General features: G+C 63.2%; 53 protein-coding genes and 2 pseudogenes. 28 read left to right on the plus strand and 27 right to left on the minus strand.

Features of this window, described 5'->3' with window-relative positions:
• Positions 1 to 173 precede the first annotated feature (173 nt).
• On the minus strand, positions 174 to 539 hold the full coding sequence (locus MKI88_RS14890; RefSeq protein ID WP_241632183.1) for a PRC-barrel domain-containing protein: 366 nt from the start codon (positions 537 to 539) through the stop codon (positions 174 to 176).
• A 24-nt stretch (positions 540 to 563) separates the two neighbouring features.
• Positions 564 to 1,094: a hemerythrin domain-containing protein gene (locus MKI88_RS14895; protein ID WP_241632184.1), complete on the minus strand. Its 531-nt coding sequence runs from the start codon at positions 1,092 to 1,094 to the stop codon at positions 564 to 566.
• 795 nt (positions 1,095 to 1,889) lie between these two features.
• On the opposite strand from MKI88_RS14895, the pseudogene MKI88_RS14900 reads away from it, so the two are divergent.
• The 6 genes and pseudogenes from MKI88_RS14900 (at position 1,890) to MKI88_RS14925 (ending at position 7,421) form a co-directional block, all read left to right on the plus strand.
• Positions 1,890 to 2,739, plus strand: a pseudogene (locus tag MKI88_RS14900) (SDR family oxidoreductase).
• Between the two features lie 271 nt (positions 2,740 to 3,010).
• Positions 3,011 to 3,555: pseudogene (locus MKI88_RS14905) on the plus strand (DUF6766 family protein).
• 583 nt (positions 3,556 to 4,138) lie between these two features.
• Positions 4,139 to 4,372 carry a hypothetical protein gene (locus MKI88_RS14910; RefSeq protein ID WP_241632186.1) on the plus strand — a complete coding sequence of 78 codons (234 nt, stop codon included), beginning with the start codon at positions 4,139 to 4,141 and terminating at the stop codon, positions 4,370 to 4,372.
• Positions 4,373 to 4,548: 176 nt separating this feature from the next.
• Positions 4,549 to 4,851, plus strand: a complete 303-nt coding sequence (locus MKI88_RS14915) for a plasmid stabilization protein (RefSeq protein WP_241632187.1) — start codon at positions 4,549 to 4,551, stop codon at positions 4,849 to 4,851.
• Positions 4,848 to 5,375, plus strand: a complete 528-nt coding sequence (locus MKI88_RS14920; protein ID WP_241632188.1) for a CinA family protein — start codon at positions 4,848 to 4,850, stop codon at positions 5,373 to 5,375. Before MKI88_RS14915 ends, MKI88_RS14920 begins: the two co-directional genes overlap by 4 nt.
• Before the next feature lie 501 nt (positions 5,376 to 5,876).
• Positions 5,877 to 7,421, plus strand: a complete 1,545-nt coding sequence (locus MKI88_RS14925) for a serine hydrolase (protein ID WP_241632189.1) — start codon at positions 5,877 to 5,879, stop codon at positions 7,419 to 7,421.
• Between the two features lie 567 nt (positions 7,422 to 7,988).
• On the opposite strand, the gene MKI88_RS14930 is transcribed toward MKI88_RS14925, so the two are convergent.
• Genes MKI88_RS14930 through MKI88_RS14945 form a run of 4 tightly spaced genes read right to left on the minus strand, consistent with a single transcriptional unit; the run spans position 7,989 to position 12,052 of the window.
• Positions 7,989 to 8,978: a sugar kinase gene (locus MKI88_RS14930; protein WP_241632190.1), complete on the minus strand. Its 990-nt coding sequence runs from the start codon at positions 8,976 to 8,978 to the stop codon at positions 7,989 to 7,991.
• A 14-nt stretch (positions 8,979 to 8,992) separates the two neighbouring features.
• Positions 8,993 to 9,277: a hypothetical protein gene (locus MKI88_RS14935; RefSeq protein WP_241632191.1), complete on the minus strand. Its 285-nt coding sequence runs from the start codon at positions 9,275 to 9,277 to the stop codon at positions 8,993 to 8,995.
• Positions 9,278 to 9,299: 22 nt separating this feature from the next.
• The gene (locus tag MKI88_RS14940; protein ID WP_241632192.1) at positions 9,300 to 10,454 is read right to left on the minus strand and encodes a nitrilase-related carbon-nitrogen hydrolase; all 1,155 of its coding nucleotides are present in this window, start codon (positions 10,452 to 10,454) and stop codon (positions 9,300 to 9,302) included.
• A gap of 23 nt (positions 10,455 to 10,477) precedes the next feature.
• Entirely contained in the window at positions 10,478 to 12,052 is a 1,575-nt protein-coding gene (locus MKI88_RS14945) for an NAD(P)/FAD-dependent oxidoreductase (RefSeq protein WP_241632193.1), read from the minus strand.
• Between the two features lie 177 nt (positions 12,053 to 12,229).
• Between MKI88_RS14945 and MKI88_RS14950 the strand changes: the two genes are divergently transcribed.
• The 10 genes from MKI88_RS14950 to MKI88_RS14995 all read left to right on the plus strand — a co-directional run bounded on the left by MKI88_RS14950 (position 12,230) and on the right by MKI88_RS14995 (position 20,456).
• Positions 12,230 to 12,949 (plus strand): SDR family NAD(P)-dependent oxidoreductase, encoded by a 720-nt coding sequence (locus MKI88_RS14950; RefSeq protein WP_241632194.1) that lies wholly within the window; start codon positions 12,230 to 12,232, stop codon positions 12,947 to 12,949.
• 46 nt (positions 12,950 to 12,995) lie between these two features.
• Positions 12,996 to 14,120: a DUF819 domain-containing protein gene (locus MKI88_RS14955; protein ID WP_241632195.1), complete on the plus strand. Its 1,125-nt coding sequence runs from the start codon at positions 12,996 to 12,998 to the stop codon at positions 14,118 to 14,120.
• 347 nt (positions 14,121 to 14,467) lie between these two features.
• On the plus strand, positions 14,468 to 14,815 hold the full coding sequence (locus MKI88_RS14960; protein ID WP_241632196.1) for a hypothetical protein: 348 nt from the start codon (positions 14,468 to 14,470) through the stop codon (positions 14,813 to 14,815).
• A gap of 56 nt (positions 14,816 to 14,871) precedes the next feature.
• Positions 14,872 to 15,948, plus strand: coding sequence for an amidase (locus tag MKI88_RS14965; RefSeq protein ID WP_241632197.1), 1,077 nt, complete (start codon positions 14,872 to 14,874; stop codon positions 15,946 to 15,948).
• Positions 15,945 to 17,087 carry an acyl-CoA dehydrogenase family protein gene (locus MKI88_RS14970; RefSeq protein ID WP_241632198.1) on the plus strand — a complete coding sequence of 381 codons (1,143 nt, stop codon included), beginning with the start codon at positions 15,945 to 15,947 and terminating at the stop codon, positions 17,085 to 17,087. The genes MKI88_RS14965 and MKI88_RS14970 overlap by 4 nt, the downstream gene beginning before the upstream one ends.
• 23 nt (positions 17,088 to 17,110) lie before the next feature.
• Complete coding sequence (locus MKI88_RS14975) at positions 17,111 to 17,470, plus strand: hypothetical protein (RefSeq protein WP_241632199.1); 360 nt, start codon at positions 17,111 to 17,113, stop codon at positions 17,468 to 17,470.
• Positions 17,467 to 18,009, plus strand: coding sequence for a nuclear transport factor 2 family protein (locus MKI88_RS14980; RefSeq protein ID WP_241632200.1), 543 nt, complete (start codon positions 17,467 to 17,469; stop codon positions 18,007 to 18,009). The genes MKI88_RS14975 and MKI88_RS14980 overlap by 4 nt, the downstream gene beginning before the upstream one ends.
• Entirely contained in the window at positions 17,990 to 19,225 is a 1,236-nt protein-coding gene (locus tag MKI88_RS14985; protein WP_241632201.1) for a Rieske 2Fe-2S domain-containing protein, read from the plus strand. Before MKI88_RS14980 ends, MKI88_RS14985 begins: the two co-directional genes overlap by 20 nt.
• Positions 19,222 to 19,713, plus strand: a complete 492-nt coding sequence (locus tag MKI88_RS14990) for an aromatic-ring-hydroxylating dioxygenase subunit beta (protein ID WP_241632202.1) — start codon at positions 19,222 to 19,224, stop codon at positions 19,711 to 19,713. The genes MKI88_RS14985 and MKI88_RS14990 overlap by 4 nt, the downstream gene beginning before the upstream one ends.
• Positions 19,710 to 20,456 carry an SDR family NAD(P)-dependent oxidoreductase gene (locus MKI88_RS14995; protein ID WP_241632203.1) on the plus strand — a complete coding sequence of 249 codons (747 nt, stop codon included), beginning with the start codon at positions 19,710 to 19,712 and terminating at the stop codon, positions 20,454 to 20,456. Before MKI88_RS14990 ends, MKI88_RS14995 begins: the two co-directional genes overlap by 4 nt.
• A 53-nt stretch (positions 20,457 to 20,509) precedes the next feature.
• Here MKI88_RS14995 and pcaF read toward each other — a convergent pair whose 3' ends face one another.
• The 9 genes from pcaF to manD all read right to left on the minus strand — a co-directional run bounded on the left by pcaF (position 20,510) and on the right by manD (position 28,460).
• Entirely contained in the window at positions 20,510 to 21,718 is a 1,209-nt protein-coding gene (gene pcaF, locus MKI88_RS15000) for a 3-oxoadipyl-CoA thiolase (RefSeq protein ID WP_241632204.1), read from the minus strand.
• Between the two features lie 28 nt (positions 21,719 to 21,746).
• On the minus strand, positions 21,747 to 22,403 hold the full coding sequence (locus tag MKI88_RS15005; RefSeq protein ID WP_241632205.1) for a 3-oxoacid CoA-transferase subunit B: 657 nt from the start codon (positions 22,401 to 22,403) through the stop codon (positions 21,747 to 21,749).
• A gap of 15 nt (positions 22,404 to 22,418) precedes the next feature.
• The gene (locus MKI88_RS15010; protein ID WP_407073361.1) at positions 22,419 to 23,147 is read right to left on the minus strand and encodes a 3-oxoacid CoA-transferase subunit A; all 729 of its coding nucleotides are present in this window, start codon (positions 23,145 to 23,147) and stop codon (positions 22,419 to 22,421) included.
• 3 nt (positions 23,148 to 23,150) lie between these two features.
• Positions 23,151 to 23,684 (minus strand): flavin reductase family protein, encoded by a 534-nt coding sequence (locus MKI88_RS15015; RefSeq protein ID WP_241632206.1) that lies wholly within the window; start codon positions 23,682 to 23,684, stop codon positions 23,151 to 23,153.
• On the minus strand, positions 23,681 to 24,472 hold the full coding sequence (gene pcaD / locus MKI88_RS15020) for a 3-oxoadipate enol-lactonase (RefSeq protein WP_241632207.1): 792 nt from the start codon (positions 24,470 to 24,472) through the stop codon (positions 23,681 to 23,683). The genes MKI88_RS15015 and pcaD overlap by 4 nt, the downstream gene beginning before the upstream one ends.
• A gap of 19 nt (positions 24,473 to 24,491) precedes the next feature.
• Positions 24,492 to 25,400: a dioxygenase gene (locus MKI88_RS15025; RefSeq protein ID WP_241632234.1), complete on the minus strand. Its 909-nt coding sequence runs from the start codon at positions 25,398 to 25,400 to the stop codon at positions 24,492 to 24,494.
• Positions 25,401 to 25,424: 24 nt separating this feature from the next.
• Positions 25,425 to 25,709: a muconolactone Delta-isomerase gene (gene catC, locus MKI88_RS15030; RefSeq protein ID WP_241632208.1), complete on the minus strand. Its 285-nt coding sequence runs from the start codon at positions 25,707 to 25,709 to the stop codon at positions 25,425 to 25,427.
• A 10-nt stretch (positions 25,710 to 25,719) separates the two neighbouring features.
• Positions 25,720 to 26,838, minus strand: a complete 1,119-nt coding sequence (locus MKI88_RS15035) for a muconate cycloisomerase family protein (protein ID WP_241632209.1) — start codon at positions 26,836 to 26,838, stop codon at positions 25,720 to 25,722.
• A gap of 413 nt (positions 26,839 to 27,251) precedes the next feature.
• A complete protein-coding gene (gene manD, locus MKI88_RS15040; RefSeq protein ID WP_241632210.1) occupies positions 27,252 to 28,460 on the minus strand; it encodes a D-mannonate dehydratase ManD in 1,209 nt (402 codons plus the stop codon).
• A gap of 121 nt (positions 28,461 to 28,581) precedes the next feature.
• On the opposite strand from manD, the gene gcvA reads away from it, so the two are divergent.
• Positions 28,582 to 29,499, plus strand: a complete 918-nt coding sequence (gcvA, locus tag MKI88_RS15045) for a transcriptional regulator GcvA (protein WP_241632211.1) — start codon at positions 28,582 to 28,584, stop codon at positions 29,497 to 29,499.
• On the opposite strand, the gene MKI88_RS15050 is transcribed toward gcvA, so the two are convergent.
• The 3 genes from MKI88_RS15050 to MKI88_RS15060 are packed head-to-tail and all read right to left on the minus strand — an operon-like array spanning position 29,471 to position 33,715.
• Positions 29,471 to 30,958 (minus strand): aldehyde dehydrogenase, encoded by a 1,488-nt coding sequence (locus tag MKI88_RS15050; protein ID WP_241632212.1) that lies wholly within the window; start codon positions 30,956 to 30,958, stop codon positions 29,471 to 29,473. The genes gcvA and MKI88_RS15050 overlap by 29 nt on opposite strands.
• Positions 30,958 to 32,073 carry a histidinol-phosphate transaminase gene (locus MKI88_RS15055; protein ID WP_241632213.1) on the minus strand — a complete coding sequence of 372 codons (1,116 nt, stop codon included), beginning with the start codon at positions 32,071 to 32,073 and terminating at the stop codon, positions 30,958 to 30,960. Before MKI88_RS15055 ends, MKI88_RS15050 begins: the two co-directional genes overlap by 1 nt.
• 10 nt (positions 32,074 to 32,083) lie before the next feature.
• Positions 32,084 to 33,715, minus strand: a complete 1,632-nt coding sequence (locus MKI88_RS15060) for a thiamine pyrophosphate-dependent enzyme (protein ID WP_241632214.1) — start codon at positions 33,713 to 33,715, stop codon at positions 32,084 to 32,086.
• Positions 33,716 to 33,861: 146 nt separating this feature from the next.
• Here MKI88_RS15060 and MKI88_RS15065 point away from each other — a divergent pair, with 146 nt between their 5' ends.
• From MKI88_RS15065 to MKI88_RS15080, 4 genes are all read left to right on the plus strand, one after another.
• The gene (locus MKI88_RS15065) at positions 33,862 to 36,306 is read left to right on the plus strand and encodes a TonB-dependent receptor (protein WP_241632215.1); all 2,445 of its coding nucleotides are present in this window, start codon (positions 33,862 to 33,864) and stop codon (positions 36,304 to 36,306) included.
• 145 nt (positions 36,307 to 36,451) lie between these two features.
• On the plus strand, positions 36,452 to 37,675 hold the full coding sequence (locus MKI88_RS15070; protein ID WP_241632216.1) for an NAD(P)/FAD-dependent oxidoreductase: 1,224 nt from the start codon (positions 36,452 to 36,454) through the stop codon (positions 37,673 to 37,675).
• A gap of 377 nt (positions 37,676 to 38,052) precedes the next feature.
• Entirely contained in the window at positions 38,053 to 38,304 is a 252-nt protein-coding gene (locus MKI88_RS15075; RefSeq protein ID WP_241632217.1) for a helix-turn-helix domain-containing protein, read from the plus strand.
• Complete coding sequence (locus MKI88_RS15080) at positions 38,304 to 39,632, plus strand: type II toxin-antitoxin system HipA family toxin (protein WP_241632218.1); 1,329 nt, start codon at positions 38,304 to 38,306, stop codon at positions 39,630 to 39,632. The genes MKI88_RS15075 and MKI88_RS15080 overlap by 1 nt, the downstream gene beginning before the upstream one ends.
• Before the next feature lie 364 nt (positions 39,633 to 39,996).
• Here MKI88_RS15080 and MKI88_RS15085 read toward each other — a convergent pair whose 3' ends face one another.
• Positions 39,997 to 40,593: a DUF4126 domain-containing protein gene (locus MKI88_RS15085; protein WP_241632235.1), complete on the minus strand. Its 597-nt coding sequence runs from the start codon at positions 40,591 to 40,593 to the stop codon at positions 39,997 to 39,999.
• Between the two features lie 57 nt (positions 40,594 to 40,650).
• Here MKI88_RS15085 and MKI88_RS15090 point away from each other — a divergent pair, with 57 nt between their 5' ends.
• On the plus strand, positions 40,651 to 41,427 hold the full coding sequence (locus MKI88_RS15090; RefSeq protein WP_241632219.1) for an NUDIX domain-containing protein: 777 nt from the start codon (positions 40,651 to 40,653) through the stop codon (positions 41,425 to 41,427).
• A gap of 98 nt (positions 41,428 to 41,525) precedes the next feature.
• On the plus strand, positions 41,526 to 42,167 hold the full coding sequence (locus MKI88_RS15095) for an extensin family protein (protein ID WP_241632220.1): 642 nt from the start codon (positions 41,526 to 41,528) through the stop codon (positions 42,165 to 42,167).
• A 7-nt stretch (positions 42,168 to 42,174) separates the two neighbouring features.
• Here the strand turns inward: MKI88_RS15095 and MKI88_RS15100 are convergent, their stop codons facing one another.
• The 3 genes from MKI88_RS15100 to gmk all read right to left on the minus strand — a co-directional run bounded on the left by MKI88_RS15100 (position 42,175) and on the right by gmk (position 43,691).
• Positions 42,175 to 42,396 (minus strand): hypothetical protein, encoded by a 222-nt coding sequence (locus MKI88_RS15100; RefSeq protein WP_241632221.1) that lies wholly within the window; start codon positions 42,394 to 42,396, stop codon positions 42,175 to 42,177.
• A gap of 5 nt (positions 42,397 to 42,401) precedes the next feature.
• On the minus strand, positions 42,402 to 42,956 hold the full coding sequence (locus MKI88_RS15105; RefSeq protein ID WP_241632222.1) for a hypothetical protein: 555 nt from the start codon (positions 42,954 to 42,956) through the stop codon (positions 42,402 to 42,404).
• 84 nt (positions 42,957 to 43,040) lie between these two features.
• Complete coding sequence (gmk, locus tag MKI88_RS15110; RefSeq protein ID WP_241632223.1) at positions 43,041 to 43,691, minus strand: guanylate kinase; 651 nt, start codon at positions 43,689 to 43,691, stop codon at positions 43,041 to 43,043.
• A 45-nt stretch (positions 43,692 to 43,736) separates the two neighbouring features.
• Here gmk and MKI88_RS15115 point away from each other — a divergent pair, with 45 nt between their 5' ends.
• Positions 43,737 to 44,282, plus strand: coding sequence for a DUF1697 domain-containing protein (locus MKI88_RS15115; RefSeq protein WP_241632224.1), 546 nt, complete (start codon positions 43,737 to 43,739; stop codon positions 44,280 to 44,282).
• A gap of 41 nt (positions 44,283 to 44,323) precedes the next feature.
• Positions 44,324 to 44,857, plus strand: coding sequence for a DUF2585 domain-containing protein (locus MKI88_RS15120; protein WP_281063745.1), 534 nt, complete (start codon positions 44,324 to 44,326; stop codon positions 44,855 to 44,857).
• 3 nt (positions 44,858 to 44,860) lie between these two features.
• Here MKI88_RS15120 and MKI88_RS15125 read toward each other — a convergent pair whose 3' ends face one another.
• Entirely contained in the window at positions 44,861 to 45,088 is a 228-nt protein-coding gene (locus MKI88_RS15125) for a hypothetical protein (protein WP_241632225.1), read from the minus strand.
• Between the two features lie 70 nt (positions 45,089 to 45,158).
• Between MKI88_RS15125 and MKI88_RS15130 the strand changes: the two genes are divergently transcribed.
• Both MKI88_RS15130 and MKI88_RS15135 read left to right on the plus strand, forming a co-directional pair.
• Positions 45,159 to 46,193, plus strand: coding sequence for an LD-carboxypeptidase (locus MKI88_RS15130; RefSeq protein WP_241632226.1), 1,035 nt, complete (start codon positions 45,159 to 45,161; stop codon positions 46,191 to 46,193).
• Positions 46,194 to 46,241: 48 nt separating this feature from the next.
• A complete protein-coding gene (locus MKI88_RS15135) occupies positions 46,242 to 47,204 on the plus strand; it encodes a cation diffusion facilitator family transporter (protein ID WP_241632227.1) in 963 nt (320 codons plus the stop codon).
• 6 nt (positions 47,205 to 47,210) lie between these two features.
• Here the strand turns inward: MKI88_RS15135 and MKI88_RS15140 are convergent, their stop codons facing one another.
• The 4 genes from MKI88_RS15140 to MKI88_RS15155 all read right to left on the minus strand — a co-directional run bounded on the left by MKI88_RS15140 (position 47,211) and on the right by MKI88_RS15155 (position 50,023).
• Complete coding sequence (locus MKI88_RS15140; RefSeq protein ID WP_241632228.1) at positions 47,211 to 47,762, minus strand: hypothetical protein; 552 nt, start codon at positions 47,760 to 47,762, stop codon at positions 47,211 to 47,213.
• 89 nt (positions 47,763 to 47,851) lie between these two features.
• Positions 47,852 to 48,040: a hypothetical protein gene (locus MKI88_RS15145; RefSeq protein WP_241632229.1), complete on the minus strand. Its 189-nt coding sequence runs from the start codon at positions 48,038 to 48,040 to the stop codon at positions 47,852 to 47,854.
• A 25-nt stretch (positions 48,041 to 48,065) separates the two neighbouring features.
• Positions 48,066 to 49,457 carry a class II fumarate hydratase gene (gene fumC, locus MKI88_RS15150; RefSeq protein ID WP_241632230.1) on the minus strand — a complete coding sequence of 464 codons (1,392 nt, stop codon included), beginning with the start codon at positions 49,455 to 49,457 and terminating at the stop codon, positions 48,066 to 48,068.
• Positions 49,458 to 49,540: 83 nt separating this feature from the next.
• The gene (locus tag MKI88_RS15155) at positions 49,541 to 50,023 is read right to left on the minus strand and encodes an SspB family protein (protein ID WP_241632231.1); all 483 of its coding nucleotides are present in this window, start codon (positions 50,021 to 50,023) and stop codon (positions 49,541 to 49,543) included.
• A gap of 76 nt (positions 50,024 to 50,099) precedes the next feature.
• On the opposite strand from MKI88_RS15155, the gene hisB reads away from it, so the two are divergent.
• A partial coding sequence (hisB, locus tag MKI88_RS15160; RefSeq protein WP_241632232.1) for an imidazoleglycerol-phosphate dehydratase HisB occupies positions 50,100 to 50,695 on the plus strand: 596 nt, incomplete at its 3' end.

Consider the following 50,695-nt stretch of genomic DNA (forward strand, 5'->3'; position numbering starts at 1 on the left):
CAGGCCATGATCCTCGTCGCCATGGGCGGTAATCTGCTACGCCGGAACGCCCATCCCTGATTTTCCAAACAGACTCTTAGGGCTTCAATGCGCCCCGGTATGTGTCCGCCGCACGCATGCGACGGACACATGCCAGTGAGGGCCTATTTCAGGGGGCAGTGCTCAGGCTCAAGTCAATAGGGCCAGGGCACATTGTAATAGCCATAGACCTGGCGGCCATAGGCGTCGTCATAGACCTGCTGCTGATCGGCGGAGTAGCGGGGCGCTTCCTTCAGAAAGTCCTTGTCGAGATCGATCACATAGCCGCTCTGATCGGGGTCATAGCGGAGCACGTCCCACGGCAATGGATAGTGATCCTGCCCCAGTCCGAACAGGCCACCAAAGGACAGCTCCGCATAGTCGACCTTGCCGCTCAGCTTGTCGACCATGAACCGGCTTATCGTGCCGAGTTTCTCGCCTTCGCGATTATAGACCGCGGTACCCTCGACCTTGTCGGATGCGATGGTGCGGCTTCCTTCCAGGGCTCTGAAATCAGTCATGTCGTCTCTCCTTCGGTCTGGGTGTCATGCAACCGGCGCGCCGTGCTGAAGTACTGCGCCCGCGAACGAACGTGTGGTTGGCGTCGGCAGGCCCTCTGTCCGGAACTCGGCAAGCAGGGTCTGCTTGCGCGTTGCCAGCGCGTCTGCGAGCGCATTCATATCGATTCCCGCGGCGCGCGCCTGGGCGAACATCCCGTCGCCTGGACGCTCCTCCTCCTTCACATGGTGCCGGATCTCTTCGCAGAGCACGGTCATCTTGGCGTCGCAAAAGGGATCGTCGACCCCTGCTTCAAGGAGTTCGGCGATCAGCACCTTGGCGCCATCATGCTCGACATAGGCTTCAGACAGGAGATCCCTGTCAATTCTTCCCTTAAGTACGGGGTAGAAGATTTCTTCCTCGATCGTCGCATGGATCATTAGTTCGGTGCAGATTTCCTGCACCAGCTCCTGTTTGCGGCGGTCGCTGCGCGCCTTGGTGAACTCGTCGAACAGGTGTTCCACCTTGCGGTGATCCTGTTTCAGAAGTGCAATCGCGTCGGGGTGCTTCGTGGCCATGTTTCTCTCCTTTCGGCTGGATGACCATTTGGTCGCCGGGTGTGGAGAGCTTCATTGCAGCGGCGTCATACTGCGCGGCGAATGCCTTCAGCCGTACTGCGACGATGGCATCATCGGATCGCGCAGCGGCGTCTCGACACTGCTCGGCGCGAAACCGCAGCCATGTCTGCTGGGTCCCTCGTGGCCGTAAATGCTCGATGGGATACGGCGAATGACCGGCGGGTGGCAGATGACGCAACACAACTCTCCTTCCCTGCGCTCGTCGTCAACAACTTCGGGGGGGTGGCGAAGTTTCGCGCATCAGCCGGAGATTCGTACTGATCGAGGTTAAGTCGCGCCGAACAGCATGGCATGCGCAACTGGTCCATCCGTCGCAAATGTCCGAATCTTCGATTTGCGATTTGGCATGATCTTCAATGACTTTGCTCACAAGGCCATAGGGCACACATAGCGTGCGGGATCAAAGGCGGGCGGTGAATCGTTCTTTTGATAACCGGCACGACAAGACCGGCCATGAAACAGAGCCATTGGGGCAGCATGAGGCTGCAATGAACGGGTCGCCCGATAACCGAGCCTATTATGCGCGCCGCGCGCGCGAAGAACGCCGGCTCGAGGAAACCAGCGCCGATATGTGCGCAAGGCATATCCATCGCCAACTCGCCGAGGAATATGAGCGCCGCGCCCGGCGGGACCGAGACGAGGCCGCCGGCTACGGCTTGCCGCCTGGCGAAACAGGCCGGGCACGTCTGAATACTCCGCCTGACCGGCGCGGCTTAGCATGCGGGAATGACTGCCATGTCTCTCAAGGAACCGATGATCCACGAAGACGCGTTGCCCGGCCATGAGAGCCGGCTCGAACCCAGTCCCGACTGGGAGCCGCGCTATGCGGGCAGACCGGCTCAAGGGCAAGGTGGCGGTCATCACCGGGGCGGACAGCGGAATCGGCCGTGCCGTCGCCGCGCTTTATGCGCGCGAGGGCGCGGACATCGCGATCCTTTACCTGTGCGAGCATGACGACGCCGCGAAAACCATGAAGATCGTCGAGCGCGAAGGGTGCCAGGCGATCACGATCGCGGGTGATATCGGCGATCGACAATTCTGCGCCGAGGCGGTCAGGCAGGTCGTCGGCCGCTTCGGACGCATCGACATCCTCGTCAACAATGCCGGGGAGCAACATCCTGACAAGGATATCCGCGACATCACCGAGGAGCAGCTGCGTCGGACCTTTCAGACCAACATCTTCGGAATGTTCTTCCTGACGCAGGCCGCGCGCCCGCATCTTCACAAGGGCGCCGCGATCATCAACTGCACCAGCGTGACAATGTACGAGGGCTCAGAGGAACTGCTCGACTATTCGAGCACCAAGGGTGCCATCACCGCGTTCACGCGCAGCCTGTCCGAAAATCTGGTTGGCGAGGGCATCCGCGTGAATGCCGTGGCGCCCGGACCGATCTGGACTCCGCTCAATCCCTGCGGCGGCGCGAGCCCGGAAAAGCTCGAACATTTTGGCGAAAAGACCCCGATGGGACGTGCGGGCCAGCCCAATAAGGTGGCGCCAAGCTTCCTTTTCCTTGCCTGCGAGGATGCGAGCTACATGTCAGGCCAGGTCCTGCACCCCAATGGCGGAACGATAGTCAACGGGTGAGATTTCGGGCCGATGGTGTTCCCACAGCACTCATCCTTCCGGCACCTTGTGACGAACGGTTTCGCGCAATGTCGGCGTTGTGTCCAATATATCCTCCAGAACTATCGCATCCGCGCCAGGGTTGTTCCACGCATGACGTGACGAACCCGGTGACTGGAGGGCGACAAGCGCGTGGTCAGGGACAATAGCCTTACGATCGGTGTTGCTGGGACTGTTCGCGGTGAGCGTGATTGGCTAGGCGCTGACCGGGTGGCATTTCAACAACGCCAAGTTGCATGAGCATCAGCCATCGACAATTGGCCTGACGCAGTTCATCAGCGACCCCCTGTTCCTTTCAAACGTGTTCGAGAAGTGGGAGAGCGAATTCCTGCAGATGTCTGCCTATGTCGTTCTGATCGCCGTGCTTTGCAGCGAGGATCGGCGAAAGCGCGCGATCTCGACGGACCGCTGCGCGACGCGGATCTTGCCGCGCAGGCGCGGCGTCCGGGTGCACCTGCCATCCTTCGCGCCGGCGCATTATGGCGATGGGCCTATGCGCGGTCGCTCGGCATCACGCTCTTTCCTTTTCTTCCTGCTATCCTTCTTTCTGCACTGGACCTACAGCACGGCCGATGCGGCCGCCGACGCAGTGCGGCACGGCGCCGAACCCCGGTCTGCCTATCTCTTGTCCTCCCGACCCTGGTTCGAATCATTTCAGAACTGGCAGAGCGAGTTGCTCTCGACCGCTGTGCTGGTCGTGCTTCAATCTATCTGAGGCAGCGCGAGTCCCCGGAATCCAAGCCGGTGGCCGCGCCGCACGCGCAGACCCGAGTCTGAGTTGACCGCGCGTAGCAAGAGTGCCGCTACACCAGGGCCGGCGCGAAGCGCACCGTCATCCGGAAGCGGCAGGCGTGGCGGCGGCCTCCGAGGCCTAGTCTCAGGCCTATCATTTTCCTGATCGAACGGCTTAGGAACGGCCGGCATCAGTCGACGGCTGATTTGCTTTCATCGGCTGCGGCGAAATACGCCAGATAATCGGCGTGAGCCTTCTTCAGGGATGGACGGTCGGTTAGTCGCTGAAGATTCTAATCTCGATCAATACGATTCCGGTCCGAGCGTCGGAACCCGCCCGTTTGCGTGTTGGTTTAACGCGATGGCGAGGCGCCCAAGCCTGGCAGCCTTTCCGGCATAGTCAGCCTCTGGCCGCGTCTCGCCACCGATAAGCGAGGAAGTGCATTTGAGGACGGAGGTGCCACAATGTCGTCGCAGGGTCATCGAGAGTATTTCTTGAAGCGGGCCCAAGAATGCAAGGAGATGGCACAAAGGTCCATCGATACGAGCGTACGAAAGCTCCATCTCAAATTTGCGAGGCATTACGCCGTCGCTGCGGACGCCGAAAACAGGTCCACTGGAGGCAGTGATGTTTCAACCCGATAGCGAGCCGAGCAGAGCGGCCCATTTCTATGCGGACCAGGCCCTGATCAATCTCAACATTGCGCGTGAAGCTTCGCTCGGCAACGTGCGCCAGCGACACGTCATCGCGGCGAAACGCTTCATGGCATTGGCGCGCATTGCCCTGGCCACGGACAGGCATCGCGGGTCGAAAAATAGGTGCGCGCAGGCAATCAGCACGGACGACCAGAGGGCCAGTTGAAATCTACACGGGACGTGGCGAAACCCACCGCCCTCTTTGCAGGTGTGGCCGTCACCGGAGCTGCTTTGCATCACCAATTGGGGTCCGCGTTGCCTGTGGTCCTAGAGCGCTGGGGCCTTGGCAACCTCGACCCTCCGGTCGCGTTGCCTTCAGGGCGAGGGGTAAGGAGATCCGACATGCCTCGTGGTGACAAGAGCAGCTACACCGACAAGCAGAAGCGCAAGGCCGAGCACATCGAGGAAGGCTATGAGAAGCGCGGTGTCTCTCAGAAAGAGGCGGAGCGCAGGGCCTGGGCGACGGTCAACAAGGAATCGGGCGGCGGCAACAAATCAGGCTCCGGTCGGGGCAAGAAGGAGAGTCACGAATCATCGCGGCGCGGAGGGCGCAAGGGCCGTGCCGCCGCCGCCCGCAGTGCCGCCGATCGATCCGCTGCGGCAAAGAAGGGGTGGGAAACGCGACGCAGGCGCGGCAACGCGTGACGGGACAGACAAGCGCATCGGCGTTGGTTGAGCAGATCGACTCCAAGGCGCTGGAGGAATTGGCCGCCAAGGTTCTCCGCGAGGCCTGTGCCCGTGAGTGGACGGTCGCTACCTGCGAGAGCTGTACCGGCGGACTTCTCGCATCGCTCCTCACGGATGTCGAAGGGCTGTCCCACGCCTTCGAGCGGGGCGTGGTGGCCTATACCGATCGCGCCAAGGCGGAACTTCTCGATGTGCCACCCGAGTTCATAGCCGACCATGGCGCAGTTTCATCCCCCATGGCCGAAGCAATGGCAAAGGGCATGCTGCTGCGTTCGCAGGCCGACCTGGCGGTCGCGGTGACCGGATTTGCGGGCCCTGCCGGGCCCGATGATGAACCAGGGCTCGTCTACGTAGCAGCCGCGGGGCCTCGCGCTACCAATATTCGCGAGCTTCACCTCGGCGATATAGGAAGGAGCGCGGTCCGAAATCGAGCCGCCTTCGACGCGCTCACCATGCTCTTGCACTTGCTCGACTGTCGCTAATACTCTCGCCGCGAGGCAAGCCCGTCTTTGACCTGCGCAAAAAGCAAAGCGGCTCCTCACCCCCCAAAACGACGGCGAGGTCCTCATGAACGAAGCGCCGGTTGCGGGAAGCGAAATTGGCGGACTTGACGGCAGACTTGGCGGGGTCCCCGGGCGAATCTGATTGTTGTTATGCAACAGGCAACTTCGCGCACGATCTAAGCTATGCTGACGCTCGCGACCGATTCCCAGAACCTGCAGTTGGCAGACCCCGCGCCGGGTCCGCCGCACCTTCCTCAAGCGGCCCAGCCAATCCGTCCTAATGCGTGCTCTCGCGCGAACATTACCTCCAAAATTTCCGGCAGAGATGCCTCTCACCCATTGGAAAATGGCCGACACATTTTGGAAATCGACCCTCACAAATTTGAGAGAAAAATGTCCAATCAGGACAAATATGTCCTCAATGGGTTGCAAATTCGGGTGACGTAGCCGATGGTCGGTGCGAGAAACGGGGGCCACATCATGATCTCAATCGCGCGACTGCAGCATGTCATCCTGATCACCACGGCATTGGCCCTGCTCGCCAGCCGGACCTTCGCCCAGCCCCCCGTCGAGGGGCCCACCCGGACGCCCGCAGCATCGCCCACTACCGCGGCCGCGCTCGAGGGGCTCGATGCCTATATCGAGAACGCCCGGCAGTCGTGGCAGATGCCCGGCCTCTCCGTCGCCATCGTCAAGGATGACAAGGTCGTCTATTCCAAGGGCTTTGGCGTCCGCGAGGAAGGCAAGCCAGGCAAGGTTGATGCCGATACGGTCTTCGCGATCGGATCCGCCACCAAGGCATTCACCGCAGCGGCGCTCGGCATGCTGGTCGATGAAAAGAAGATCGGCTGGGACGGCGCGGTGCACGATTATATGCCGTCGTTCGAGCTCCACGATCCGTATGTCACCCGCCAGGCGACGGTGCGCGACCTGCTGTCGCACCGCACCGGCGTCGTCACCAATGCCGGGCTCTGGTACGGATCGGGCTTCGATCGCAAGGAAATCATCCGGCGGCTGCGCTTCCAGACTGAGGCGCTCGGCTTCCGCAATCAGTTCCAGTATCAGAACGAGATGTTCATTGTCGCGGGCGAGGTGGTCTCCGAGGTCGCCGGCACCAGCTATGACCGGTTCATCGCCGACCGTATCTTCGAACCGCTCGGCATGCACCGCACCAATACCAGCATCACCGATCTCAAGGGACTGGCCAATGTCGCGACCCCGCACGCGCTGGTCGAGGGCAGGATAGTGCCAATCGATTATCGCTTGATCGATAATGTCGGCGGCGCCGGTGTGATCAATTCCAGCGCGCGCGACATGGCGCAGTGGGTGCGCCTGCAACTCGGCGGGGGTACGTTCGAGGGCAAGCAGCTGATCGCGCCCGCGACCCTGGCAGAGATGCATACCGGCCAGATCGTCCCGCGCGGCGGCTCCGGCGCGCCCTTCAAGTTCAGCGAATACGGCCTGGGCTGGGGCGTGCAGGAATATCGCGGACAGAAGGTTGTCCAGCATTCCGGCGGAATCGACGGGATGCAGAGCATCGTCGCGATGATGCCCGAAAAGAAGCTGGGCGTGGTCGTGCTGACCAACAGCATGCCATCCGCGCTGACCGTCGCCGTCGAACTGCGGGTGCTGGACGCCTTTCTCGGTGGCCCCGTGACCGATCACAGCGCCGTCCTGAAGAAGGCGCGCGACGACGCGGCCCGGATCGCACGCGAAAAGGCGGCGGCAACCCCGCCCCTGGCGACGGCGGCACCCACCAGGCTGCCGCTCGACCGCTATGCCGACACCTATTCGAGCGACCTGCTCGGCGACGTCACGATCACGCTGGCCGACGGCAAGCTGGCGCTCGCGCGCCCGGCGGCGTCGGCGGTGCTCGATCATGACCGCAACGACATGTTCAAGGCGCGGTGGAAGAGCCTGGGCCAGACGAGCATTATCGGCCAGACCCCGGTGGGTTTCACCTTCGCGCCGGACGGAAAGATCGCCACGCTGGAGCTCGGCGGCGACAAATTCAAACGCAAATAGGCGTGCGCGACCGGCTCCACCCTCCAAGAGGTCCCGGGCACGGTACACCATTAGCGGACAACAATCGTGCAGGTTAAGTCGTGCTTCGTGACCCGAATGTAGGTCCGCTTTGCGTTAGCAGAATCGACGCGCTCAACATCTGATTTGTCGGCGGATACGGACTTTATGAATTGACCGAATCTTCGACAATGATGCGCCCGTCCCACCGAAAGAAATGGCCTGCCTGCTTTATCGCATCTGCGTAGGCGGGTGTAAGGAACACGAAACCGATCGGACGACCAGTAGCGCCCGGGAGAGGCGCGGACCACCGGAGCGGTCGCAAAGGCTCCGCGCGGTGGTCCGCACCTGTAACAGTTAAAGCCAGCGGAGTTGGGCTCGCCGGCAATGGCAAAACAACCGTGCCGCGATGATTGGCATGAGAACCATAGGGACCGGCGCGCAATAAGAAGGCATGCAACGATTTCATGGTCAAAGCCATGCATGGCCGCCTACGCATGCTCGAACCGGGGTTGGCCGAGCCTTGACACAGTCTGGCTCATCCATCCTAGCACGGTGGATAGCGCCGCATCACCCGGCGAGCGCCAGCCCCTCCTCGACCTCGGCCGCGGTGAGCGTACTGAAGTCTCCGGGAATTGCGTGTTTCATGACGCAGGCGCGATGTGCGAAGCGCAGCGCACGCTCATCGTCCCACCGGCTCGCAAGTCCGAACAACAACGCTGCGGCAAAGGCATCGCCGCCGCCAACGCGGTCGACATAAGGCGTGATTGGACTCAGTGGGACATTGACGACATCGTCACGCGTGCTCAGTGACGCGCCCAGTCGCTCTCCTTCACCATCCCGCTCCCTCGTGGTCGCGGCGACCCAGTGCGTTGCCGGCAGCACCTCGAACAAGTGGCAAGCCGCAGCGGGCGTCGTGACAAGCTGATGCGCCCTGGTTCCGAGAACCAGCCGCGCATCCCAGTCGCTGGCGAAGACGAGCTTCGCCGATGAGGCGAATTCAAGCAGGAGAGCCGCCGCCAGGTCGTCTCGCCCTTGCCAGAGCAGGGGTCGGAAATTGCAGTCGAAGGAGATGAAGACGCCGAGCTGCCGCGCGACGATGACCGCCCTGCGCATCGCACGCACGGCCGCGTCGCCAAGCGCTGCCGTGATACCCGACAGGTGCAGCCATTCGGCCCCTGCAAGCGCGCGCTCCCAGTCGATCCCGTCGACACCATCTGCAAAGGCCGATCCCGAGCGATCGTAGAAAAAGCCACCCTCCCGACCGGCAAGCGGCGATTCGATGTAGAATGTCCCCATTCGCCCGGGTCGACGAATGCACGCCCCCGTATCGACGCCATGAAGCGCCAACGTGTCGAGTGCGCGGTCCCCAAGCGCGTTTTCGGGCAAGACGGTGGCCATCGCCGCAGGCAGGCCGAGTTTCGCCAGCGATATCGCGACATTGGCCTCTGCGCCTGCGACATGCACGCTCATCATCTGCGCGTCGCGCATCGCCTTTCCGTCGGCCGGCGCAAAGCGCAGCAGCATCTCGCCGAAACAGACGACCCGCGCGTCACCCATTCCCGACAAGCCCGTCACCAGGGCTTGTTGAGGCCGGTCCGGCGGCGGCGTTCCGCCCAGCTGTCGCCGGCCACCTGGCTCCGCCCCGCGGATACCGCGAAGGGCAGCGTCAGAACGAACAGCCAGACCGACGGGCTGGTGAGCAGCGCGCCAATCGCCTTGAGCGCATCACGCGGCGTGACCGTCACCCTGGTGGCAATGGTGCTCTCCGAGCTGCTCTCGATCACCAGGTTGCGCCCCGCACGGGCGATACGGCCGATCCCGAAATCGATATCGGCAAGCGAACTGACGACGCGCATCCCTTCTGTCTCCCCCGCTCGCTCAGCGCTTCAGCGTGCCGATGGCCTGAGCGGCCTTGACGCGACGCTCGTGCTGATTGGCCATGTCATCGACGGTCATGCCGGCAGGCGGCGTGAACTGGCCGCGGCCATAGAGGTCGCGGAACACTTCCTTCACCGGACCCATCTTGTCGGCAAGCGTGCGCGGCGGACGACCGCTCGGGAACTGGTTGGCCGGATAGATGGGGTTCTCATAGATCTGGCGGAAACCTTCGGTGCGCACATCGACCCAGGTGTTGTGGTTGCAGCGTGAGCGATGTTCGCGCAGCGACTCTATATCGACCGTGACGCCCAGCACCTGTTCCTGGGGATAGGGCGCATGACGCAGGACCATGCCCGTATAGTCGATGGCAAAGCTGCCACCCGGGCAGAATGCCTTGGGATAGAAATCATAGTCGACCGTGCCCCAGTTGGAGCCGAGCACATAGGCCATGTTGTCGTGCGCGCGCGTCCGGCGTGTGAACATCCAGAAATCCCAGGGCTGCGAAACGCCTTCGACTTCCTGGAGCGCAACCGGGTGGCAGATCACCTCGGCACCATTATAGCCGAGCGCGCGCGAAACCTCGGGCGTGCAGCCGTCATGGCAGGTCATCGTTCCGAGCTTGCCGATTTCGGTATCGACGACGGGGAACAGCGTCTTGATGTCCCCGCCAAAAGCCGCGCAATATTCGTCAAAGATATCGTGCGGGCTGGTTCCGAGACCAATCGAGGCCGGGATATGCCACTTGTGATATTTGAGCACGATTTCACCGGTCGGGCCGATGATGAAGGCGGTGTTGAACCAGCGATCGGGAAACTCGGGCAGCTTTTCGATAACGCCGCCACCCGCAATGTAGATTCCGTATTCGCGCGCCTTGTCGCCGAGCCGCTGCATCTCGGGACCGTCGAGCGTGATCGCCTTCTTCATGAAGCTGTCGATGCCGTGCTCGCCCTTGCCGGGGGTAGTCACGCCCTGCATGAAATATTCGGGAAAGACCGCGAGCTTTGCGGGTAGTTCCCAGAAATAGCCCACGCCGAAATCGATCATGTTGAGCGCACGATCGAGGTTCTTCGTGATGCCATCCCGGTCCTCGGCCACATGAACATGCGGCTGCATCACCAGCGCTGTATATTTGTCGATCTTCTTGGCAGCGGTCATCGCTTGGTCCTTTCCTGAAATTCTCACCAGAAATCGGCGGGTTCGATGCCCATGTCGTCGAGCATCACGCGCGCCGTGATTGTGCCTGCGGCCGAGATGCCCCCGCCGGGATGGCAGTGTGGCCCGGTCATGTAGAGATCGCGCACCGGAGACCGGTAATGCGCATAGCCGGGAAACGGCCGGAAGGGTCCGAGTTGCGCGGCGATGCGCTCGCCGCCATTTGTCGTCCCATCAACGAAGCTCGGGTTCGCCTCCTCGAGCGTGTGACGCTGCTGGACATACATGCCGAGAATCGTCTTCTCGTTGATGTTGGGCGCATATTGCTGGAGCTTGGGGATCAGTACGTTGCGCGCATAATCCTCGCCGATATCGGCCCAGGTCTGCCCGTCGGCCAGCCAGTTGGAGACATAGGTGTCGACGATCAGCGTGTGCTTGCCCTCAGGCGCGCGCGTGGGGTCGAGCTTGGTCCAGCAGGCCGACCAGAGAAAGGGGTCGCTGGGCGGCTTGCCCGTCGCGAGCTCGGCATAGAAGTTGATCATCTGCTCCATGGAATCGACGATCCGGTGGAAGGGGCAGGCGCTCATGTCGGTGCCGTTCAGGAACTTCGGTGCCTCGGAGAGCGCAAGCTGCGCGCGGCAGATGCTGATCTTGCCGAAGGAGAAGCTCTTCACCATCGATGTGAAGCCGGGATCGAGATGCTCCTCACCCACGAACTTGAGGAACGTTTGCTTCGGCTCGAGCGCTGAAACGACAGCGCGGCGGGCACGGATCACTTCGCCGCTTTCAAGCCGGACACCGACTGCGCGACCGTCCTCGATGACGAAGCCAGCGATCGGCGCTTCGCGCCGGACCGTTCCGCCCTTGGCTTCCACATAGCGCGCCATCGCGTTGGGCAGCTCCATGCTGCCGCCCTCGGGGATCGCCTGTCCGTAATAGTGGATGGCCGGGATCATGATGTAGAAGGACTGCCCCGCGCCTTCCTGGTCGGGCAGGATCTGTGGTGCGAGTGCCCAGTTGAGCATAACTGCCTTCACGAAATCATTCTCGAAATTCGTCTCCACCCAGGCGCGGGCGGACATCGAGAATTCGCGCAGGCGACGCAGGCCGGTTTCGCTGGTTTCGAGCGCACTCGCGAGCGCCGAGGGGGGCGAAGGCGGCGAGAAGAAGGCCTTGATGAAGCCCTCGCGCACCTGTTCGAAATCCGAATAAACCGCGCGGTAGCGGTCCGCGTCCTTCTGCGAATAGGCCGCGATCGACGCACAGGTCTTGTCGATCGACTTGTAGATGACGATGCCCGGGCCGCCACCGCTGTCGGGGTGACCGGTAATATGATCGGCGGGCTCGATATATTTGAGGCCCATCTGTTCGAGCTCGGGCCGGATCTCCTGGAAGTCCGGGTTGCACTGGATCCACACATGCGACGATCCGTAGAGATCGTGCTTGAAGCCGGGCAGCGTCACCTCGCGCGTCACCGCGCCGCCTCCGACCCATGGGTTGCGCTCGACGACGCAGACCGAAAGCCCCTTGCGCACGAGCGTCGCGGCGCAGGCAAGCCCGTTTACGCCGCCACCTGCGACCACAATATCGAAATCAGCCATTGAACCACGCCTCGATGTGCTTCGGCACGTTGCCGGAATTTGGATCGAAGCTAGAGGCTGCAGGGTGATGTGAGAAATTAGCGTCGCTCAGGTATCGGATTAGCTTTTTTGTGATCCGGGATTTGCACCGCCGCCCTATGATCCACGGCAATGACAATTGGAGTGAGGTTTGCCGCGATGCGTACGGTCCTGATCAGCGGTGCATCGCGGGGCCTGGGGGCTGCCCTCGCTGAAGCCTTTTCCGAGGACGGCGACCAGGTCTTTGCAGGCGAGCGCAACCCGTCCGGTCCCTCTCAAATGCCGCTCAACGTCCGCTCGCTCGCGAGTGTCGACGACGCGGTCCGCACCGTTGTGCGCAGCGCAGGCGGGATCGATATCCTCATCAACAATGCCGGGACGCATCTCGCAGGGCCCCTTGCTTCACTCGACCAGGATCGTTTCAAGGAAACGCTTGACGTCAACCTGCTCGGCGCGTGGCGGTTAACAAAGGCAGCACTTCCCCATATGCGGTCTGGCGGAACGATCGCCATGATCTCCTCGCTCTCCGGTCTCGTCGGTCTGCCCGAGGACGGCGCCTATGCGGCGAGCAAGTTCGCGCTCGAGGGCATGAGCCAGAGCCTCGCGGCCGAAGTCGCGCCGCTTGGCATCCGCGTGCTGATCTTCGAGCCCGGGCGCATCGCGACGGGTTTTGCGGGCGCGAATGACGGCGCCGATCCGGCCGCTGTCGCGCGGCAGATCGTATCGATCATCGACGATGAGAATGCGCCCTTCCGCAATCCGCTGTGCGAAACAGGGCGCACGCTGTTCGAGACCGTCGGCATCGACAATGGTGCGCGCACCGAAGACCTCGTCAGGCAGGTCACCGGCAAGGACTGGCGATGGCAGGGGCATTGCTGAGCCGAATTCAATGGGCCGGTGGCTCGACTGAGGGGAATGGAAATCGATGATCGCGCCCGACAATTTTGCAGCGCTGCTGGCCATCGTGTTCGGCCTCGCCTGGCTCGGCTTCTGGAGCGAACGCAATCGCATCGCGCGCAAGCTGCCAGGGGTCGTGTGGATCCTTGCCGGCGCGGCGCTGCTCTCCAACCTCAGGGTCATTCCGCACAACTCGCCCCTTTATGATTTCATCGGCGGCTATGTGATGCCGATCGCCATTCCGCTGCTTCTCTACAAGGCGACGTTCGCGAAGATCCTGGGCGAAAGCGGACGCGTCCTCCCGCTGTTCTTCATCGGCGCGGTCGGGGTCTGCGCGGGCGCCATCATCGGGTGCCAGCTGCTCGATCTCGGGCAATTCGGACCGCATATCGCCGCGACCTATGCGGCGGCGTGGATTGGCGGGATGACCGACATGGTCGCGATGGCCGAGATCACGAACCTTCCTGCCGACACATTCGCAGTGGCCGTGAGCGCAAGCGCGCCCGTGAGCGTGATCGGGCTGATGATCCTCGTATCATTGCCCAACATGGCCTTTGTCCGCAGACGGATCCCGTCACCGATCATCGATGCCCAATCGGGCGATACCCAGGCCACCGATGACGGCGTCGTGGCACAACTCAACCTAGCGCATATGGCGGGTGCGCTCGCCCTGAGCGCGGCGATCTGCTGGGCCGGGAACTGGCTGGCCGCGACCGCGGGCCACCATAATTACGGCCTGTTCGTCATCACGTTGATCACGGTGCTCATTGCAAACGTCTTTCCCGGTCCGATGCGCGCGCTGAAAGGCGATTTCGAACTGGGCATGTTCGCAATGTACCTGTTCTTCGCGGTGATCGGTGCGGGAACCGATGTGACGGCGTTCCTTACCTCGGCGCCCGTCTACTTCGTCTTCGGACTGATCATCATCCTCGTCCATATCGCGATCGTGCTGCTCGCGACCCGGCTGCTGAAATCCGATCTGGCCGAGGGGATTATCGGCTCTGGCGCAAACATCGTCGGTGCCGCTGCCGCCGCCGGCATCGCGACCTCGAAGGAGTGGAAATCGCTTGTCACGCCGGCGATCGCCACAGGCATGCTGGGCAAGGCCATCGCCAATTTCTTCGGGGTGGCGGTATTCCGGCTTCTCTCCTGAGACGCTGGCCCTCCCGCCCCTGCGCTGCCAATGGCCAGCCCAGCTAGGTCGTGGCACCGGCGCTCCTCCTCGCTCGCCACGCCCGTGACCGGTTCCGCTGGGATCGTCCTTGCGCGTCACAAGGTCCGGCCCTGCTCTTGACCATGTTCCATTCGTGACCGGCCACAATCGCCGGTGACGCGTTCGATTGCGCGCATCGTCAGCGTCGTCACGAGCCAGCCAATGCGGGGCCTTGGATGCCCGGAGGCGTTCAGGCGCGCGCCGGATTAGCGCTGCTCATAGCTGATGTGAGGAGCATTTGATTGTGGCGCTCAATGGGGTCTCGCTAGGCTCCACGGACCAAGCAGATGCGCGACCCGGCCAAGGGGCCGCCGTCCGATGCCGAAAGTGGATCCGAAATGAAGCGTCATGCCAGATTGCTGCTGGACGCCGCACTGCTGCGGGCATCGATCCCGGCGTTTGCCGAGCTCAAAGCGCCTGGCGGCGTACGCCTCATGACTTCTCGCGACATGGACAACGACCAGATTGGCTCCGTCCATGCGGGTCAGACCCGGATCGCGGAAGCGATCGGCTCAACTGCGCTACACTCTGCGAAAGACCGTGCGGTTGACCGGGCGGGGTTCGAACGCTCCGTCCATTCCATCCCTGCCCTGCAGTCGCCGCTTGCTCCCGCTCTCTCGGCAGCAGCGCAGTGACATCGTCGCCCTGCCATCGCGGAATTTTCATATCCGGTGGTTCTGCCGGCGGCACAATGCGCGTCGCGCTCAAGGACACGATCGACGTCGCGGGTGAAGTCACCACCGCCGCATGCCGTGCGCTGGCGGGACGGCCAGCGGCCGAACGCGATGCCGAGATTGTCTCGCGGCTCCGCAATGCCGGATGCACCATCACCGGCCGCACCAACATGCACGAACTCGCTTTCGGCGTGACCGGTCTCAACGTCTGGACGGGCACGCCCGTCAATCCCTTCTATCCCGCGCTCGCACCGGGTGGCTCTTCCAGCGGTTCGGCAGCCGCGATCGCCGCCGGCCTTGCCGACTTCGCCATCGGAACCGACACGGGCGGTTCGATCCGCGTGCCGGCCGCCTGCTGCGGCATTGTCGGCCTGAAACCCACATTCGGGCGTGTCAGCCGCGCTGGCGTCATTCCCGCGCGGAGCTCGCTCGATTGCGTCGGTGCTTTCGCGCGCGACGTGGCAGGGCTCCAGCAGGCCATGGCCATAATCGCGCCCGAATGGGCAGAGGCCCCGGCCTCATTCTCCGCGCGCATCGGCTTTATCGGCACGTCCGCAGATTCCGACATTGTTCGCGGTACACGCCAGGCCATCGAGAGTGGCTTTGCAACGACCGATGTCTGGCTTGAGGAACTGGAACTTGCGCAGCGCGCGGGCCTCAGCATCATCGGCCGCGAATGCTGGGAGGCCTTTGGCGCCCTGACCGGATCCGGGCTGGTCGGCCGCGACGTCCATGATCGCCTGCTTGCAGCATCGAGGATCACCGATGATGAACTGGTCGAGGCCGAGGCCGTCCGCGCGCGCTTCACGGCCGCTGTCGATGCGCTCCTGCAGCAATTTGACGCCCTTGTGCTGCCGACCCTGCCCTGTCGGCCGCCGTCACTGCTCGCCGCGGCTGACCTGATGGCGGCCATCCCGATTACCGCCCATTGTCGCCCGTTCAACCTGTCGGGCCACCCGGCCATCGCGCTGCCAGTTGGCGAGACCGACGGTTTCCCACTCTCGCTCCAGCTCGTCGGGCGCAAGGGCGAAGACGAAGCGCTGTGCGCTCTGGCGCGGCGCGTGCCGCTGTTTATCAAAGGAGAAACGCAGTGACTGCGACCCAGATCACCGGGCTTGCCAGCCCTGCCCTTCAGCCGATGCTCGACGATATCCGTCAGCGCCGCAAGGACCTCCACGCGCTCGGTCATATTCCGCAGGACATTGTCGCAAGATTCCAGGAAATCGGACTGTACCGCGCCTTCGTGCCCACGCAGTTCGGTGGCGGTGACATGTCGCCTGCCGAGTTTCTCCGCATCATCGAGATCATCTCGGCTGCCGATGGCTCTGCGGGCTGGGTGGCGAGCTTCGGCTTTGCGAGCAAATATCTCTCCTCGCTGCCGGCCGCGACCCTGGCGGAACTGTACCGCGAGAGCCCCGATGTCGTCTTCGCAGGCGCCGTCTTTCCGCCGCAGGCCGCAATTGCCGAACCGGGCGGCTACCGCGTCAAGGGTCGCTGGGGCTTCGGTTCGGGTTGCATGGGGGCTTCGCTTATCGGTGTCGGCATCAAGATCGAAGGCGAAAACGGGAGCCTGCCGCGCATGGCCGTGATGCCGCGCGACCAGGTCATGATCGAGGAAAACTGGGATACGATCGGCATGTTCGCGACGGGCAGCCACGACCTGGTCGTCGACGACGTCCTTGTGCCCGAGGAGTATATACTCATCCGCGGCGCGGCACCCTCGATCGATACCGCCGCCTATCGCTATCCGACAATGGCCATGGCCACGCAGGTACTGGCGATCGTCGGTGCAGGTGTCGCCCGCGAGGCGATCGACGAGGTGGTGAGGCTCGCCACGCGCAAGACCTCGATCACCGGGGCACCCTCTATGGCGGACCGGCCGGGCTGCCAGATCGCGCTTGCACAGATGGAGGCGCGGCTGTGCGCCGCGCGCGCTTGGTTCTACGAGGAAACGGAAGCCATGTGGAGCCGGGTCTGCGAAGGGCGCGAAGTCACGCCCGCCGATATCGCCAGGCTGCGCATCGCGTCGACCCATATCGCCAAGACCGGGGCCGATGTGACGCGCCGCGCCTTCGAAATGGCCGGCACGACGGGCATCTTCAACAGCCATCCGCTTTCGCGCCTGCTGCTCGACGCGCTCGTCGTGGCCCAGCACGCCTTCATGAATGACGCCACCTGGCAATCCGGCGGCGCCGTGCTGCTCGGGAAGACCCCGCCGCCTGGATATCTCTGATCTGCAATCGAAGGATCTGAACGATGAATGCAACCCCCAAGAAGATCCGCACCCTGATCTGCGGCGCGGTACTGCAGGGATTTTTCGACCTGCCGTCCGAGGATATTCCCATGGTGCTCAAGGCCACCGGCCGGACGATACGCGCGATCCGCGAAATGCCGGGCGTCGAGGTGCTCGGGACACTCGACGACGATGAGACGATGGTCGGCACATCCCCCAATGGCTGGCCCTGGACCTTCTATATTCTCGCCGATGTCCCCGACCGCGAGACCGCGGTCGCGATCTGCGGCCTGTTTCGCACCACCGAGGTGGGCGAGCATCGCCTCTGGAAATATATGCGCGTCGAAGCAAGGCTCGGACGCGAGCTGGTCATGCCCGAATGAGCGAGGCGGCGATCCTTGCGCGTATCGAGCGGCTGGAGGCGGAAAGCGCAATCCGGCACCTCGTCGCGCACTATTTCCGGATCTGCGACCGGCTGGGTCCGGATACAGAGTTCGAGACGCTCGGCGATCTGTTCACCGCCGATGCCCGCTGGGAAGGCAAGGGCCGATATGCCGAGGCGTTCGGCAGCCATGACGGCCGCGCAGCGATCGTCGCGATGATCCGCAGCTACTGCCTGCCGCAGCCACATTTCGCGATGACGGCGCATTTCTTTTCGGCCGAGGACATCACCGTCTGGGGCGAGACCGCGACGGGCAACTGGATGATGCTCCAGACTTCGACTTATCGCGAAGGCCATGCCGACCTGCGCAGCGCGTCCCTTTCGATGTCCTTCGCGCGCGAAGGCGAGCGCTGGCGCATCCGGCATTTTCGCACCGAGAACATCTTTTCGCGCCGTGTCGATCGCTGGAGCGACACACAGGCCATACCCGTTCCCAATGGACATCATCCGGAGCCGATCGATGAAACCAACCGCCTTTAGCGACCTGGTCCTGCCGGACCGCGTCCATACGTCGCTCTACCGCGACCCAGCCCTCTTCGAGGAGGAGATGGACAGGATATTCAACCGCACCTGGGTATGGGTCGCGCATCAAAGCGACATTCCAAACCCGGGCGATTTCGTGACGACGCATGTCGGCCGGCAGCCCGTGATCGTGAACCGCGACAAGAAGGGCGTGGTGCACGTGATGGTCAATCGCTGCCGTCACCGCGCAGCCACGGTCTGCGAGGCGCAAAAGGGTAATGCTGCAGGTTTTGTCTGCCCCTATCATGCCTGGACCTATGGACAGGACGGCAGCCTGCGCGGCGTGCCGCTGCCCAAGGGGTACAAGGATTTCGACAAGAGCGAATACGGCCTGATCAATCTTCGCGTGGAGCAATATAATGGCCTGATCTTCGCCACCTTCAACGCCGACATCGAGCCCCTGGACAGCTTCCTGGGACGCGCAAAGCCGTGGATCGACCTGTTCATGAAACAGGGCGGAGGCTTTCCCGTAAAGACGATGGGCGAACACCGCTTCACCTTCCCCGGCAACTGGAAGATCCAGCTGGAGAACACGACCGATGCCTATCACTTCCCGGTCGTTCACAAGAGCTTCCTGACCTCGCTCGACGATGCGACCGAGGACCTCTTCTCGTTCATGAACGCGGGAGGATATGTCGAGGATCTCGGCAACGGCCACAGCGTCATGGTTATGATACCCGAGCTCGTGGACCTCGAGGAGAATCTCGACGCAGATATTCCGGAACGCTTCGCCGCGATCGCCGAGACGTTGCGACAGGATTATCCCGAGGACCAGGTTCGCCGCATTGTCCGCGCGATCGGCGGTTCGGGCTTCAACCTGAACCTCTTTCCCAACCTTGCATGCTCGATGGCCTTTTTCCGCGTGTTGAGGCCGGTCGCGGTCGACAGGACCGAGATCCGGCACATCGCCATCGGCATGGATGGTGGCCCCGAGATCGCCAACCAGGCGCGGCTGCGCCTGCACGAACATTTCCAGGGACCCATGGGTTTCGGCACGCCCGACGATGCTGAGGCATGGGAGCGCGTGCAGCGCGGTTCGGCGGGCATGGCGGACCCGTCCTGGGTCATGGTCAACCGCGGCGAGGACAAGACTGCGACGAGTGCCGGGGACGTGACGGCCGAGACCGGCATGCGTGCCGCCTACCAGATGTGGAAGAGGATGATGTCGGCATGACGACGACGCTCGCGCCCGTTTCGCTCGAGGAAGCGATCGCCCTTGTATCGCTTGAGGCCGATTGCCTCGATCATCGCGATTACTCGACCTGGCTGACGCTCTGGGCCGATGAGGGTAAATATGTCATTCCGATCGATCCCGAGGCGACTGACTATGCCGACCGGCTCAACTATGCCTATGACGACGCAGCGATGCGCCGGATGCGCGTGGCGCGCCTGACAAGTGGCGAATCCATGTCGGCCAGGGACGCTGCAACCACGGTGCGCAGCATCTCGCGCTTTCGGGTCCTACCCGATGCGGCAGATGGTACCTTCCGCCTGCGCTGCGCCCAGCATCTCGTCGAATATAAACGGGACGTGCATCGCTCCTATGTCGCCAACGTGACCTTCACCCTCCAGCAGACCGAGGTTGGTCCCAGGATCCTCGAAAAGGTGGTGCGCCTGATCAATTCCACCGGCGCGCTGGCTGGCATGAGCTTCCTCCTGTGACTGTGCCGGCGCATCACGATGTCGCGCTTGTCACGGGGGCAGCCGGCGGCCTGGGTGCGGTGATTTCACGAAGGCTCGCGCGCGAAGGCTTCCGCGTGATCCTGAGCGACATCGATGCGGATGCCCTGGCGCATGTGACCGAGAGCATCGATGGCGAGGTCATGGCGCTCCCGCTCGATGTCCGCGATCCCACAAGCTTCGAGCAGGCGATCGAGGCGGCGACGGCGCGTTGGGGCGGGCTGGGCGTCCTCGTCAACAACGCGGCGCTCACCCGCACGACACCGCTTTTCGAGATCGGCCCGGACGAATTCGATGCGGTCATCTCAATCGCGCTCAAGGGGACCTTTATCGGGTGCCAGGTGGCGGGACGCCATATGCGAGCACATGGCTATGGCCGTATCGTGAATATCGCATCGCTGGCCGGCCAGAATGGTGGCGCCGCGACCGGCGCGCATTATGCGGCCGCGAAGGGCGGAATTCTGACGCTCACAAAGGTATTTGCGCGCGAGCTCGCTGGTTGCGGCGTGACGGTGAACGCCGTTTCGCCCGGGCCACTCGATCTCGATTCGGTGCGCGCCTTGCTGCCCCCCGATCGCCTCGCGGCCGTTGTCGGCACGATCCCCGCCGGCAGGCTCGGCGAGCCCGACTATGTCGCTCGCCTCGTGGCACTGCTCGCCGCCCCTGAAGCCAGTTCGGTCATTGGTGCGACGATGGACGTCAATGGCGGGCTCTATCTGCGCTGAAGTCTGATGGGTCGGAGCGGCCGCGCGCGCTGGCGCGGCACTTCGCCCCATTGTCAGACGCGCTCGACCGCGAGCGCAAGGCCCATGCCGACACCGATGCACAATGTGGCAAGTCCAAGCCTGCCGCCGCTTTTTTCGAGCTCGTGGACAAGCGTCATCGCGATGCGGGCGCCCGACATGCCCAGCGGGTGGCCGAGCGCAATCGCGCCGCCATTCGCGTTGACGTGCGGTGCGTCATCGGGAAGGCCGAGGCTGCGCAGCACGGCGAGCGCCTGGCTGGCAAAAGCCTCGTTGAGCTCGATCGCATCGAAGTCCTCGATCCCGAGACCAAGGCGCGCCATCAGCTTCTGCGACGCGGGCACCGGCCCGATACCCATGACACGTGGTTCAACCCCCGCGGCCGCCATGCCGAGGATGCGTGCGCGTGGCGTGAGGCCGTGCGCCCTCGCGGCAGCGGCGCTCGCGACGAACATGGCCGCTGCTCCGTCATTGATGCCCGAAGCATTTCCGGCAGTCACGGTTCCTTCCGGGCCGAAGAGCGGCTTCAGCGTCTGCAGCGCCTCGAGCGTCGTATCGGCACGCACATGCTCATCGACCGAGACGTCGATCGTCTCGCCCTTTTTCTTGCCCGGAACACGCACGGGAATGATCTCCTCACCATGAAAGCCTGAGCGTTGTGCGGCCGTCGCGCGTTGCTGGCTTCGCAGCGCAAATGCGTCCTGGTCGGCGCGACTGACACTGTAATCCGCGGCAATATTCTCACCCGTCCTCGGCATCGTCTCGGTGCCATAAAGGGCATCCAGCGCCGGATTGACGAACCGCCAGCCCATGGTCGTGTCCTCGATCCTCTGGTTGCGGCCGAAGGCGCCATCGGCCTTGCCCATGACGAGGGGCGCACGCGTCATGCTCTCGACGCCGCCGGCAATCGCCAGCGCCATCTCGTCCGTGCGGATGGCGCGCGCCAGCTGGCCTATTGCCTCCAGCCCCGATGCGCACAGGCGGTTGACCGTGACGCCCGGCACCGTGTCCGGAAGTCCCGCCAGCAACAGGCTCATCCGGGCAACATTGCGGTTATCCTCGCCCGACTGGTTCGCACAGCCATAGACGACCTCGTCGATCGCGGCCGGGTCGAGGCCGGGATTGCGCGCGATCAGCGACTGGATCGGAAGTGCGCCGAGATCGTCTGCACGCACGCTGGAAAGCGCACCGCCATAACGGCCAATGGGGGTACGCACCGCGTCGCAGATAAATGCTTCGGTCATGAAAGGCGCCTCTCACATGGAACAGGATTCAGCTGGTATATGCTACACCGCAGCGACCAAGCGAAAGACCCGTCATCTGGCGCAGGTCGTCAAGCGAGACGCCTTCGACCAGTTCGACGACGCTCGCGCCACCGCCACCAACGCTGAAGATGCCAAGGTCGGTGTAGACGCGCGATACGCATGCGAGGCCCGTGAGCGGGTAGGTGCAGGTCTCGACCAGCTTGCTTTGCCCTCGCCTGGTCAACAGCTCCATCATGACGAATGTCTGCCTGGCGCCGATCGCGAGATCCATCGCGCCGCCCACCGCCGGAATCGCGTCGGGCTCGCCGGTGTGCCAGTTGGCAAGATCGCCGTTCACCGACACCTGGAAGGCGCCCAGCACGCAGATGTCGATATGTCCGCCGCGCATCATCGCAAAGCTGTCGGCATGGTGGAAATAGCATCCGCCGCTCAACAGCGTCACCGGCTGCTTGCCCGCATTGATGAGTTCCGGGTCCTCTTCGCCGAGTGCCGGTGCGGGCCCCATGCCGAGAAGCCCGTTCTCGCTTTGCAGGAAGATTTCGCGGTTCCGGGGCAAATGGTCGGCGACCTTGGTCGGAAGCCCGATGCCCAGGTTCACATAGGAGCCTTCAGGAATGTCACGCGCGACGCGCGCGGCCATCTGGTCCCGGTCGAGGCGTTTCATGAAGCGTGTATCCCTTCAGGCGGTGGCCGCGTCCAAATCGGCGATGGCGGCTCCAGGCGTGATCTCGACGACGCGCTGGACGAAGATACCCGGCGTCACCACCACTTCCGGATCGAGACTTCCCAGCGGCACCAGTTCGGACACCTGTGCGATGGTGGTCCTGGCCGCCATCGCCATGATCGGCCCGAAATTGCGCGCGGTCTTTCGGTAGACCAGGTTGCCCCAGCGATCCCCTTTCGATGCCTTGATGAGCGCGAAGTCGGCATGGATCGGATATTCAAGAACATGGTCCCTGCCGTCGATCCGGCGCGTTTCCTTGCCTTGCGCCAAGAGCGTTCCAAAACCGGTAGGGGTGAAGATGGCGCCGAGTCCGGCACCGGCTGCATGAATGCGCGCGGCAAGGTTGCCCTGGGGCACCAGTTCGAGCTCGATCTCGCCGGCACGGTAGCGCGCGTCGAAATGATGCGAATCCGACTGGCGCGGGAAGGAGCAGATGATCTTGCGCACGCGCCCCGCCGCAATCAGCGCGGCGACACCGGTCTCCCCATTGCCCGCATTGTTGTTGATGATGGTGAGGTCACCGACATCACGCCGGATAAGGGCGTCGATCAGTTCATCGGGCATTCCGGCAGTGCCGAAGCCGCCGATCATGACCGAGGCGCCGTCAGATATGTCCGCTACCGCAACCTCGGCCGACACCGCCGCCTTGTCGATCACGCCACCCGCTCCCTTCCTGGATGCCATCACTCAATGCCGGGAGCCCGCAGCGAGAACGCTGTCGGGACCGAGCTCGGCCGGCACCGCGTAGCTGCGGTTCGCATAGATGAGCGGCTTGCCCGGCGTCGAAAGCTGCACAGCCTCCACGCTGCCGAAAAGCACGTGGTGCGTGCCGATCATCTGCTGATCGAGGAGGCGGCAATCAAAGGCGACGAGCGCGTCGGCGAGCATCGGCACACCTGTCTCGCTCCTCGTCCAGTGTGCGCAATCGAAGCGCCCTTCGCCGCGCTCGCCCAGGCGTCCCGCGAATGTGTCCGAAATGGCCGCCTGATTTTCGCGCAGCACATTCACGGCAAACACGCCATTGGCGATTATCGGCCCGGCACCCGAGCAAGCCTGGTTGATGCACACGAGCAGAACGGGTCTTGCGCCGTCTGCCGATACCGAGGTCATCGCGGATACGGTCACCCCCGCTTTCCCATGTGGACCATCGGTGGTGACGATGTTTACCGTCGATGCGGCAAGGCTCATGCCCTGCAGGAAATCGGATCGAATATCGGTCATGATGCGCCTGTCAGAAACGACGCTACCGCGTCATTGAACGTTGCAGCCTGCTCGACATTGCTGAGATGCGCTGCATCGAGGGTGACCAGCTTTGCCTCCGGTATCCGCCCTGCCAGGAGCTCGGCGTGTTCGGGCGGCGTCGCGGGGTCCTTCGCGCCTGCGATCACGAGCGAGCGCGCGCGAATGAGAGCCGCTACCTCTCTGAGGTCCATGTCGCGGATGGCCGCACAGCACCCGGCATAACCGCGGGCTTCGGTGGCAAGCAGGAGCGAGCGTACCCGTTCGACATCGGGGGCGCTCGATGTGCGAAACGCGGACGTGAACCACCGCTCGATAACCGGGTCGACCATGGGCTCCATGCCGTCGGCGAGCACGGTAGCAATGCGCGACGCCCAGCCGCCGGGAGGACCCATATAGGCCGATGTGTTGGCGAGAATGAGTCCGTCCAGCCGTTCGGGCGCCCTGTAGCCGAGCCATTGGCCCGTCATCCCGCCGAGCGAGACGCCTGCAAAGTGCACGCGATCGATTTCGAGATAATCGAGCAGCTCGATCACGTCGCGCCCCAGCCGGTCGAGCGAGTAATTGCCCGGCGGCACCGACGACGCGCCATGACCACGAGGGTCATAGCGCAGGATCGAGAATTGCGAGCCCAGGGCTTCGACCTGGGGATCGAACAAAGCCATTGCCGTTCCAAGCGAAGCCGAGAGCAGCAGGACCGGCTTTCCCTCGACGGGCCTGTAGTCGAACGCAATCGCGCAGCCGTCATCGGCCTGGAAATGGCGTGTCATTGTTCGCGCCCGCTCACGGTCATGCAGCAGCACGCGGGCGGCTCGAAAAATGCTGGTCATCGGCTGACTGCGCACGCTGCATCACGAAATCGAAGACGATTGCCGGATTGCCGCCGCTGCGATCGGGAATTGGCAACAGGCCGTCACGCGTCGCGAACGCGAAGTCGTCATGCGCATGAGGGTCGTCGCCGAAATTGATCTGCGTCGTGAGCGTGCGATAGCCCGGTGCCTCGATGAAGAAATGGATATGGGCCGGGCGGTCGCCATGCCTGCCGAGCAGCTTCATGAGCTGGTCGCACGCGCCTCCGGGCGGAACGCTATAGCCGCGCGGCATCCGCGAATGAAAGGCAAAGCGGCCATCTGCCCCAAGCCTGATCCGCCGCCGGTTGTTGAAGGGAGATTGCGCGGAAGTGGGGTCGAAATGCGAATAGAACCCCTTGGAGTTGGCATGCCAGACATGGAGGATCGCATCCTTCACCGGTTCGCCATCGGGCCCGAGGATCCGACCCGACATTGTCAGCTCCTCGACGTCGTCGGGATCGGTCGTCAGGTTCACGTCGTTGGTCCTGGACAGATCGCCCTCCACCAGCGGTGCTCCGGCGACATAGAGCGGCCCCTCGATCGTTCGCGGCGTTCCACCCGTACGCCCGGCTTCAGCGTCCTTGGCGTCGAGATGAAGGTCAAGAAAATGCTCGATGCCGATGCCGGGGATGATCAGTCCGAACTCACCAGCGCCTCGCCCCAGGAAATCGATCGCCTGCCAGAATTCGCCTTCCGATATGTCGTGCTTTTCGATGACGCCCATCGTCGCTTCGAGCACATCGCGCAATATGGCCTTCAGACGCGGATTTCCGCCGCTTTCCGTCAGCCCGCTCGCGCGGTCGAGCAGCGATTGCACGGCTGCGGTTTTGACAATGTCGGTCATGATCCTCTCTCTCGTTGCAAGGCGTGGTCAGTCGGTCGCGATGGCAGAAGGGTGCTGGCACAGTGCCGTCACCTTGACCTGCATGAAGGGAAAGAGCGGCAGGCCCGTCATCAGCTCGTGCAGTTCGCCGGCGTCGTTCACGTCGAAGATGCTGACATTCGCGTAGCGCCCGGCCACGCGCCAAAGGTGCCGCCATTTGCCGGAACGCTGAAGCTCTTCGGAGCGCGCCTTCTCGGTTGCCTTGAGTTCCTCGAAGCGAGCCTTGTCCACATCGTGGGGCACGATCACATCCATCTCGACCATGAACAGCATGGCGGTCTCCCTATTTCTGTCGTGAAAAATGCCTGAGCCGGTCGTGGTCCACACGAACCCCGAGACCCGCGCCGCCCGGCACTTCGATAGCGAAATCGCTGTAGCGAAGCGGCTCTTCGAGGATCTCCTCGGTCATCAGCAGGGGGCCGAACAATTCGCAGCCCCATTCCAGCGCGCCGAACGTGGCGAAGAGATGCGCAGAAGCCGCGGTGCCGACGCCACCCTCGAGCATCGTCCCGCCATAAAGCGCGATATTTGCGGCTGCTCCGATGGTGGCGACGTCACGCGCAGCAAACAGGCCGCCTGACTGGGTGATCTTCACCGAGAAGACATCGGCGGCGCCCAAGCTTGCGAAACGCCAGGCGCTTGCCGGCCCCGTCAACGCCTCGTCGGCCATCACCGCGATGCCGAACCTGTTGGCCAGCCACGCCATCCCGTCGACGTCATCGGCCCTGAGGGGTTGTTCGATGAGCGCCACGCCAGCGTCCTGGAGCCGCGCGATGCCATCCGCCGCCTGCGCACGCGTCCAATGTTGATTGACATCGACCCGGATCGAGGCTCGACCCTCGAGCGCCCTGGCGATCGCTGCAACATGCGCGCAATCCTCGGCTACCGAACGCCTGCCGATCTTGAGCTTGAAGATATTGTGGCGGCGCTGGGCGAGCATCGCCTCGCCCTCCTCGATATCGCGTCCGGTCTCGCCGCTCGCAAGCGTCCAGGCAACGGGGAGCTGGCTTCGAACGCGCCCACCCAGCAGCTCGGACATGGCTATCCCCCTGGCCTGGCCCAGGCCATCCAGGAGAGCGGTTTCGAGCGCGCATTTCGCGAACCTGTTGCCAACGACATGGCCTGAAAGCATGGCCATCACGGCTGCCGGCTGGTCGGCGTCGTGCCCAAGCAACAATGGAGCAAGATAGGTCTCGACCGCGAGCTTGATGCCTTCCGGACTTTCCTCGCCATAAGCGAGGCCCCCGATCGTGGTTGCTTCACCAACGCCCACAATGCCGTCGCTTCGCGTGACCAACAGAAGCACGACGGCCTGCGACATCATCGTCGCCATCGCGAGCACGTGCGGGCGTATCGTCGGAACGTCTGCAATGATGGCTTCGATGCGCTCGATCTTCGTCATGGGACCTCTGAATTGGCCCGGGAAATATGCCAGAGACCCGCAGAACGCGGTCGGCAATTAAACTCGTAACGATCATTCGCGATTCTAATGTCATGCCCGGGCGGACTTTCCGCCGCAGATGGCACGACCTTCTCGCGCGTGATGGATCGCATGGGTTCGAAGCAGGGTATCCGCGGCCTTGATCGCGCTTCTGCCCGATCGCTGCCTGCGAACGGTGCCGCGCATGAATGCCATGCACCAGCGACAGTTGATTTGCGCGCAGCCTGCAATGCCCGGTGGCAAACGGGCCTGAAGCAGTGCCGGTGCGGGGCAAACCGACGCACCGGCCCGCTCGATCATGTCCCGATCTTCAAGCTGCGCCAGCAGCGCCGGCAGCGGCCGGGCAAGCGATCAGGCACAGGAAGGCGGTCATGTCACCAGTGCCAGAGCGTTCCGTCCTCAAGACGGTTCACCGGCAGATAGGAAGGCTTGTAGGGATATTTGGCGGCGAGTGCCTCGTCGATCTCGACGCCATGCCCGGGCACGTCGCCCGGCAGCATATAGCCTTGCTCGAAGGAATAGGCGTGCGGGAAGACCGCATCGGTCGCCTCGGTATGTCGCATATATTCCTGCACGCCGAAATTGGGTGCCCATATGTCGAAGTGAAGCGCAGCACCCATGCAGACGGGCGACAGGTCGGTGGCGCCGTGGCAACCGGTCCGCACCTGGTACAGCGAGGCGAAGTCGGCCAGGCGGCGCAGATGCGTGATGCCGCCGGCGTGGACGACGGTCGCGCGAATATAATCGATCAGCTGGTTCTGGATGAGGTCCTTGGCATCCCAGATGCTGCTGAAGATCTCGCCGACCGCAAGCGGCGTCACGGTGTGCTGCCGGATCAGCCGGAATGCGTCCTGGTTCTCGGCTGGTGTCGCGTCTTCCATCCAGAAGAGACGGTAAGGCTCGAGCGTCTTGCCAAGTCGGCCGGCTTCGATCGGGGTCAGGCGGTGATGAACGTCGTGCAGCAGGTGATGCTCGAAACCGAAGCGCTCGCGCAGTTTGTCGAACAGCTTTGGCACGTGATCGAGATATTTCTCGGTCGACCAGATATTCTCGGTCGGGAGCGCGCCGTCGGCGGGCTCGTAGAACATCTTGTCGTGCGAAACGCCATAGGTGGAGGCAAGTCCGGGGACTCCCGATTGCGCCCGGATGGCCCTGTAGCCCATCTCGATATAGCGCTGGACCTCGTCCGAGGTCTCTTCGATGTCGCGTCCGTTGGCATGGCCATAGACCATGACCTTGTCGCGGCTGCGGCCTCCAAGCAGCTGGTAGAGCGGCAGCCCCGCCGCCTTGGCCTTGATGTCCCACAACGCAGTGTCGACAGCAGCGATGGCGGTCATCGTCACCGGGCCACGCCGCCAATAGGCTCCGCGATAGAGATAATGCCAAATGTCCTCGATGCGATGCGCGTCGCGGCCGATCAGGCAGGGAATGACGTGATCGTTGAGATACGACGCGACAGCCAGTTCGCGGCCGTTGAGCGTCGCGTCGCCAATTCCCGTGAGCCCCTGGTCGGTCTCGATCTTGAGCGTCACGAAATTGCGGTCTGGGCAAGTGACGATGACGCGTGCCGCCTTGATTTTCACTATGGGGATCCTCGTACAAAGATGGCGATCCGCGGAGCTATTGCCTTTTGCCCGGAGCGGCGCAAACAGACGTTTGTGATCGGTTCCATGAGCCGAGTTAATTGATGCCGGAAGGATTGAGATGAGCCGCAAGCTGCCTCCGCTGCTGGGCCTGCGCGTGTTCGAGTGCGTTGCGCGCCACCTGAGCTTCACCAAGGCAGCGGACGAACTGTGCGTGACACAGGCCGCGGTCAGCCACCAGATCAAGGCGCTCGAGGACTGGCTGGGAGCCCCGCTGTTCCAGCGGCTCAGCCGCACCATAAAGCTGACCGATGTTGGCGAGAGCCTTGTCGGTCCGCTCGGCCGGGCGCTCGACATCATGGCCCAGGCGACCAGCGAAGCGCTGGAGCGCGACCAGGTCACGCCGCTGACTGTCGCGACCTTCGATTCCTTCTCGGCCGCCTGGATCATCCCCCGCCTGTCGCGTTTTCGCGAACGCTTCCCCGAGATCGACATCCGCTTCATTGCCAAGCGACAGGAGGATGACGCGCTATCAAGCGGCGATGCAGACCTCGAGATCCGTTACGGCAATGGCGCCTGGCCGAACCTCCAGGTCGAAAGACTGATGAGCGAAAGCGTGCTGCCGGTATGCAGCCCGGAACTTCTTGAACGCTATGGAAAGCCCGACTCGCTCGCCGATATCGCCCGTCTTCCCTTGCTGCATGACGTGTTCAGCGTCGACTGGGCCGAGTTTCTCAATCATTTCGGCGTGCGCGGGATCAATGTGCGGCGCGGCTTCGGCTTCAGCCACTCACATCTGGTGAAGCAGGCCTGTCTTGCTGGCCACGGCATCGCACTGGGCCGCTGGCCGCTGGTCGTCGAGGAAGTGCAGCGCGGTGAGCTGGTCTGCCCCTTCGAGGAGAAACTGATGCTCGACGATGCCTATTATGTCGTTTGCCGCAAAAGTGTCTCGGACGAGGCCAACGTCAAGGCATTCGCCTATTGGCTACTCGACGAGGCAGAGCTCTTCGTCAGCCAGTCCGCACCATTACCGACTTGAATTCGGTGAAGGCCTCGAGACCGGCAAAGCCGTGCTCGCGACCCTGGCCAGACTGCTTCATCCCCCCGATCGGCATGGCCAGCTCAGGGATTCCGTGGCTGTTGACCCAGACGATCCCGGCACGCAGCTCCGCCGCCATTTTGTGCGCGCGCCCGACATCGCGCGTCCAGACGCTGGCCGCCAGGCCATAATCGGATCCGTTTGCGAGGTGGAGCGCCTCGGCTTCGCCATCGAACGGGATCACCGTGACGACCGGGCCAAAGACTTCGCTCTGTACGATCTCGCTTCCCTGGTCGGCGTCGACAAGAATTGTCGGCTCATAGAAGAATCCGGGGCCATCGCGCATCGCGCCACCGGTGACGGCTTTCGCGCCGGCAGTGACTGCACGCTCGACGAAGCCGTCGACATTTCGCCTGTGGGCCGCACTGATCAGCGGTCCCATCTGCGTTTCGGGTGCGAATCCCGATCCAAGCTTCAATGCCCGCGCATGCCCTGCCAACCCTGCGACGACATCCCCATAGGCGGCACGCTCGACATAGAGCCGTGACCCGGCGACACAGACCTGTCCGGCATTGCCGAAAATGGCGTCGGCGGCGCCCGCAATCGCCCCTGGAAGATCGGCGTCGGCAAAGAGCAGCACGGGCGATTTTCCGCCCAGTTCGAGCGACAGCCGCTTGAGGCTGCCTCCGGCCTGCGTCATCAATTGCCGCCCGACCGCGGTCGAACCGGTAAAGGAGATCTTGGCGACTGCAGGGTGGCGCACCAATGCTTGCCCGAGCTCTCGCCCGTCACCTGGCAGGACTGCGACCACGCCCTCGGGCACGCCCGCCTCGAGCGCAAGGGCTGCAAGGTGGAGGGTCGTGAAGGGCGTCAGCTCGGACGGCTTGATGATCGCCGAGCAGCCCGCGGCGAGTGCGGGCGCGAGTTTCCACGCCGCCATCACCAGCGGTCCGTTCCACGGTGCGATCAGTGCTGCCACACCTGCAGGCTCGCGGCGGCCATAGCCGAGAAAGCTCTGGCCCGGGACCGACGGATCGAAGGTGCCGCCATCGATCTTCGTCACCCATCCGGCGTAATAACGGAATGTCTCGGCCGCAGCTGCAACCTCGCCGTGCAGCGCGGCGCCAAAGAGTTTGCCGCCGTTCAACGTCTCGAGTTCAGCCAGGAGTTCGCGGTCCCGCTCGATCAGGTCGGCGACGCGCAGCAGGATACGCTGCCGTTCGGCAGGGGTCTTGCCCCGCCACCTCTTGTCATCAAAGGCGGCCGAGGCCTGGGCAACGGCTTTCTCCACGTCGGCCGCATCTGCTGCATGCGCCTCGCCAAAAGGCTCGCCGGTCACAGGATCAATGCCGACGAGCGGTGCCCCCTTTCCCTCGAGCCAGGCAGCGCCGATCAGATAGGGGCGCGGCGCGGCCAGGAAGGCTCGGGTTGCCTCAGTGAGCGGGTATCCCCTGGTCATCAGCGAATATAGTCCTGCAGCGCTGCGATCACGCGATCATTCTGCTGCGGCCGGCCGATCGAAATCCTGAGCCAGGCCTCGGGTCCGGTATTGACCGGGCGAGGAATGATCCCCTGCGATTCGAGATGTTGCGCAGCGCCCACCGGATCGCGTCCTGTCATGGGAAAACGGATGAGGTAGAAGTTGGCGGCCGACGGCACCACCTCGATCCCGAACCCTGTGAGCGCGGTCGAGATGCGCGCGAACTCGGTGCGGTTTTCTTCGCGCACCATCTCTGCATATTCCGTGTCGCGAACCGCCGCCTCGGCGGCAGCAAGTGCGGCAGCGTTGGCATTGAAGGGCGTGCGGATGCGCTGGACCATGTCGATGATCGCTGTGGGCGCGTACATCCAGCCGATGCGAAGTCCGGCCAGGCCGTAAAGCTTCGAGAAAGTGCGCGTCATCACGACATTCTCATTGGGCCCGACCAGCGTCGCACCGGCCTCATAGTCAGGCGCCTCGACATAATCGGCATAGGCACTGTCGAGATGCAGGATGACGTCGCCGGGAAGTCCCGCGTGAAGCCTGAGCAACTCGTCGCGCGGCAGGTACTGGCCGACGGGATTATTGGGGCTTGCTATGACCACCATCTTCGTCGCAGGGGTGAGCGCGGCGAGCAATGCGTCAACATCGGGTCGAAGCTGCGGCTCGGCAACGCTGACCGCGTTCGCCCCCTGCGCGATCGCATGAACGAAGGCCATGGCGAAACTGTACTGGCTGATGACGACGTCGTCTCCGGGACCGACATAGGCGCGGATCAGCAACTGGATGAGTTCGTCCGAGCCATTGCCGCAGACGATGCGATCGGCATCGAGCCCGTGCACCTCGCCAATGGCCGCACGAAGCGCCTGTTGCGAGCCGTCGGGATAAAGGTGCAGGCATTTGGAGCAGGCCTGATAGGCCGCGATCGCCCTGGGGCTCGGCCCGAGCATCGACTCGTTGGACGACAGCTTCAGTGGCTCGGCGACATCGCTCAGCGTTGCCTTGCCCTGGCGATAAGGCGCGAGCCCCGCGATACCTGGGAGAGGCAAGGGCAACGCATGTGCGTCGGTACGCGATTGCGGTTTGGGCATCATTTCATCTCTCTCAGGCAACATCGAACACGGGAGGGCGAATGATGAAGGGCCATGGTGATGCCATGTCGCCGCATGGCACCTCGATGAGCGCGGGTTCGTTGCGATCAAGCGCGGCAACGATCGCTGCCTGCAGCGCATCAGGGCTCGTCACGCGCTCGGCGCGGATGCCGAAGCTCTCCGCGAACTTTACGAAATCGGGATTCTTCAGGTCGGATGCGATCAGGCGCCCACCGAACCATTCCTTCTGCTGGCGCTGCACATTCTGGAACTTGTTGTTGTTGAACAGCACCGTCACGAGCGCGATTCCATGCTGCGCGGCCGTCGCCATCTCGTTGGCCGTGAACAGGAAACCGCCATCGCCCACGACATTGACCACCGCCTTGTCGGGGTGTGCCGCCTTGACGCCAAGCGCAGTCGCATAGCCGTAGCCCAGCGTGCCCTGGTAGCCGCAGGTGACGATATGGCGCGGTTCGTACACGGGAAAGCTGTACCACGAGGTGTATCCGACCTGAGTGATTTCATCGACGAAATAGCCATCGTCGGGAAGGGCCGCGCGGATGGCGGCAAGATAGGATGCCTGTGGCTGGACACGCGCTGCAACATCGCCGCGGACGCGCGCCGCAAGCTCGGTCAACTCGTCCTCGCGTGACGCACGCAGGTCGATGACGCGACCGAGCTTCTCGACCAGCGCGGGGACCGCATCGGCTGCATCGGCATGAATGGCAACGGCAGGGACCGCGATCCGGTCGAGCTCTTCCGCATCGATGTCGATGCGGATCACCTTCATGTGCGCGGGCACCTTCCAGTAGAGATATTGCTGCTCCATCCGGCTGCCGATGCCGATCACGACATCGGCGTGCTTCCACAGGTCATAGCCTGCCGGGAACATCTGCGAGAGATGCGAGCGATCGGAAACGACGCCGCGACCGCTGCGAAAGGCCACCACCGGCGCCTGCAGCATAGCCGCAAGCTGCTCGAGCGCCTCGCCGGCGGCAATCGCACCACCGCCCGCGATGATCAGCGGGTTGCGCGCATTCTTGAGCAAGGCGACGGCAGCCGCGATCGCATCCTCGTCGAGCGACGGCGCCTGATCGCGAGCGGCCGCCGGAAGCAGCTCGACCGCCCCTTTTGCGCCCATCACATCCATGGGCATTTCAAGGCTCACCGGCCGCGGACGGCCGCTCAGCATCTGCGTAAACCCCTGGTTGACGAGGCCGGGCGCCGATTCAGGCGTCATCGCGCGATCGGCCCATTTCGTGAGCGTGCGCATTGTCGCAAGCTGGTCGGGCAGTTCGTGCAGATAGCCGATCCCCTTGCCGATGCCTTCGCTTGGAATCTGGCCCGTCAGGCAGAATACCGGCGCATTGGTGGCATAGGCCGAGCACAGGGCTGCCGTCGTGTTGAGCACGCCCGGCCCGGGAACGACCGTATAGACGCCCGGCTTTCCCGTGGATCGGGCATAGCCGAATGCCATATAGGCAGCCCCTTGTTCATGACGCGTGCTGAACAGGCGCAGCTTGTCGCCGGCATTGTACATGGCGTCAAAAAAATGATCGAGCTGGCCACCGGGCAGGCCGAAGATAGTATCCACGCCATTGGCCATCATCTGGCCCAATATGGCCTCTGCCCCACTCATCGACATATTCACGCCTCGCTCAGCTTTTTTTCCGAATTTCCGGGAAATGCCTGTAGAAACCCGGAGCGGGTGGCAATTGAATGAAACTGGTGATGGTCATTAGATCGCTTGATGTACAAGCGCGCGCTGCGTCTCTCCGATTAGTATGGATTATGATCGCTATCAGTAACGTTCGTTTGAACGCACACTCGGCCTGCCCCGATAGTCTGTCACGAAAGGGCAACAAAGCCCCGCGTCATCCTGAGGTGATGGTGGCGCGCAGACCTGTCGTTTGGGGAGAGCAAATAATGCGCGCCACGTACCGGGCCGTTCTCATGGTAGCAACTTCAGTTGCGGCGCTGGCGCCGATCACGGCCGCATTCGGCCAGGATCAGGCGATGGCGCCCGCCGCAACCAGCAATGAGGCTGCGAGCAGCGACGAGATTGTCGTCACCGCGCAGCGTCGCGAGCAGAATCTGCGCGATGTGCCGATCAGCATCTCCGCCTTTTCCGCAGAGACTCTGGAAAAGGCCAATGTCTCTGAAGCAAAGGACTATCTGGCCTTCGCACCGAACGTATCGTTCAGCGAAGACGGTGAGACCGGCAACCGCTCGATCAACATTTCAATCCGCGGCGTCAGCAATCTCGATCTCGGCGAGGCGTCAACACAGCAGTCGATTGGCTATTATCTCGACGAGCTCAGCGTCGGCTCTACCGCCAATGGCACTTACAACCCCCCGATGCTGGACATCGAACGCGTCGAAGTTCTGCGTGGGCCCCAGGGTACGTTTTTCGGTCGTAATGCTTCGGGTGGTGCCCTCAACATCACGACCAAGAAGCCGGACGAAAACCTCTACGCGGAGGCAGGTGCCGAATATTCGAGCTTCGACAGCTATCAGCTGCATGGCATCATCAATCTGCCCATAACGGAAGGCCTCTACTTCCGTGGCCTGGGATCGTGGGACAAGAGCGATGGACTGGTCGAGAACATCAATCCCAACGGCACCAAGAACAGCGGATATGAGTACTGGAATTTCCGGGGCGCGCTGCGCGCGCTGCCAACGGACAATGTCACGATAGACCTGTCGGCGGCATATACCGATGAAGATGAAGGCCTGGACGCCACCGTACCGTCGGGTGTCCTCGATCTCGATACCAAGAGCATCTTCGGTCCGGATTTCCAGGCAATTCCCGATGGTGTGGGATTCTATCCGGAAAACCAGCGGCGCGTGAACCACAACGCTCCGGAATATAATCGAAACAGCTTCCTGCTGCTGAACGGCCGCGTCTCGGTCGATTTCGACGGATTCGCGTTGCGATCGGTCACTGGATACATCGACAGCAAGAACCGCCGCTTCTTCGATCAGGACAACATCTCGGCAGACGCCATCAACCGCCAGAACCGAAACGATGGCGAGTCCTTCAGCCAGGAACTACGCCTGCAATCGACCGGCGATCGCAAACTCGACTGGGTGGTCGGCGGCCTCTACGCCAACGATCGGATCCGCCAGTTCAACAGCATCCGCGCTGGCGCTGACACCACATATACCGATCCGGTCACAGGGGAAGTGATCGGCCTGCTGCCGCCTATTCCCGAAGGCTTCCGGATCAACGAGAACAACAAGATATTCAAGACCGAGAGCCTGGCCGCTTTCGCCGACCTGACACTGAACCTTGATCGCGTCCACCTCACCGTCGGAGGGCGCTACACGCACGACAAGATCACCAACAGCGCGTTCGACGTCTTTGCCTTTGAATCACCCGTTCCGGATATTGCCGGCAGCGCCAGTTTCGACGATTTCTCGCCTCGCGCTGTCGTTCGTTATGAATTTGACGAGAACGACAATATCTATGCGACTGTTTCCAAGGGCTACAAGGCCGGCGGCGTCGATATCAATTCCGGCATCGTATCGAAATTCAAGCCCGAGACACTGTGGAATTACGAAGTCGGCATCAAGGGCTCAGCGCTCGACCATAGCCTTCAGTACAGCCTGTCAGCATTCTACCTGAAATGGTCGAATCTTCAGGTTCAGACCAACTACCTGCTTGACCCGAGCGACATCAGCTCGGCGGTGGAACTGACGCAGAATGCGGCCGAAGCCTCCAACAAGGGTTTCGAGTTCGAGCTTCAGGCCCGACTGTCGCCGGAGTTCCGCGCCCAGGTCGCATTCGGTTATCTGGACAGCAAGTTCGACAGCTTCCCGGATGCCGTACTGGCTGGAGGGAATCGGGTGGATCTGACGGGCAAGCGTCTGCCCAAGACACCTGAGTTCACGGTTAGCACGGCACTCGACTACGAACATGATCTCGATGGCGACCTGAGCGTCTATGGACGCGCCGAACTCAATTTCCGCTCCTCGGCGCCTGGCGACCTTGAAGGCGTTGCCGCCTCCGAGCTCGGACTGCCGCGCTTTCCCTACGTGCCGCCGGCATATGCGGTGGTCAATCTGCGCCTTGGTCTGACAGGAAACCGGTTTGAACTGGGCGCCTATGTCGAGAACCTGACCGAAACCGATTATTATACCGGCACGCAGGACAATTTCGGCCTCAGCGGAATCCGGCTGCGTCCGCACCCGCGGGTATGGGGTATTACGGGGAAAGTGAAGTTCGGCAGCTAGTAGAGGGACATGTCGAGGCGATGGCGGCCACCGGGTCGTTGTCGCCTCTTCCATGTTCGGCCTGGAGACGCCGCCCGAGGATTGCCGAAATCCAGGCTCGGCAATGTGGTCGCAGCGGGCCTGGTGCCCTCGAACAGGGTGGCGGATGACTTGCTATGATGTGCTTATCGTGGGTGCCGGCCATGGCGGTGCGCAGGTGGCAGTAGCGCTGCGCCAGCATGGCTTTGAAGGGACCATCGCGGTCGTCGGCGACGAGCCCGAAATTCCCTATGAGCGCCCGCCGCTGTCCAAGGATTATCTGGCGGGTGAAAAGGCCTTTGAGCGCATCCTGATCCGCCCCGCCAGCTTCTGGAGCGATCGCAAGGTCGACATGCTCACGGGCAAACGCGTGACCGAGGTTGATCCCAAGGCGAAGACCGTCGCCATCGCTGGGGGCGAGGCGATCGGTTATGGGAAACTCGTCTGGGCGACGGGTGGCACGCCGCGCATGCTTGGCTGCGAGGGCGCCGGGCTGAAGGGCATCCATGTCGTCCGCACCAAGGCCGATGCCGATGCGATGATGGCCGCGCTCGACAGCACGACCGACGTCGTCGTGGTGGGGGGCGGCTATATCGGGCTCGAGGCCGCGGCGGTGCTCGCCAAGTTCGGCAAGAAGGTGACCGTCCTCGAGGCGCTGCCGCGCGTGCTCGCGCGCGTGGCGGGCGAACCGCTGTCGCGTTTCTATGAGGCCGAGCACCGCGCCCACGGCGTCGATGTGCGCCTCGACGCGTGCATGGCGGCTTTTATCGGCGACGGCGGCGCGGTTTCGGGCGTGCGCATGGAGGATGGCGAGGTGATCCCCGCCCAGATGGTGATCGTCGGGATCGGCATCATTCCCGCAGTGGCGCCGCTGATCGCGGCGGGTGCCGCCGGCGGCAACGGCGTCGACGTCGATCCCTTCTGCCAGACCTCGCTCTCCGACATCTATGCGATCGGCGATTGCGCCGCGCATGTGAACGATTTTTGCGATGGCGATCGCATCCGGCTGGAATCGGTCCAGAACGCCAATGACCAGGCGAACACCGTTGCCAGGGCGATCCTGGGCGACCCGCAGCCCTATCATGCGGTGCCCTGGTTCTGGTCCAACCAGTATGACCTTCGCCTCCAGACCGTGGGGCTGTCGACGGGGCATGATGATGTCGTCCTGCGCGGCGATCCTGACGCGCGATCCTTCTCGGTCATCTATCTGAAAAAGGGGCGCGTGATCGCGCTCGACTGCGTCAACGCGACCAAGGACTATGTCCAGGGGCGCAAGCTCGTGACCGAGCGCCTGTCGCCCGACAAGGCGCAACTCGCCGATGCGAGCGTGCCGCTAAAAGATGCTGCGTAACTTTCGCGTCGGTTCGACCAAGCCGGACCAAATGAAGAAATCGACCTCGATCCGCCATGATTTTCGTGCCGCCTGGACAACAATGTGAACGGGTTCGACTTCAATAAAGAGAGAAATTGTCTTTGAGCCACGCTGGTGACCTCGACATCCATTGTGCCTATTTATTTTTTCGATCAGCTAAATATGGGTGCGATATGAACTGGGAAAAAATTTGCACTTTCGGGCAAGGCCATTGCGACATATCGTCACGCGCGCCCCATATGCGATTTTTAGCATAGAGTCGAGTTATGTCTTTTTACGCATAAAACAACATTATGCGATAATAAGCATATTGCCATCTTATGCTCCATAGCGCATAAAGCGTTTGGAGAATAGCCATGCACCACATCGCGCGATCACCAAAACAACTTGGCTCTGTCATCCAGCGCGTCCGCAAGCAGCGCGGCATGAGCCAGACCGACTTGGCGCATCTGGCGGGCCTGCGCCAGGAAATGGTCTCCAAGATCGAAACCGGCCAGGACGGCACCCGCCTGTCCTCGATCTACGCGCTGTTCGCAGCCCTCAATCTCGAGATGACGATAGACCATAGGTCGCGCAGCTCTGCACAGGACATCGAGGATATCTTCTGATGGGCCGTCGCAAGGCGCACGCACCGCTCAATGTGCTCGTCAACAACCGCTTGGCGGGGCGGTTGCTGAAGGAAGCCAGCGGCGCCATTGCGTTTCAGTATGCCGAGACCTGGCTCGCATGGGAGCACGGGTTCCCGATTTCCCTGTCCCTCCCCATGCGCGAAACCGCCTATGCTGGCGAAACCGTTTTCGCTGTCTTTGACAATCTGCTGCCCGACAGCCCAACCGTACGGCGACGGGTCGCCGAGCGAACGGGAGCACAGGGAAGCGACTCCTTCAGCCTGCTCGAACGCATCGGTCGTGATTGCGTCGGCGCGATGCAGTTCTTGCCCGACGGAGTGGAGATCGATGGACTTGCCCCCATCGCGGGCGAACCAATCAGCGAGGCCGAGATCGAACGGTTGCTCGAAAATCTCACACGAGCGCCGCTCGGTATCGATATCGAGCATGAGTTCCGAATTTCGGTGGCGGGCGTACAGGAGAAAACCGCGCTGCTCTTTCATGAGGGACAGTGGCTGCGCCCAGTTGGAACAACGCCAACCACGCATATTCTCAAGCCGCAGCTTGGAGAGATCCCAACTGCGTTCGGCATGATCGACATGGCGAATAGCGTCGAGAACGAACACTATTGCCTCAAGCTCATGGAAGCGTTTGGTCTCCCGGTCGCGCGGACCGAGATCGCAACTTTCGGTGCGCGAAAGGTGCTGGTCGTCGAGCGGTTCGACCGACGATGGCGAAACGAAGCACAGCTCCTCCGCTTGCCTCAAGAAGATTGCTGCCAGGCGCTCGGTATTCCGTCAGCGCAGAAATACCAAAGCCATGGGGGGCCGAGCGCGGTCGGCATTCTGAAACTGCTCGGCGGTGGCGACAATCCGCTCGAGGACCGGGCCGCATTCCTCAAAAGCCAGATCCTGTTCTGGTTGATCGGCGCTACGGATGGCCATGCCAAGAACTTCAGCATCTTCATACGCCCCGGTGGACGGTACGAGTTGACGCCATTTTATGACGTGCTGTCGGCGCAGCCCGTATTCGATGCGCGCCAGATACCGCACAACAAGTACAAGCTCGCCATGTCGGCAGGGGCCAGCCGCAAATATCAGATCCTCAACATAACCGGTCGCCACTTCATCGAAACCGCGAAGGAGGCCGGCATCGGTCCTACCGTCATCACCAAGGTGGTGACCGAGATCATCCGCGATGCCGCAATGGCGCCGGATCATGCGCTGTCGTCGATGCCCGAAGGATTCGAGACCGGCATTCACGACAGCGTCGTCACCGCCATTCATGCTCGTCTACGCCAACTTGAGCTCGCCTTGGCCGAGCTCTGAAGCCGTTCCGGATCGGCTGAACCAGGCGCGATCGATCGAGTCGCATTCCGATCGAATCGTGCTCAATTTGATGTCGATCGCGCCGGGTTCGACGGCAGATGCAGACGTGTAAACATTCTTGGAACGGAGGGCGGAATTCTATATTGGAAAAAACTATATCAGACCAACAAACGGCCCTCGTCCTGGAATCTAACCGCCTCACCAAAGCTTATGGGCGGTATATCGAACGGTATCTGGCGCTGAGGGTATCTCGATTAACGATCTGATATCAAATAGATAAAATTTCAGTTCGATTCCGTCCCCGGCACCATCTTCCCAGCCATAACCCTCAGCGCCACACACGCACCGTATCGCCACGCGGATTTCAGGCCGGTGCCTTGGAACCTCCGAAAAGACGGCGCAGCATGCGGCGAAGCAGGATGATCGCGATCACCGCGCCGATTGCCAGAATCACAGCGATGATGATCGCCGCAATCGGGTTGGTGAGCGCGAGATAGAGCAGCCCGGTGGTCGCGACGTCCTCGCCCGTCGAAACTGCGACATTGCTGAACGGTTCGGGACTGGCGTTGACCACCGCGCGCGTTCCTGCCTTCGCGCCATGCGTCAGCAGCGCGGCACCACCGCCGAGCAGGAAGCTGATGACCTGCCACGCGGGATCCTGCGCGTCGACGATCGCCATCGCGAGAAGCGCGCCACCCACGGGACGCACGAGCGTATGCACCGCGTCCCAGATCGAATCGAGCCAGAGGATCTTGTCCGCAAAAAACTCGGCGATGAGCCCGATCCCGGCAATGCCAAGCACCCAGGGATTGGCGAGCACCGCAAGTCCGGCGAGATGCTGTGGCAGTTCGACCCATCCTGTCCGCATCGCGAGCCCGGTCGCGAAGACGCAGAGATAGAGACGCCAGCCCGAAAGCAGGCTTACGCTGGCGGCGACGCCCAGAAGCTCGACCACGCCCATCGCCGCCACGCTGCCACGCCTCTTTCCAATGCGCAATCATCGGACTAGCTCTGGGGCATGAATGCCCCTGCCCCCATTCCTGCTGCCACGCTGGTCCTGTTCCGCGAACTCCAGGGCAAAGCGCCCGAGCTTCTGATCGTGGAGCGCGCCGAGGGCATGGCGTTTGCGGCGGGGGCGCTGGTCTTTCCGGGCGGCAAGATCGATCCGGGGGATCATGCCATCGCAGGCGACAATGCTCTCGTCGGGGCCAGGGAGGTGATTGACCCGGACGACGCCGCGGCGCGCGTCGCCGCGATCCGGGAAACGATCGAGGAAAGCGGCGTTGCGGTCGGGCTGGATCCCTTGCCCGACGCGTCCGCCATCGATGCGCTGCGCGCAACGATCCATGCGGGCGGAGACTTCGCGGCAGCACTGCGCGAGGGCGGCTGGCGACTCGATCTCGACATGCTGGTGCCCTTTGCGCGCTGGTGCCCCAATTTTCGCGAAACGCGCAGCTTCGACACGCGATTCTACGTCGCAAGGCTGCCCGCCGACGCGCCCGAAGCACGCGTCGATGCCACCGAAAATGTCCGGCTGTTCTGGGCGGCGGCGCAGACGGTGCTCGATATGGCCGAGAGGGGTGAGGCGCGGATCATCTTCCCGACGCGACGCAATCTCGAACGCCTCGCGCAGTTCGCCGATTTCGAGGCCGCGCGCGATCACGCCGAGGCGACGCCCGTGCGGCTGATCCAGCCCTGGGTCGAGGAACGCAACGGTGTGACGATGCTCTGCATCCCCGATGACCTCGGCTATCCCGTCACCTTTCAGCCGATGGCCGAAGTCCGCCGCGGCTGATGGCGCGTAACAGGCCGCGATCGCCACGGCGGTACCGGGGCTGGGCCCTCATACTGGCGTGCCTCTTGCTGGCTTTCGCGGTTTGGGTGCTCTCGCGAATGCGCCCGCAGGACCTGCCCTGGACCGCGATCGACCTGTCGGCGCCGGTCGGCGCCTTTACCGGACGCAAGCTTGCGGCGCTGGGTGATGACCCGCAGCATTGTCGGCTATTGCTGGGTGAGGCGGGCATCGAGCATGAGGACATGCCCGTGATCGACCCCGGGGGCGAGTGCCGGGTCGAGAATGCGCTGAGGCCCGACGGCGGTGCACGCACAATCCTGTTTCGCCCGCGAAGCCCGGCGATAACCTGCCCCGTCGCGGCCGGGCTGGCGCTTTGGGAATGGCATGTGGTGCAACCTGCCGCCCAGAGGATTTTCGGCCAGCGCGTCGAAGAGATCGATCATCTCGGCAGCTATAATTGTCGCCGCATTGCCGGCGGCGAGGACCGGCCGTGGAGCGAACATGCCAGTGCCAATGCGCTCGATATCGGCGGGTTCAGGCTTGCCGACGGAACCCGGATCGACGTGCGGCGCGACTGGGCGGGTGACGGTCGCAAGGCGCAGTTTCTCCGCGCGGCGCGCGACGGCGCGTGCGATCTGTTCGCAACGGTGCTGTCGCCCGACTATAATGCCGCGCACGCCGATCATTTCCACTTCGATCAGTCACGGCGCGGCGTGCTCGGCTGGCGCAGCTGCCGCTGATCGGCTGTCAGAAGATACCGCCGCCGAGCATCAGGCGGATCACCCCGATCACGATCACCACGATGTTGAGATTGCGTCCCGCATTGCTCTTCGAAAGCACGCCGATGCCGAGGCCGATGACCGCGAGCGGAATGATGAACCAGTTTGCCCAGCCGAGCAGCGGGATGAAGGCGGGAATGGCGAGAACGAGCGCAACTACGCCAATCAGCAACGATATGATGTTGAGCATCCGGATCAGACCTGTGGGGCTTTGGGAAGGAACCAGCGCGCGATCACGAGCCCGCCGACGATGAGCATCGCGGCATCGGCGACGAAGCTGTAGATCGCATAGGTCCAGTCGAAGCGCATCCAGATCGGCGCGCCGAGATGGATGAGCCCCGACGCCGCCACGGAGAACAGCACGACGATCCGCCCACGCGAGGCGAAGTCGGTAACGCGCCCCGAAATGCCGAGCAGCGCAAAGCCGAGGATCAGCGCGACGATCGACTCATGGATGAAACCCGAGACGACCGCGCTCGTGCTCGCGACGGGGAATCCCATGGCATTGTAATGGACCGTCGCCACCGGCCCCTTGCCATAGAGCACCGTGCCCGCGCGCGTGCCTGGATTGGGGACGACATAGGTGCCTGTGGCGGGGATATTCTGCGCCAGCGCCGCCTGCACGCTTGCGCTGCGCGTATCGTCAACCGTGCGAAAGGCGATCAGGCTCAGGGGCGATGCAAAAAAGATGAAGCCAGTGATGAACATGGCGACGGCAGCCGCAAGCGCGCCGATCAGCATTCTGGGCATGGCGTCCTCCCTGTTCCGGGAGGGAAAGCCTAGCCCAGCGCCATCATCTTGCAAGCAAAACCGCGACGGGCGATCTCGGCGCGGTCAGTTCTGGAGTTTGCGGATAAAGCCGATCAGCCCGGTCTGGCGGCTGCGCTTCAAGCGCTCCGCCTCAAGGATCGTCTTCACCTTCTGGAAGCAGCTTTCGGCATCGTCGTTGACGAGCACATAGTCATAGCCATCCCAGTGCGCGATCTCGCTCGCCGCGCGCGCCATGCGCCGTTCGATCACCTCGTTCGTATCGGTCTGACGACCGCGCAAGCGGCGTTCAAGTTCCTCCATCGACGGCGGCAGGATGAACACGCGCACGACGTCCCCGCCGGCAAGCTGATAGAGCTGCTGCGCGCCCTGCCAGTCGATGTCGAACAGAACGTCGCGGCCCGAGGCAAGGATCGTGTCGACCTGTGCCTTTGGCGTGCCGTAACGGTGATCGAAGACATGCGCCCATTCGAGGAACTCGTGATCCGAGACCATGCGCTTGAACTCGGGCAGGTCGACGAAGTGATAGTCGACGCCATCCTGCTCGCCGGGGCGGATCGGACGCGTCGTCGCCGAAACCGACATGGCGAGCGTGTCGTCCGACGCGAGGAGCTTGCGCGCGATCGTCGATTTTCCCGCTCCCGAGGGCGAGGAGAGAACGAAGAGGACCCCGCGACGCTTGAAACCGTGCGGGTCGGACTGGATCGGATCGGCCATGCCCGCTAGTGACGTCTGAAATGGGCGGCGTCAATCGGGGGATGCATGGCCGACTTCGTGGTGCTGCTGAGGGCGATCAATGTCGGCAAGCGTCAGCTTCCCATGGCAGAGCTGCGAGAGCTCTGTAGCGAGCTGGGCTATGAACGCCCCGAAACCTATATCGCGAGCGGCAATCTGCTGATTGATGCCGACGAAAGCGCGAAAGCCGTCGCCACCGCGCTGGAAAAGGCGATTGCGGCGCGCTTCGGCTTTGCGGTTGATCTGATCGTCCGCGCCGCAAGCGACTGGACGACCTATCGGGACGCGAACCCTTTTGCCGACGATCCTGCCGCGCTCCCCAAACTGGTGCATCTGGCGCTGTCGCGCGATGCGCTCAGGCCAGACGCGGTGGAAGCGCTGCGCCAGCGGGCGGCCGATGGCGAACGGATCGAAGAAGCGTGCGGGGCGCTGTGGATCGACTTTGGCGCAAGCGGCGTCGCGCGGTCGAAGCTCACTCCCGGCTTTATCGATAAGGCTGCGGGATCGCCCGTCACGGCGCGCAACTGGAACACCGTGCTAAGGCTTCAGGAAATGATCGAGGCGCGCTGGTGAGCGCCCGCCCTTCGATCGCAGACATCCGCCCGCGCGACTGGCTGGTCGTCGCGCTTGTCCTCGCCGTAATGGCGGGCGTGCTGTTGTGGGCGGGACGCTCGCCCATCTGTACGTGCGGCCATGTCGAGCTGTGGCACGGCGCGCTCGATGCGGGCAACAGCCAGCATATCGCCGACTGGTACACGCCCAGCCACATCATCCACGGCTTCCTCTTCTACGCGTTCGGCTGGCTCGTGCTGCGATCGCGCCCGCCGGGCGAGCGGCTGATCCTTGCGGTGGTGATCGAGGCGGCGTGGGAGGTGCTCGAGAATTCGCCCATCATCATCGATCGTTACCGCGAGGCGACGATTGCACTGGGCTATACGGGCGACAGCGTGATCAATTCGGTCGCCGACGTCGCCTGGATGGCGCTCGGTTTCGCCTTTGCCCGGCGCGCCCCGATCTGGGTTACGGCAGCACTCGCGATCGGCTTCGAGTTGCTCGCGCTATGGGCGGTGCGCGATAACCTGACGCTCAACGTGTTGATGCTTGCGTGGCCGATCGACGCGATCAGGATCTGGCAAGGCGGTGGCTGAGCTTCAGCCGGCGGTGACGATCGGGTGATTGATCCGCACACTATCCAGCGCCTGCTCGACGCGTGCATTTTCTGCGGCACTGCCCGTCGGCGTGACCGACCAGTTGCAGTGCGGATGCGTCGCGACGCTGTAGACGCGCACGGCGCCGACGACGCTGCGCCAGCGCCGGCGGTTGCCCGCTTCGCGCGTCAGCATGGTGACGAGAAGGTCCTGAAGGTCGCTGGCTGTCATGATCGTCCACGCTGTCGCGCCGAACGCGCAGATTTGCAACGGCCGATCGCGTTCGGTTATGTCGCTCAGAATGCTCGACAGACGAACCGCCATCCACGGTCTGGCCGCAACGGTTGCTGCGCTTGCCCTGCCATTGTCCCCGGCTTCCGCACAGCCTGTGCGCAGGCCCCCGCGACTGCGACAGGGCGATACAGTCGGCCTGATCGAGCCGGCGGGCTTTACCGACGACGCGTTCGACCTCGCATTGGTCACGGATGCGGTGACCGCGATGGGACTGGTTCCCAAGCCCGCCAGGCATCTGGCGGGGCGTCATGGCTATCTGGCCGGTACCGACGCCGAGCGCGCCGCCGACGTCAACGCGATGTATGCCGACGACAGCGTGCGTGCGGTCTTCGCGGTACGCGGCGGATGGGGATGCGCACGCATCCTGCCCCTGCTCGACTTCAACCTCATCCGCGCCAATCCGAAGCTGCTGGTGGGGTTCAGCGACATCACCGCGCTCCATCTGGCCTTTGCCGCGCGCGCGGGCTTCACGACCATCCATGGCCCGAACGCTGCAAGCTCCTGGGGCAAACAGTCATGGGACTGGTTCCGCAGCCTCGTCTTCGCGGGCGAGACCCCCATTTATCGCAATCCCGAAGCGACCGAGGACCGCCTCGTGCCGCGCAGCGGGCTCATCCGCACCTTCCGTCCGGGCAAGGCGGCCGGCCAGCTCCTCGGCGGCAACCTGACCGTGCTCGCGGCATTGATGGGGACCCCCTATCTGCCCGATTTCGATGGCGCGATCCTGTTCCTCGAGGATGTCGACGAGGCCGAGTACCGCATCGACCGGATGCTGACCCAGCTTGCGCTGGCGGGTGTGCTCGGCCGCGTGGCGGGCGTCGTGTTCGGCCAGTGCACCGATTGCCGCGCCAAGGGCCCCTCCTATGGCGGCTTCACCTTGTCCGAAGTGCTCAATCATCATCTGGCGCCGCTGGGCGTGCCGGCATTTCAGGGCGCGATGATCGGCCACATCGCCAACCAGTTCAGCATTCCCGTGGGCGCGCGCGCCGAGATCGACGCGGAGGCGGGAACGATCCGCATCCTCGAGCCCGTCGTCGCCTGAAGCATGTGCTAGCATATCCCGACAGGACCGCGCTAAGCTCTCGCAATCATGGCACATAACCACGCGGATCACGCGCACGACCATCACCGCGATCACGGCCATGCGCATGGGCACAGCCACGGCCATTCGCACGCGCCCGCCGATTTCGGACGCGCCTTCGCGATCGGGATCACGCTCAACCTGCTGTTCGTGATGGTCGAGGCCGGCGCGGGATTCCTGACGGGCTCGATGGCGCTGCTTGCGGACGCGGGGCACAACATGTCCGATGTGCTCGGGCTGGTCGTTGCGTGGGGCGGCGCGACGCTCGCCAAGCGCCCCCCGTCGCGACGCTTCACTTACGGGCTGCGCGGTTCGACGATATTGGCGGCGATGCTCAACGCGCTGTTCCTGCTCGTCGCGATCGGCGCGATCGCGCTCGAGGCCGTGCAGCGTTTCGCAAATCCCCAGCCCGTTCATGGCGGCACGGTCATCATCGTCGCGCTGATCGGGATCGCGGTCAATGCGGGCACCGCGATGCTGTTCATGCGCGGGCGCGACCACGACCTCAACATCCGCGGCGCCTATCTCCACATGGCGGCGGATGCGGGGGTTTCGACGGGGGTGGTGATCGCGGGACTGCTGATCCTGTGGACTGGTGCGCTGTGGATCGACCCGCTGGTGAGTCTGCTCATCGCCGCGGTGATCTTCTGGAGCACATGGGGGCTGCTCAATGACTCGGTCGCGATGTCGCTCGCGGGCGTGCCGAGCAATATCGACCGCGACAAGGTCGAGGTCGAGCTGCTGATCTCCCCGGGGGTGAGGAAGGTGCATGACCTCCACATCTGGCCGATGAGCACCACCGATATCGCGCTGACCGCACACCTCATCATGCCCGGCGGGCATCCGGGCGACGCCTTCCTCGAGGATGTGCGGAGGCGACTCGAACAGAAGTTCCGCATCCACCACGTCACGCTGCAGATCGAGACCGGAAGCGAGGCTCCCTGCCGCATGGAGGGCGCAGGCTGCGCCTGAGGCGGATCAGCTGGTCCCGGAGGCGCTGCGCATATTGCCGATCATCGTGCGCACATCCCTCGGGCGCGTGAGCAGCGCACCGGGGCTGTTGAACGCCTTGAGCTTGCCGTCGTCCCAGATCCCGACCTCAATCCGCTGGGTCGCGGGATCGGCAAGCATATAGGCGGCGTCGGAGCCCCCCTCATGCGGCTTGTTGCCCGTCACGAAGAACACGCCGCCTTCCTTGCTCAAGGGCCCCGACACCTGCACGCGCTCGACGAAATCGTCATAATCGTCCTTGAGCAGCGCCTTCATCGGCGCGACCAGCACGCTATTGTCCCATAGTTTCAGGTCGCGCGGATATTTGCCCACCGCCGAATCGAGCGCAGCCCAGCTACTGACATCTACGGGTGTCGCGACATTGGAGGCGTCGACCGCATTGGCAGCCGCAGCTTCGGCCGCATTGGCCCCGGCCACCGCGTCGTTCGCCGCTGCGACAGCGGCGTTGTCCGCGGGCTGCTTGCTGCACGCAGCAAGGCTCAGCGCGAGAGCAAGACCGATAAGAGGGGTATGATTCATCACGCGTCCTCCAGCTGGTTGATCACAGCGAAACCCACCGGCCCTTTCGGGCGACGGCCGTCAACGGGGAAGAGTCCGCCCCTAAGCGTTCAGCGCGCGCGGCGGCGGTCGAGCATCTTCTTGGCGACATAGGCGCCGCCGAGCGCAAGGCCGAGCGGCCCGAGCCGCCGCATCCCGCCCGCGGCCGCAGCACCGAGCACCGCGCCCTTTAGCCCGCGCCCGCCTTCGCGCCGCTCGATCTCGCCACCCACCAGCGCGCCGATTATCTTGCCGATCATCTCTTTATCTCCTGTTTCCAGTGGCTCAACGCCCGAGCATCGATTCCGGGCGCACGACGCGATCGAAAGTTTCGGCATCAACCAGTCCGAGCGCAAGCCCCGCCTCCTTGAGCGACAGGCCGTGCTCGTGCGCGTGCTTGGCGATCTTCGCGGCACTGTCATAGCCGATCTCGGGCGCGAGCGCGGTGACGAGCATCAAGGAGCGGTCGACCAGTTCGGCGATCCGTCGACGATCGGGCTCGAGCCCGTCGATGGTGCGTGCCGCAAAGCTCTCCATCCCCGTCGCCAGCAACTCGATCGAGCGCAGCACATTGGCGCCGATCATCGGCTTGAAGACGTTGAGTTCCAGATGCCCCTGAAGCCCGCCGACGGTGATCGCCTGGTGATTGCCGATCACCTGTGCCGCGACCATCGTCAACATCTCGCACTGGGTGGGGTTGACCTTGCCGGGCATGATCGAGCTGCCCGGTTCGTTGGCGGGCAGGATGAGTTCGCCGATGCCCGAGCGCGGGCCCGAACCGAGCAGGCGGATATCATTGGCGACCTTGGTGAGCGCTACGCCAAGCACATTGAGCGTCCCCGACAGATGAACGATCGGGTCGTTCGAGGCGAGCGCCTCGAACTTGTTTTCTGCGGTGAAGAAGGGCAGTCCCGTGAGCTTCGCCAGCTCTACCGCGATCGCAGCGCCGAAGCCCGCAGGCGCATTCAGCCCGGTCCCGACCGCGGTCCCCCCTTGCGCCAGCTGGCACATGCCATGCTTTACCGCGGGCTCGATCCGATTGCGGCAGCGGTAAAGCTGGTTGGCATAGCCCGAAAACTCCTGGCCCAGCGTCAGCGGCGTCGCGTCCTGCAGGTGCGTGCGGCCGATCTTGACGATGTCGTCCCACGCACTGGCCTTTGCATCGAGCGCGCTGCGCAACCGCTCGAGCGCCGGGAACAGTCGATCGGTCGCCGCGCGCGCCGCTGCGATATGGAGCGCGGTCGGGAAGCTGTCGTTGGACGACTGGCCCATATTGACATGGTCATTGGGGTGGACGGGCGATTTGCCGCCCCGCGTGCCCGCCAGCATCTCGTTGGCGCGGCCCGCGATCACCTCGTTGACGTTCATGTTGGACTGGGTGCCCGAACCCGTCTGCCAGATGACGAGCGGAAACTGGTCGTCGAGCTTGCCCGAAACGACCTCGGCGGCGGCGGCCTCGATGGCGTCGGCGATTTCGGCGGGAAGGCCATGCGCGCGATTCACGCGCGCCGCGGCCTGCTTCACGAACGCAAGCGCATGGACGATGCCGATCGGCATGCGTTCCTCGGGACCAAAGGGGAAGTTCTCGATCGAGCGCTGCGTCTGGGCGCCCCAATAGGCGGCAGCGGGAACCTCTATCGGGCCGATGCTGTCGGTCTCGGTGCGGGTATCGGCCATCTCACACTCCCGTCATGCCAGTGCAGACCGGTATCTATGTGGGATGGCAGGGAGTTTCCAGCGCCGCCCGGCGCTGAACGCGATTATTTCTTGCGGCTGAAATCGACTGCGACGACGTTGGAACCGTCCTCGATCGGTTCGGCCGTCGGGCGGTCATTGCCGGGCTCGTCATGCGGTTCCGGCTCGGCATCATCGCCCTGCGCCTGGAACTGGAGCGCGAAATTGACCGCGGGATCGACGAAGCCCGTCACCGCCGCGAAGGGGATAACGAGCCTGGCGGGCACCTGGTTGAAGCTCAGACCCACCTCGAAGCCGTCCTCACCCACCTTCAGATCCCAGAACTTGTTCTGGAGCACGATCGTCATCTCGTCGGGGAAGCGTTCGGTCAGGTGCTTCGGGATATCGACACCCGGCGCAGCTGTCTTGAAAGTGATGTAGAAATGATGCTCGCCGGGAAGTCCGCCCGTGTGCTCGACCTCTCCGAGCACGCGGCCGACCACGGCGCGGAGCGCCTCCTGGACGATCTCGTCATAGGGAATCAGGCTGTCGGGCGTATCGTCGCTCATGGCGCCTTGGTGAACGCTGACGCTCGCCCGGTCAAGAGATTGCGCCATCGGCGAAGCACGCTTATGGGGGCGGATCATGCGCACAGCCACCATCCGCCGCGAAACCAAAGAGACCTCGATCGAGGTCGCACTGAACCTGGACGGAACCGGGTTCTACGAAGTGTCGACGGGAATCGGCTTTCTCGATCATATGCTTGAGCAGCTCTCGCGCCATTCGCTGATCGATCTGCGCGTCAAGGCGGTGGGCGACCTGCACATCGACCAGCACCACACCACCGAGGACGCGGGAATCGCGATCGGCGAGGCGATTTCGCAAGCGCTGGGCGACCGGCGCGGAATCACGCGCTACGGCACCGCCTATGCGCCGATGGACGAGACGCTCACCCGCTGCGCGATCGATATTTCGGGCCGCCCCTTCCTCGTCTGGAAGGCCGAATTCAGCCAGCCGCGCCTCGGCGAGATGGACACGGAGCTGTTCGAGCACTGGTTCCACAGCTTTGCGGGGGCGGCGGGAATCACGCTGCATCTCGAATGCCTTTACGGGCGCAACAATCACCATATCGTCGAAAGCAGCTTCAAGGCGCTTGCGCGCGCGCTGCGCCAGGCCGTCGAGATCGATCCGCGCAAGGCCGATTCGATTCCCTCGACGAAGGGAACGCTGGGCGGTGGCTG

Source organism: Sphingomonas sp. LaA6.9, assembly GCF_022601895.1.
Taxonomy (GTDB): Bacteria; Pseudomonadota; Alphaproteobacteria; order Sphingomonadales; family Sphingomonadaceae; genus Sphingobium_A.

Coding starts and splice junctions, on each gene's coding strand:
- MKI88_RS14890 (WP_241632183.1), bottom strand. CDS start 539: ATGACTGATTTCAGAGCCCTGGAAGGAAGCCGCACCATCGCATCCGAC.
- MKI88_RS14895 (WP_241632184.1), bottom strand. CDS start 1,094: ATGGCCACGAAGCACCCCGACGCGATTGCACTTCTGAAACAGGATCAC.
- MKI88_RS14910 (WP_241632186.1), top strand. CDS start 4,139: ATGTTTCAACCCGATAGCGAGCCGAGCAGAGCGGCCCATTTCTATGCG.
- MKI88_RS14915 (WP_241632187.1), top strand. CDS start 4,549: ATGCCTCGTGGTGACAAGAGCAGCTACACCGACAAGCAGAAGCGCAAG.
- MKI88_RS14925 (WP_241632189.1), top strand. CDS start 5,877: ATGATCTCAATCGCGCGACTGCAGCATGTCATCCTGATCACCACGGCA.
- MKI88_RS14930 (WP_241632190.1), bottom strand. CDS start 8,978: ATGGGTGACGCGCGGGTCGTCTGTTTCGGCGAGATGCTGCTGCGCTTT.
- MKI88_RS14935 (WP_241632191.1), bottom strand. CDS start 9,277: ATGCGCGTCGTCAGTTCGCTTGCCGATATCGATTTCGGGATCGGCCGT.
- MKI88_RS14940 (WP_241632192.1), bottom strand. CDS start 10,454: ATGACCGCTGCCAAGAAGATCGACAAATATACAGCGCTGGTGATGCAG.
- MKI88_RS14945 (WP_241632193.1), bottom strand. CDS start 12,052: ATGGCTGATTTCGATATTGTGGTCGCAGGTGGCGGCGTAAACGGGCTT.
- MKI88_RS14950 (WP_241632194.1), top strand. CDS start 12,230: ATGCGTACGGTCCTGATCAGCGGTGCATCGCGGGGCCTGGGGGCTGCC.
- MKI88_RS14955 (WP_241632195.1), top strand. CDS start 12,996: ATGATCGCGCCCGACAATTTTGCAGCGCTGCTGGCCATCGTGTTCGGC.
- MKI88_RS14960 (WP_241632196.1), top strand. CDS start 14,468: ATGCGCGACCCGGCCAAGGGGCCGCCGTCCGATGCCGAAAGTGGATCC.
- MKI88_RS14965 (WP_241632197.1), top strand. CDS start 14,872: ATGCGCGTCGCGCTCAAGGACACGATCGACGTCGCGGGTGAAGTCACC.
- MKI88_RS14975 (WP_241632199.1), top strand. CDS start 17,111: ATGAATGCAACCCCCAAGAAGATCCGCACCCTGATCTGCGGCGCGGTA.
- MKI88_RS14980 (WP_241632200.1), top strand. CDS start 17,467: ATGAGCGAGGCGGCGATCCTTGCGCGTATCGAGCGGCTGGAGGCGGAA.
- MKI88_RS14985 (WP_241632201.1), top strand. CDS start 17,990: ATGAAACCAACCGCCTTTAGCGACCTGGTCCTGCCGGACCGCGTCCAT.
- MKI88_RS14990 (WP_241632202.1), top strand. CDS start 19,222: ATGACGACGACGCTCGCGCCCGTTTCGCTCGAGGAAGCGATCGCCCTT.
- pcaF (WP_241632204.1), bottom strand. CDS start 21,718: ATGACCGAAGCATTTATCTGCGACGCGGTGCGTACCCCCATTGGCCGT.
- MKI88_RS15005 (WP_241632205.1), bottom strand. CDS start 22,403: ATGAAACGCCTCGACCGGGACCAGATGGCCGCGCGCGTCGCGCGTGAC.
- MKI88_RS15010 (WP_407073361.1), bottom strand. CDS start 23,147: ATGGCATCCAGGAAGGGAGCGGGTGGCGTGATCGACAAGGCGGCGGTG.
- MKI88_RS15015 (WP_241632206.1), bottom strand. CDS start 23,684: ATGACCGATATTCGATCCGATTTCCTGCAGGGCATGAGCCTTGCCGCA.
- pcaD (WP_241632207.1), bottom strand. CDS start 24,472: ATGACACGCCATTTCCAGGCCGATGACGGCTGCGCGATTGCGTTCGAC.
- catC (WP_241632208.1), bottom strand. CDS start 25,709: ATGCTGTTCATGGTCGAGATGGATGTGATCGTGCCCCACGATGTGGAC.
- MKI88_RS15035 (WP_241632209.1), bottom strand. CDS start 26,838: ATGACGAAGATCGAGCGCATCGAAGCCATCATTGCAGACGTTCCGACG.
- gcvA (WP_241632211.1), top strand. CDS start 28,582: ATGAGCCGCAAGCTGCCTCCGCTGCTGGGCCTGCGCGTGTTCGAGTGC.
- MKI88_RS15050 (WP_241632212.1), bottom strand. CDS start 30,958: ATGACCAGGGGATACCCGCTCACTGAGGCAACCCGAGCCTTCCTGGCC.
- MKI88_RS15055 (WP_241632213.1), bottom strand. CDS start 32,073: ATGATGCCCAAACCGCAATCGCGTACCGACGCACATGCGTTGCCCTTG.
- MKI88_RS15060 (WP_241632214.1), bottom strand. CDS start 33,715: ATGTCGATGAGTGGGGCAGAGGCCATATTGGGCCAGATGATGGCCAAT.
- MKI88_RS15065 (WP_241632215.1), top strand. CDS start 33,862: ATGATCGCTATCAGTAACGTTCGTTTGAACGCACACTCGGCCTGCCCC.
- MKI88_RS15070 (WP_241632216.1), top strand. CDS start 36,452: ATGACTTGCTATGATGTGCTTATCGTGGGTGCCGGCCATGGCGGTGCG.
- MKI88_RS15075 (WP_241632217.1), top strand. CDS start 38,053: ATGCACCACATCGCGCGATCACCAAAACAACTTGGCTCTGTCATCCAG.
- MKI88_RS15080 (WP_241632218.1), top strand. CDS start 38,304: ATGGGCCGTCGCAAGGCGCACGCACCGCTCAATGTGCTCGTCAACAAC.
- MKI88_RS15085 (WP_241632235.1), bottom strand. CDS start 40,593: ATGGGCGTGGTCGAGCTTCTGGGCGTCGCCGCCAGCGTAAGCCTGCTT.
- MKI88_RS15090 (WP_241632219.1), top strand. CDS start 40,651: ATGAATGCCCCTGCCCCCATTCCTGCTGCCACGCTGGTCCTGTTCCGC.
- MKI88_RS15095 (WP_241632220.1), top strand. CDS start 41,526: ATGCGCCCGCAGGACCTGCCCTGGACCGCGATCGACCTGTCGGCGCCG.
- MKI88_RS15100 (WP_241632221.1), bottom strand. CDS start 42,396: ATGCTCAACATCATATCGTTGCTGATTGGCGTAGTTGCGCTCGTTCTC.
- MKI88_RS15105 (WP_241632222.1), bottom strand. CDS start 42,956: ATGCCCAGAATGCTGATCGGCGCGCTTGCGGCTGCCGTCGCCATGTTC.
- gmk (WP_241632223.1), bottom strand. CDS start 43,691: ATGGCCGATCCGATCCAGTCCGACCCGCACGGTTTCAAGCGTCGCGGG.
- MKI88_RS15115 (WP_241632224.1), top strand. CDS start 43,737: ATGGCCGACTTCGTGGTGCTGCTGAGGGCGATCAATGTCGGCAAGCGT.
- MKI88_RS15125 (WP_241632225.1), bottom strand. CDS start 45,088: ATGACAGCCAGCGACCTTCAGGACCTTCTCGTCACCATGCTGACGCGC.
- MKI88_RS15130 (WP_241632226.1), top strand. CDS start 45,159: ATGCTCGACAGACGAACCGCCATCCACGGTCTGGCCGCAACGGTTGCT.
- MKI88_RS15135 (WP_241632227.1), top strand. CDS start 46,242: ATGGCACATAACCACGCGGATCACGCGCACGACCATCACCGCGATCAC.
- MKI88_RS15140 (WP_241632228.1), bottom strand. CDS start 47,762: ATGAATCATACCCCTCTTATCGGTCTTGCTCTCGCGCTGAGCCTTGCT.
- MKI88_RS15145 (WP_241632229.1), bottom strand. CDS start 48,040: ATGATCGGCAAGATAATCGGCGCGCTGGTGGGTGGCGAGATCGAGCGG.
- fumC (WP_241632230.1), bottom strand. CDS start 49,457: ATGGCCGATACCCGCACCGAGACCGACAGCATCGGCCCGATAGAGGTT.
- MKI88_RS15155 (WP_241632231.1), bottom strand. CDS start 50,023: ATGAGCGACGATACGCCCGACAGCCTGATTCCCTATGACGAGATCGTC.